This window comes from Gordonia sp. 852002-51296_SCH5728562-b, assembly GCF_001665475.1.
GTDB lineage: Bacteria > Actinomycetota > Actinomycetes > Mycobacteriales > Mycobacteriaceae > Gordonia > Gordonia sputi.
In genome coordinates, this window is the sequence record NZ_LZMI01000054.1 from 1 (window position 1) to 57074 (window position 57074).

General features: G+C 65.6%; 56 protein-coding genes (1 of these 56 running past the window's edge). 24 read left to right on the forward strand and 32 right to left on the reverse strand.

The genetic code is table 11. The features are described from left to right. Positions 1-477: 477 nt before the first annotated feature. Complete coding sequence (locus A5766_RS24970) at positions 478-783, forward strand: tyrosine-type recombinase/integrase (protein ID WP_082946579.1); 306 nt, start codon at positions 478-480, stop codon at positions 781-783. A gap of 43 nt (positions 784-826) precedes the next feature. On the opposite strand, the gene A5766_RS08990 is transcribed toward A5766_RS24970, so the two are convergent. Then, on the reverse strand, positions 827-1813 hold the full coding sequence (locus tag A5766_RS08990; RefSeq protein ID WP_064867135.1) for a class I SAM-dependent methyltransferase: 987 nt from the start codon (positions 1811-1813) through the stop codon (positions 827-829). A gap of 140 nt (positions 1814-1953) precedes the next feature. Next, positions 1954-2742 carry an enoyl-CoA hydratase/isomerase family protein gene (locus A5766_RS08995; RefSeq protein WP_064867137.1) on the reverse strand — a complete coding sequence of 263 codons (789 nt, stop codon included), beginning with the start codon at positions 2740-2742 and terminating at the stop codon, positions 1954-1956. Between the two features lie 78 nt (positions 2743-2820). Between A5766_RS08995 and ligD the strand changes: the two genes are divergently transcribed. Continuing rightward, a complete protein-coding gene (ligD, locus tag A5766_RS09000) occupies positions 2821-3807 on the forward strand; it encodes a non-homologous end-joining DNA ligase (RefSeq protein ID WP_064904389.1) in 987 nt (328 codons plus the stop codon). A 34-nt stretch (positions 3808-3841) separates the two neighbouring features. Here the strand turns inward: ligD and A5766_RS09005 are convergent, their stop codons facing one another. Further along, on the reverse strand, positions 3842-4672 hold the full coding sequence (locus tag A5766_RS09005) for an NUDIX hydrolase (RefSeq protein ID WP_064867235.1): 831 nt from the start codon (positions 4670-4672) through the stop codon (positions 3842-3844). Between the two features lie 91 nt (positions 4673-4763). Then, a complete protein-coding gene (locus tag A5766_RS09010; RefSeq protein ID WP_005205325.1) occupies positions 4764-5612 on the reverse strand; it encodes an ABC transporter ATP-binding protein in 849 nt (282 codons plus the stop codon). 132 nt (positions 5613-5744) lie between these two features. Between A5766_RS09010 and A5766_RS09015 the strand changes: the two genes are divergently transcribed. After that, a complete protein-coding gene (locus tag A5766_RS09015) occupies positions 5745-6743 on the forward strand; it encodes an LLM class flavin-dependent oxidoreductase (RefSeq protein WP_005205326.1) in 999 nt (332 codons plus the stop codon). Between the two features lie 98 nt (positions 6744-6841). Next, entirely contained in the window at positions 6842-7816 is a 975-nt protein-coding gene (locus A5766_RS09020) for a metal-dependent hydrolase (RefSeq protein WP_064904307.1), read from the forward strand. A gap of 8 nt (positions 7817-7824) precedes the next feature. Here the strand turns inward: A5766_RS09020 and A5766_RS09025 are convergent, their stop codons facing one another. From A5766_RS09025 to ctaD, 4 genes are read right to left on the reverse strand one after another with little or no spacing between them, the layout of a single operon-like run. Continuing rightward, positions 7825-8289, reverse strand: a complete 465-nt coding sequence (locus tag A5766_RS09025; protein WP_064904308.1) for a cupin domain-containing protein — start codon at positions 8287-8289, stop codon at positions 7825-7827. Continuing rightward, positions 8286-9035 carry an aminoacyl-tRNA hydrolase gene (locus A5766_RS09030; protein ID WP_064867139.1) on the reverse strand — a complete coding sequence of 250 codons (750 nt, stop codon included), beginning with the start codon at positions 9033-9035 and terminating at the stop codon, positions 8286-8288. The genes A5766_RS09025 and A5766_RS09030 overlap by 4 nt, the downstream gene beginning before the upstream one ends. Next, positions 9032-10255, reverse strand: coding sequence for a phosphoserine phosphatase SerB (gene serB / locus A5766_RS09035; RefSeq protein WP_064904310.1), 1224 nt, complete (start codon positions 10253-10255; stop codon positions 9032-9034). The genes A5766_RS09030 and serB overlap by 4 nt, the downstream gene beginning before the upstream one ends. 22 nt (positions 10256-10277) lie before the next feature. Then, entirely contained in the window at positions 10278-12056 is a 1779-nt protein-coding gene (gene ctaD / locus A5766_RS09040; RefSeq protein WP_005205346.1) for an aa3-type cytochrome oxidase subunit I, read from the reverse strand. A 296-nt stretch (positions 12057-12352) separates the two neighbouring features. On the opposite strand from ctaD, the gene A5766_RS09045 reads away from it, so the two are divergent. From A5766_RS09045 to A5766_RS09055, 3 genes are all read left to right on the forward strand, one after another. After that, positions 12353-13384: an ABC transporter substrate-binding protein gene (locus A5766_RS09045; protein ID WP_372495550.1), complete on the forward strand. Its 1032-nt coding sequence runs from the start codon at positions 12353-12355 to the stop codon at positions 13382-13384. Next, positions 13362-14147: an isocitrate lyase/PEP mutase family protein gene (locus A5766_RS09050; RefSeq protein ID WP_064904312.1), complete on the forward strand. Its 786-nt coding sequence runs from the start codon at positions 13362-13364 to the stop codon at positions 14145-14147. The genes A5766_RS09045 and A5766_RS09050 overlap by 23 nt, the downstream gene beginning before the upstream one ends. 86 nt (positions 14148-14233) lie before the next feature. After that, on the forward strand, positions 14234-14722 hold the full coding sequence (locus tag A5766_RS09055; protein WP_064904314.1) for a beta-class carbonic anhydrase: 489 nt from the start codon (positions 14234-14236) through the stop codon (positions 14720-14722). Positions 14723-14729: 7 nt separating this feature from the next. On the opposite strand, the gene A5766_RS09060 is transcribed toward A5766_RS09055, so the two are convergent. Continuing rightward, the gene (locus A5766_RS09060; protein ID WP_005206011.1) at positions 14730-16205 is read right to left on the reverse strand and encodes a DUF2252 domain-containing protein; all 1476 of its coding nucleotides are present in this window, start codon (positions 16203-16205) and stop codon (positions 14730-14732) included. 239 nt (positions 16206-16444) lie between these two features. Between A5766_RS09060 and A5766_RS09065 the strand changes: the two genes are divergently transcribed. Together A5766_RS09065 and A5766_RS09070 are read left to right on the forward strand one after the other, a co-directional pair. Then, positions 16445-19390, forward strand: a complete 2946-nt coding sequence (locus tag A5766_RS09065) for a DEAD/DEAH box helicase (protein WP_064904316.1) — start codon at positions 16445-16447, stop codon at positions 19388-19390. Between the two features lie 58 nt (positions 19391-19448). Next, the gene (locus tag A5766_RS09070; RefSeq protein WP_039855638.1) at positions 19449-20300 is read left to right on the forward strand and encodes an SWIM zinc finger family protein; all 852 of its coding nucleotides are present in this window, start codon (positions 19449-19451) and stop codon (positions 20298-20300) included. A gap of 10 nt (positions 20301-20310) precedes the next feature. Here A5766_RS09070 and nrdF read toward each other — a convergent pair whose 3' ends face one another. The 5 genes from nrdF to A5766_RS09095 form a co-directional block, all read right to left on the reverse strand. Then, positions 20311-21312: a class 1b ribonucleoside-diphosphate reductase subunit beta gene (nrdF, locus tag A5766_RS09075; protein WP_005206006.1), complete on the reverse strand. Its 1002-nt coding sequence runs from the start codon at positions 21310-21312 to the stop codon at positions 20311-20313. 56 nt (positions 21313-21368) lie between these two features. Next, the gene (gene nrdE / locus A5766_RS09080) at positions 21369-23579 is read right to left on the reverse strand and encodes a class 1b ribonucleoside-diphosphate reductase subunit alpha (RefSeq protein WP_005206004.1); all 2211 of its coding nucleotides are present in this window, start codon (positions 23577-23579) and stop codon (positions 21369-21371) included. Positions 23580-23665: 86 nt separating this feature from the next. Next, entirely contained in the window at positions 23666-24223 is a 558-nt protein-coding gene (gene nrdI / locus A5766_RS09085; RefSeq protein WP_231894588.1) for a class Ib ribonucleoside-diphosphate reductase assembly flavoprotein NrdI, read from the reverse strand. Positions 24224-24261: 38 nt separating this feature from the next. Continuing rightward, the gene (gene nrdH, locus A5766_RS09090; protein ID WP_005174646.1) at positions 24262-24495 is read right to left on the reverse strand and encodes a glutaredoxin-like protein NrdH; all 234 of its coding nucleotides are present in this window, start codon (positions 24493-24495) and stop codon (positions 24262-24264) included. A 355-nt stretch (positions 24496-24850) separates the two neighbouring features. Further along, positions 24851-25444 carry an NADPH-dependent FMN reductase gene (locus A5766_RS09095; protein ID WP_082965481.1) on the reverse strand — a complete coding sequence of 198 codons (594 nt, stop codon included), beginning with the start codon at positions 25442-25444 and terminating at the stop codon, positions 24851-24853. A gap of 114 nt (positions 25445-25558) precedes the next feature. Between A5766_RS09095 and A5766_RS09100 the strand changes: the two genes are divergently transcribed. Next, positions 25559-26188: a TetR/AcrR family transcriptional regulator gene (locus A5766_RS09100; RefSeq protein WP_005174641.1), complete on the forward strand. Its 630-nt coding sequence runs from the start codon at positions 25559-25561 to the stop codon at positions 26186-26188. An 86-nt stretch (positions 26189-26274) separates the two neighbouring features. Next, positions 26275-27432, forward strand: a complete 1158-nt coding sequence (hpxO, locus tag A5766_RS09105) for an FAD-dependent urate hydroxylase HpxO (RefSeq protein WP_064904320.1) — start codon at positions 26275-26277, stop codon at positions 27430-27432. A gap of 42 nt (positions 27433-27474) precedes the next feature. On the opposite strand, the gene eccB is transcribed toward hpxO, so the two are convergent. Next, on the reverse strand, positions 27475-29010 hold the full coding sequence (gene eccB / locus A5766_RS09110) for a type VII secretion protein EccB (protein WP_064904321.1): 1536 nt from the start codon (positions 29008-29010) through the stop codon (positions 27475-27477). Between the two features lie 289 nt (positions 29011-29299). On the opposite strand from eccB, the gene eccE reads away from it, so the two are divergent. Next, the gene (gene eccE, locus A5766_RS09115; RefSeq protein ID WP_064904323.1) at positions 29300-31051 is read left to right on the forward strand and encodes a type VII secretion protein EccE; all 1752 of its coding nucleotides are present in this window, start codon (positions 29300-29302) and stop codon (positions 31049-31051) included. Positions 31052-31089: 38 nt separating this feature from the next. Here eccE and manA read toward each other — a convergent pair whose 3' ends face one another. The 3 genes from manA to A5766_RS09130 form a co-directional block, all read right to left on the reverse strand. Then, entirely contained in the window at positions 31090-32355 is a 1266-nt protein-coding gene (gene manA, locus A5766_RS09120) for a mannose-6-phosphate isomerase, class I (RefSeq protein WP_064904325.1), read from the reverse strand. After that, complete coding sequence (locus A5766_RS09125) at positions 32355-33476, reverse strand: hypothetical protein (protein ID WP_064904327.1); 1122 nt, start codon at positions 33474-33476, stop codon at positions 32355-32357. The genes manA and A5766_RS09125 overlap by 1 nt, the downstream gene beginning before the upstream one ends. A 75-nt stretch (positions 33477-33551) precedes the next feature. After that, positions 33552-34040 carry a DUF3499 domain-containing protein gene (locus A5766_RS09130; RefSeq protein ID WP_082965482.1) on the reverse strand — a complete coding sequence of 163 codons (489 nt, stop codon included), beginning with the start codon at positions 34038-34040 and terminating at the stop codon, positions 33552-33554. 215 nt (positions 34041-34255) lie between these two features. Between A5766_RS09130 and A5766_RS09135 the strand changes: the two genes are divergently transcribed. Then, complete coding sequence (locus A5766_RS09135) at positions 34256-34732, forward strand: metallopeptidase family protein (protein ID WP_064904390.1); 477 nt, start codon at positions 34256-34258, stop codon at positions 34730-34732. A 99-nt stretch (positions 34733-34831) separates the two neighbouring features. Here A5766_RS09135 and A5766_RS24670 read toward each other — a convergent pair whose 3' ends face one another. Beyond that, positions 34832-35086, reverse strand: a complete 255-nt coding sequence (locus tag A5766_RS24670) for a WhiB family transcriptional regulator (protein ID WP_231894589.1) — start codon at positions 35084-35086, stop codon at positions 34832-34834. A gap of 597 nt (positions 35087-35683) precedes the next feature. Here A5766_RS24670 and cofD point away from each other — a divergent pair. From cofD to A5766_RS09155, 3 genes are read left to right on the forward strand one after another with little or no spacing between them, the layout of a single operon-like run. Further along, positions 35684-36730, forward strand: coding sequence for a 2-phospho-L-lactate transferase (gene cofD, locus A5766_RS09145; RefSeq protein WP_064904333.1), 1047 nt, complete (start codon positions 35684-35686; stop codon positions 36728-36730). Continuing rightward, on the forward strand, positions 36727-38106 hold the full coding sequence (locus A5766_RS09150) for a coenzyme F420-0:L-glutamate ligase (protein ID WP_064904335.1): 1380 nt from the start codon (positions 36727-36729) through the stop codon (positions 38104-38106). The genes cofD and A5766_RS09150 overlap by 4 nt, the downstream gene beginning before the upstream one ends. After that, positions 38103-38681: an NUDIX hydrolase gene (locus A5766_RS09155; protein WP_064862905.1), complete on the forward strand. Its 579-nt coding sequence runs from the start codon at positions 38103-38105 to the stop codon at positions 38679-38681. Before A5766_RS09150 ends, A5766_RS09155 begins: the two co-directional genes overlap by 4 nt. A 24-nt stretch (positions 38682-38705) precedes the next feature. On the opposite strand, the gene glgC is transcribed toward A5766_RS09155, so the two are convergent. Then, on the reverse strand, positions 38706-39920 hold the full coding sequence (glgC, locus tag A5766_RS09160; protein WP_039855631.1) for a glucose-1-phosphate adenylyltransferase: 1215 nt from the start codon (positions 39918-39920) through the stop codon (positions 38706-38708). Between the two features lie 113 nt (positions 39921-40033). Between glgC and glgA the strand changes: the two genes are divergently transcribed. Continuing rightward, entirely contained in the window at positions 40034-41200 is a 1167-nt protein-coding gene (gene glgA, locus A5766_RS09165) for a glycogen synthase (protein WP_197501393.1), read from the forward strand. On the opposite strand, the gene A5766_RS09170 is transcribed toward glgA, so the two are convergent. The 9 genes from A5766_RS09170 to A5766_RS09210 all read right to left on the reverse strand — a co-directional run bounded on the left by A5766_RS09170 (position 41179) and on the right by A5766_RS09210 (position 49223). After that, positions 41179-42093: a putative RNA methyltransferase gene (locus A5766_RS09170; protein ID WP_331710682.1), complete on the reverse strand. Its 915-nt coding sequence runs from the start codon at positions 42091-42093 to the stop codon at positions 41179-41181. The genes glgA and A5766_RS09170 overlap by 22 nt on opposite strands. Beyond that, positions 42090-42257, reverse strand: coding sequence for a DUF3117 domain-containing protein (locus tag A5766_RS09175; RefSeq protein WP_004019232.1), 168 nt, complete (start codon positions 42255-42257; stop codon positions 42090-42092). The genes A5766_RS09170 and A5766_RS09175 overlap by 4 nt, the downstream gene beginning before the upstream one ends. Positions 42258-42372: 115 nt before the next feature. Continuing rightward, positions 42373-42756, reverse strand: coding sequence for a DivIVA domain-containing protein (locus A5766_RS09180; protein WP_064862906.1), 384 nt, complete (start codon positions 42754-42756; stop codon positions 42373-42375). A gap of 36 nt (positions 42757-42792) precedes the next feature. Then, positions 42793-43836: a glucosyl-3-phosphoglycerate synthase gene (locus A5766_RS09185; protein ID WP_064867178.1), complete on the reverse strand. Its 1044-nt coding sequence runs from the start codon at positions 43834-43836 to the stop codon at positions 42793-42795. After that, the gene (gene folP / locus A5766_RS09190) at positions 43833-44708 is read right to left on the reverse strand and encodes a dihydropteroate synthase (RefSeq protein ID WP_005207359.1); all 876 of its coding nucleotides are present in this window, start codon (positions 44706-44708) and stop codon (positions 43833-43835) included. The genes A5766_RS09185 and folP overlap by 4 nt, the downstream gene beginning before the upstream one ends. Positions 44709-44780: 72 nt before the next feature. Continuing rightward, positions 44781-46556 carry a long-chain-acyl-CoA synthetase gene (locus A5766_RS09195; RefSeq protein WP_064904337.1) on the reverse strand — a complete coding sequence of 592 codons (1776 nt, stop codon included), beginning with the start codon at positions 46554-46556 and terminating at the stop codon, positions 44781-44783. 57 nt (positions 46557-46613) lie between these two features. Next, positions 46614-47150 (reverse strand): TIGR00730 family Rossman fold protein, encoded by a 537-nt coding sequence (locus A5766_RS09200; RefSeq protein ID WP_064867180.1) that lies wholly within the window; start codon positions 47148-47150, stop codon positions 46614-46616. Next, positions 47147-48001, reverse strand: a complete 855-nt coding sequence (locus tag A5766_RS09205) for a TIGR00730 family Rossman fold protein (RefSeq protein ID WP_387315592.1) — start codon at positions 47999-48001, stop codon at positions 47147-47149. Before A5766_RS09205 ends, A5766_RS09200 begins: the two co-directional genes overlap by 4 nt. Positions 48002-48188: 187 nt before the next feature. Further along, positions 48189-49223: an aldo/keto reductase gene (locus tag A5766_RS09210; protein ID WP_064867182.1), complete on the reverse strand. Its 1035-nt coding sequence runs from the start codon at positions 49221-49223 to the stop codon at positions 48189-48191. Positions 49224-49327: 104 nt separating this feature from the next. Here A5766_RS09210 and A5766_RS09215 point away from each other — a divergent pair, with 104 nt between their 5' ends. Beyond that, positions 49328-49978: a TetR/AcrR family transcriptional regulator gene (locus A5766_RS09215; RefSeq protein WP_039856239.1), complete on the forward strand. Its 651-nt coding sequence runs from the start codon at positions 49328-49330 to the stop codon at positions 49976-49978. On the opposite strand, the gene dapE is transcribed toward A5766_RS09215, so the two are convergent. Together dapE and A5766_RS09225 are read right to left on the reverse strand one after the other, a co-directional pair. After that, positions 49959-51074 (reverse strand): succinyl-diaminopimelate desuccinylase, encoded by a 1116-nt coding sequence (dapE, locus tag A5766_RS09220; RefSeq protein ID WP_064867184.1) that lies wholly within the window; start codon positions 51072-51074, stop codon positions 49959-49961. The genes A5766_RS09215 and dapE overlap by 20 nt on opposite strands. A gap of 71 nt (positions 51075-51145) precedes the next feature. Then, complete coding sequence (locus A5766_RS09225) at positions 51146-52774, reverse strand: sulfatase-like hydrolase/transferase (RefSeq protein WP_005207366.1); 1629 nt, start codon at positions 52772-52774, stop codon at positions 51146-51148. 111 nt (positions 52775-52885) lie between these two features. On the opposite strand from A5766_RS09225, the gene A5766_RS09230 reads away from it, so the two are divergent. The 3 genes from A5766_RS09230 (at position 52886) to A5766_RS09240 (ending at position 55082) form a co-directional block, all read left to right on the forward strand. Next, on the forward strand, positions 52886-53563 hold the full coding sequence (locus A5766_RS09230) for a TetR/AcrR family transcriptional regulator (RefSeq protein WP_005207367.1): 678 nt from the start codon (positions 52886-52888) through the stop codon (positions 53561-53563). A 33-nt stretch (positions 53564-53596) separates the two neighbouring features. Next, a complete protein-coding gene (locus tag A5766_RS09235) occupies positions 53597-54613 on the forward strand; it encodes a zinc-dependent alcohol dehydrogenase family protein (RefSeq protein ID WP_064904396.1) in 1017 nt (338 codons plus the stop codon). Between the two features lie 61 nt (positions 54614-54674). After that, on the forward strand, positions 54675-55082 hold the full coding sequence (locus A5766_RS09240) for a VOC family protein (protein ID WP_064904339.1): 408 nt from the start codon (positions 54675-54677) through the stop codon (positions 55080-55082). On the opposite strand, the gene A5766_RS09245 is transcribed toward A5766_RS09240, so the two are convergent. Then, a complete protein-coding gene (locus A5766_RS09245) occupies positions 55064-55765 on the reverse strand; it encodes an AraC family transcriptional regulator (RefSeq protein WP_231894591.1) in 702 nt (233 codons plus the stop codon). The two genes, A5766_RS09240 and A5766_RS09245, sit on opposite strands and share 19 nt — an antisense overlap. Before the next feature lie 144 nt (positions 55766-55909). Here A5766_RS09245 and A5766_RS09250 point away from each other — a divergent pair, with 144 nt between their 5' ends. From A5766_RS09250 to dapD, 3 genes are all read left to right on the forward strand, one after another. Beyond that, complete coding sequence (locus A5766_RS09250; RefSeq protein WP_064904341.1) at positions 55910-56200, forward strand: hypothetical protein; 291 nt, start codon at positions 55910-55912, stop codon at positions 56198-56200. Between the two features lie 166 nt (positions 56201-56366). Then, on the forward strand, positions 56367-56654 hold the full coding sequence (locus A5766_RS09255) for a hypothetical protein (RefSeq protein WP_005207372.1): 288 nt from the start codon (positions 56367-56369) through the stop codon (positions 56652-56654). 61 nt (positions 56655-56715) lie between these two features. Next, on the forward strand, positions 56716-57074 hold the 5' portion of the coding sequence (gene dapD, locus A5766_RS09260) for a 2,3,4,5-tetrahydropyridine-2,6-dicarboxylate N-succinyltransferase (RefSeq protein WP_082965484.1). Its footprint extends 610 nt past the window's final position; only the first 359 of its 969 coding nucleotides appear in the window; it begins with the start codon at positions 56716-56718; its stop codon lies beyond the right edge, outside the window.

The following is a 57074-nucleotide window of genomic DNA, read 5'->3' on the forward strand; positions in this document are numbered from 1 at the left end:
TCCCATTCTGTCACTCAGACAGGGCATTTCGTCTATCCCTCACCGCCCAAACGAATACGAATCGGTGGATCGAGGCTTAGCTTCCGCCGGCCGCGCCGACTCGGGCTCGTACGGCTGAGCGTTGCCCATCTTGTTGTACTCACTACAGCCTTGGCAGTACAGACGCTTTCTCGCCACAAGCGGCGCAACGACGCCAGGAACACCGAACGTCGCCACACCCGCCGTCAACCCGATGACCTTCGCTCGACGAGTCCGCTTCTCCGAGAAGTTCCGACCACCACACTTCCAGCAACGGAAGTTGCCATCAGCATCCACCCGAATGTCCTCCATCGTCTGAAGGTACGACCGAACCGAACTGCAGCACCGCAACATACCCAGCTTTCAACTGATCAGACGACCGACCACCCCGCCCCGGTGGCCCCTTCCCGACCCCACAGCCACCCCCGAAAAGGACTCGTCGAGGAACTGTCCGAGCATGTGCGCATCCACTCCCCCTGCACTGACCCCGACCGATGGTTATGGGCCAATGTGAAGGGACCGTGGACGGCCGACATTGTGGAACCGAGGTTCGCTCGGCTACGCGAGAAGGTCGGCCTCCAGTACACGTTGCACGATCTGCGCCACTTCTACGCGAGCGGCCTGATTGCGGCCGGATGCGATGTGGTGACGGTGCAGCGGGCGATGGGCCACAAGGACGCCACCACCACGCTGAACACCTACTCGCACCTGTGGCCCAAAGCCGAGGACCGGACCCGCAAGGCGTCCGCAGCGATGTTTCGATGAATCTACTGCGGACGAGTGAATCTGCGAATGGCCCTGACCAGGGCTAACGCGGCTTGTACCCGCTCACCACGACGTTGTAGAAGAACTTCGGCGGCACGACCTTGCGCAGCACGTTCTCGTCGAGCCAGGTCATGCGCTTCCACCCGCCGAAGGCGAATCCGGCCCAGCCCCAACCGAGCTTCTCCGACGGCACGGCGGCCTCGAAGGTACGCACGGGCCAGCCGAGCATCGCGGCGGCCAACTCCTCGGTCGCGGTCTCGACCCGGTCGGCCCCCGCCGAACGCGCGATGTCGGCCAACTCGTCGGGATCGAAGGTGTGGATGTCGACAACGGCCTCGAGAGCCGCCGCGCGCGACGACTCGTCGAGCTCCTCCTGCGGTCGACGCCACGCCTTGAGCGGCCCTAACTTGGTGACGTGGGTGGTGGCCCACCAGGTTGCCCGGCTCATCCACCGCGCGTAGAAGTCGCCGATCGTCGACGGCTCGCCCGCGAACACAAAACGCCCGCCCGGCTTGAGCACACGGAGCACTTCACTCAACGCCTGCTCGACGTCGGGGATGTGATGCAGCACCGCGTGGCCGACGACGAGGTCGAAGGTGTTGTCGTCGTAGGGAATCCGCTCGGCGTCGGCAACCCGGCCGTCGACGTCGAGGCCGAGGTTCTCCGCGTTGCGCAGCGCGACCTTGACCATTCCCGGCGACAGATCGGTGACCGAGCCCTTCTTCGCGACACCGGACTGCAACAGGTTGAGCAAGAAGAATCCTGTGCCACAACCGAGTTCCATTGCCCGCTCGTAGGGCAGCGACTCGTCGGCGGCCACGGCGTCGAACCTGCCGCGCGCGTAGTCGATGCACCGTTCGTCGAAGCTGATCGACCACTTCTCGTCGTAGGTCTCGGCTTCCCAGTCGTGGTAGAGCACCTGCGCGAGCTTGGTGTCTTCGAGCGCGGCCTTGACCTGCTCCTCGGTGGCATGCGGATTGGGTGCTGGATCGACGTGATCTGTTGCCGACTCGTTCTCCGTGGTCGTCATGTCTCCTACTTTCGCCCTGTTCTGTGTCGTCGCACCAGCCGTGTGTCGTCGCGACTGCCGTGGCCGACAGCGGGTCCCTACCCGCCGGTAACGACACGTTGCCGTTGAACCCTACCCGCCGTCGGGAGGAGGTTCCGTGGTCACTTCCCGGTGAACTGTGCCTTGCCCGGCCCGTTGGCGATGAACGAATCCATGCCGATCTTGCGATCGTCGGTTCCGAAGAGCGACGCGAACTGCTGTTCCTCGATCTTCAAACCGGTCTCCAGGTCGACGCCGAGCCCCTGGTCGACCGACTTCTTTGCCGCCGCCAGCGCCAGGCTCGCGGCGTTGCGGAACTGCCCGGCCCACGCCAGTGCGGCGTTGTAGACCTCGTCGGGTGCGACGACCTCGTCGACCAGACCGATCCTCAGCGCTTCCTCTGCCCCCACGAAGCGGCCGGTGAAGATCATGTCCTTGGCCTTGGCGGGGCCGACCAGACGCGCCAGCCGCTGCGTGCCTCCACCTCCGGGGATCACGCCGAGAAGCGCCTCAGGGACGCCGAGCTTCGCGTTGTCGCCCGCGATACGACGGTCGGCGCCGAGCGCCACCTCGAGTCCGCCACCGAGTGCGTATCCGGTGATCGCGGCGACGGTCGGCTTGGGGATCTCGGAGATCGATCCGAGCGCACGCTGCAGGCGACCGGCCACCTTCGACATCTCGGCGAACGTCATATCGGTCATCTCTTTGATGTCGGCGCCTGCCGCCAGCACCTTGGGTCCGCCGTAGACGACGACGGCCTTGATGTCGGCACGGTCGGTCGCCTCGCGCGCCGCCGCCTCCAACTCGGTCTGGACCTGCCGGTTCAGCGCGTTCATCGGCGGACGGTTGAGCAGGATCGTTCCCACTCCTGGATGGTCGTCAGAGGTCTCGAGAGTCACGAACTCAGGCATGTGTCGAAGGCTACCGTCCAGCGACGCCCAGCCGTGATGTGGGCCACCGCCGAGACCCCGACGACCTACAGTTGGTGCATGGCATCTTCGCCGTCCTCGAAGTCGTCGGCCGGCGAACCCGTCGAACTGTCCGTCGGTGAACGGACGATCCGACTCTCGAGTCCAGACCGGATCTACTTCTCCGAACGCGGCGAGACCAAACGCGACCTCGCCGACTACTACATCTCGGTCGGCGACGGCATCGTGCGGGCGCTGCGCAACCGGCCGTGCATGTTGCACAGATTTCCCAAGGGCGTCGACGGCAAGAAGGTCCACCAGAAGCGGGTACCCGCGGGCGCCCCGGACTGGCTGAAGACCACAGAGATCTACTTCCCGCGCTTCGGTCGCACCGCCGACGAGCTCTGTGTGACCGAACTGGGCAGCGTCATCTGGGCGGTGCAGATGTCGACGGTCGAGTTCCATCCGTGGAACTCGCGCTGCTCGAATCCCGAGCTGCCCGACGAATGGCGCATCGACCTCGACCCGATGCCGGAGTGCACCTTCGATCGCGTGCAGCGGGTGGCCCACGTCGCGCACGAGGTGCTCGACGAACTCGGTGTGCGCGGCTTCCCCAAGACGTCCGGCGGACGCGGCATGCACATCTACGTACGAATCGAACCGGAGTGGAGCTTCAACCAATTGCGCCGCGCCGCATTGGCTTTCGCACGCGAGGTCGAGCGTCGAGCACCTGACGAGGTCACCACGACGTGGTGGCGCAAGGACCGCGACCCCGCTGCTCTGTTCGTCGATTACAACCAGAACACGCGTGACCACACGATGGCCGCGGCCTACTCGGTACGAGGCAATCCACGCGCAACGGTCTCGGCGCCGATCCTGTGGTCGGAGGTCGACGACGTCGCGCCCGACGACTTCACCATCGCGACAATGCCCGCGCGCTTCGCCGAACTCGGCGACCTGCACGCGGAGATCGACGACGTCGCCTACCGCATCGACACCCTGCTGGAGTGGGCCGATCGAGACGAGACCGGCACCGACGACCCGGACGTCGTCGACCTCGACCGCTGACGAACCCGCACGCAGCAGGTTCAGGCAGTAGCCCTCAGAGCGTGATGTCGGGGATGGGTTGGTCGGCGAGCGTCGCCATGTATGCGTCGGAACCGGAGAAGCTCAAGCCGCTCAGCCCATGCCCAGCGCTCACCTCTGGTTCGATCGCCTCGATCGTGCGCTCTGCGGCGAGCAGCTCGTCGACGGTGTCGAACCGGGCGACCTCGGTCAGCTGAGACCAGGTCGGCGGCAGGAGGAAATGCTTGCCATCAGACCAGGCCGCGAGAGCGTCGGCCGCGCCGGCCCACCGCGCGACGTCGGCCTCCGACGTCGCGTCGTCGGCAATCTGGCCCTCAGGCATGGCCGCGAGGAAGAAGCGGGTGTCGTAGCGTCGCTTCTCGTTCTTCGGCGTGATCCAGTGCGCGAGCGGACGCAACAGGTCGGCACGCAGCGTGAGGTCGTGGGCGCGGAGGAACTCGGCAAACGAGATCGTCTTGTCGACCAGCCTGCGGCGTTCGTCGCCCAGCGTCGCCGGGTCGGCGAACGAGCCGTCGGGCCGCGACGCGAGCAGCACACCGCACTCCTCGAACGTCTCGCGGACCGCCGCACAGACCAGGGCCTGGGCGAGCTCTTCCGTGGTGCCCAACTGCTGTGCCCACCAGGCCGCGTCGGGGCCGGTCCACGCGAGATCGGCGTCGGCATCACGAGGGTCGACGCCGCCACCGGGAAAGACCGTCATCCCACCGGCGAACGCCATCTGCTTGACCCGACGCTGCAGAAAGACCTCGATACCGCCGTCGGCGTCGCGCGCCAGCACGACCGTCGCGGCATCACGCAATGGCGCGACGGTCTCCGCGTGGGCTGTCGCGGCGTCTGTATCGGTCATGTCGATCTCCTGCTCTGTGCCGAACGGGTACGGCCAACTCCTACGTGGGCCACCACCTGTGGTCCGCGTCACCGAATCGACACTATCGCTGCTACCCGGCGGCCCGTCGATGGGATCCGGCACGACGCGAACGACGCGCGAAGAAGCGGGAGCCGTCCTTGGTCAGCGTGATCTGCTGACGGAACGTGTCGGAGAGGTTCTTGCTCGTCAGCACGTCGCCGAGGAGGCCCTGCGCGACGACGCCGCCTTCCGAGAGCAGCATCGCGTGGGTAAAGCCGGGCGGGATCTCCTCGACGTGGTGGGTGATGAGCACGGTGGCTGGCGCGTCGGGGTCCTGCGCGAGAATCGACAGCCGGTCGACGAGCTCCTCACGACCGCCGAGGTCGAGGCCTGCTGCGGGTTCGTCGAGGAGCAGCAGCTCGGGGTCGGTCATCAACGCGCGGGCGATCAACACGCGCTTCCGCTCACCCTCCGACAGCGTGCCGAATCTCCGGTCGGCGAGATGTTCAGCGCCCATCGACTCCAGCGATTCGACGGCCTGCGCGCGATCGACGTCGTCGTAGTCCTCACGCCACCGACCGATCACCGAATAGCCCGCCGAGATCACGACGTCGCTGACGACCTCGTCGTCGGGAACCCTGTCCGCCAGGCCGGGACTGCTCACTCCGATGCGCGTCGACAACTCGCGCACCTCGACTCGGCCGAGTGGCTCGTTGAGCAGAAACGCGGTGCCCGACGTCGGATGCAGTTCGGCGGCAGCCATGCGCAACAACGACGTCTTGCCCGCACCGTTGGGGCCGATGATCACCCAGCGCTCGTCGAGCTCGACCTGCCATGTGATCGGCCCGACAAGCGTCTTTCCACCGCGCACGAGTGTGACGTCACGAAAATCGACGAGCAGGTCCGGGTCCGAGGATGCAGTGTCACTCACCCGTCCCATCGTGCCCTACCGGGCGGCCTCACGGATGCTCGGACGCGACACTTCGCGTCGACGTTTTTGTCGACGTGTTCGCCCACACCGAAACGGCCCCGGAACGGGAATACCTTCGACGCCACGCTCCTTGCCCTAGGTATGCCCGTTGATCTCTCCATCCTCGACCTCGCCCAGGTCGGTCGCAACGAAACCGTCGCCCAATCCCTGGCCGCCTCAACAGAAATGGCCACCAAAGCCGAGCTCTGGGGCTACCGGCGAATCTGGTACGCAGAACACCACAACATGCGCTCGATCGCGTCGTCGGCGCCTGCCGTTCTCATCGCACATGTCGCGGCACACACCTCGACAATCCGCCTCGGCGCCGGCGGAGTGATGCTCCCCAACCACGCGCCGCTGACGATCGCCGAGCAGTACGGCACCCTTGCCGAGCTGCACCCCGGCCGCATCGATCTGGGTCTCGGTCGAGCCCCCGGCAGCGACCAGCAGACCTTCACCGCACTGCGTCGGGACATGGCATCGGCCGACCGCTTCCCGTCCGACGTCCTCGAACTGCAGGGGTACCTGCGCGGTGAGTCTCGCATTCCCGGAGTCGGGGCGACGCCCGGCGCGGGCACCGACGTCCCGCTCTACATCCTCGGTTCGTCGTTGTTCGGGGCACAACTCGCCGCCGCGCTCGGACTGCCCTATGCCTTCGCATCGCACTTCGCTCCGCAGGCACTAGAAGAAGCCGTCGCGCTCTACCGCGACCAATTCCAGCCATCCGAGGCACTCGCCGAGCCGTATGTCATCGCGGGCGTCTGCGTGATTGCCGACGACGATCCGGATGTCGCGGCAGCGCAGCTCCGCCAGGCCAAGCGCCAGCGAGTGACCGCACTCCTCGGTCGCGGTGGCCGGCAGTTCACCGACGACGAGGCCGACGCGATCCTCGAGATGCCACAGGGCAGGCAGATCGACTCGATGCTGACCTATGCGGGCGTCGGCACCCCCGCGGAGGTCCGCGACTACCTCGACTGGTTTGCCGGGCACGCCAACGCCGACGAACTCATCGTCGCGTCGATCGCTCCCGACCGCGACGTGTGGCTGAGCACGCTCGGTCACCTCGCTCCCGCGGTGCAGCCCTCCACGCAGCCGGTTTGATCGATCGCACGTTTTGGTCATACACATCGTCGTTCTATGTATGATCAACCTCATCATGCCGAGGCCGCGTCGGGCTCGGCAGGCGATGAGGAGCCAGGATGTCCGACCTCAAGGTCCGCAGAGTCAAGTTCGACCTCGCCGGCGACGACATCCCATTCAACTGGCACCCACAGCGACCCGCCTTCGCGATGCAGTGCAACGTCGTGTCGTTCTTCGCGCCCGGCTTCGAGAAGCTGATCGTGCAGTCGACACGCGAAGCACTGCCGTTGATGCGAGACCCGGAGATGGTCGACGAGGCGACCGACTACATCAAGCAGGAGGGCCAGCACACGGCTGCCCACCTGGCCCATCTCCGGGCGCTGATACGTCGGTGGCCCGGACTCAAACACACGATGGACGAGGTCATCGCGTCTTACGACCGGTTGCTCGCGACCAAGCCACTCGCTTGGCGTCTGGCCTACGCCGCGGTGGTGGAGGCGACCTTCACGCCCTACTTCCGCGTGTTTCTCGACCACGACGACAAGCTCTTCGAACCCGGTGATGAGCGCATTTCGTCGCTATTCATCTGGCACTTCGTCGAGGAGATGGAGCATCGGAGCTCAGCGCTGAGGGTGTACGACGCCGTCCACGACAGTTATCCCTACCGGCTCAAGACCATCGCGGGCGTGGTCAAGCATTTGAACGAGATGCTGAAGATCGTCGGAGACGGCTTCCGTGAGCACGTACCCGTCGGTGAGGGCGGTGAGTTCGCCGACCTGGTCCCGGCCGGGGTCACGTTGCGGTCGATGGCCGCCGTGTGGCGGTTCAATCGGACGCACGCGGAGTACGACACGACCTACGCCGAGGTACCGCTGCGCGAGATGATCGAGATGTTCGTCGGACTCGTGCGGTCACAGGCACCCGACCACGATCCGCTCTACGAGCGACTCCCCGACTTCGCAGCCCGCTGGTTTCGACGCTACGACGAGGACCCACGAGCGGCCGCCCGCTGGTACTCGGTCGGCGTCGGCGAGATCGCCAAGCGCGTACCCGACGGCCAGGGCGACGTCGTCGACGCGACGTCCACGACGTGAACCGGCGCTTATCGACGCGGTTCGAGTAGCGCGAAATCCGCGAAGTCGAACCCCGGTGCGACGACGCAACTGACGAGCGACGCCTCGTCGCCGACTGCACGCGCGCGTTGCCAATGCCCTGGCGGGACAAGGACTTGCGGACGCTGTCCCGACCCCACGTCGGGTCCGACGACCACGGTCTCGACGTCGTTCGGCGCTTCCCCGTCACCGCCGAGGTCGAGTTCCACCGGGGCGCCGCGATGGAAGAGCCACATCTCCGCACCGCGCACCGTATGCCACGACGACTGCTCGCCCGGAAGCAACACGAAGTAGATCGCGGTCGCAGCCACGCGCGTACCCTCATATCCGGAAGGCAGTGCGCCACAAGGAATCTCGACGCCGCTTCGCCAGGTCTCGCGATACCAACCACCCTCGGGGTGGGGCTGCAGGTCGAGTGAACGTGCCCAGTCGGGTAGTCGGGACGCCTCGCTCACTTGTCGACCACCTCCGCGATCACGGTCACCGACCCGGGCGCGATCTCGGTGAAGCCGGCGTCACGCACCGCAACGGCTTGCTGCTGAGCGTCGGCGGCGAGCAGTTCCTTCCACCGATCTCGATCGGCGAGGCACACCGACAGTGGACACCCGGCGTCACGCCATGCACGAGCCGACGGCTCGTCGAGAAGCTTGACGGCGAGCATCGCCCCGTGGCCGACCTGCGCTGCGAGCTTGCCGACGGTCATCTCGAGGTCGGGATTCACCCAGAGGCATACGCCCCCGCCCGCAGGCGTCGACGGCAACGACCCGTCGACGTCGGTGCCGCCGATCTGCAGGCGAGAAATACGACGGTCGACGTCGCCGACACGTCCGGGAACGAACGCCCGCGCCTGCGCGTCGCCCTCAGTGGCCGTGACACCCCACACCTCTTGTGCCGCAAGCCAATGCGTCCCTCGTGCACGGCGCGCAATCTTGCGGATGCGCGCATCGCACCACGCCGTCATCGGCTCCGACCACGGGCCGTCCGCGCCGGATCGGTCGTCGAGACAGAGCAAGGCAACCGACCGCGCTGCCGCGGTGAGCAACTCGGTGCGGTCGGGTGGGTCGGACTTCTCGATCCGCAACACCATCTGCATCGCGAGCACGTCGGCGGGGTCGTCGGGATCATCGGCGCCGCCGACATAGTCGACGAGACGTCGATAGGCGTCGTCGAAGGGATCGACGCCGGACTCCGTAGACGTCATGGCAACGAGACGCGCCGCAACGTTCCATCCGCGGCGTCGGCGGCCTCGATCTCATCGCGGGTCACGCCGAGGATGAACAGCACCGCGTCGAGGAACGGGTGGTTGAGCGCGGCGTCGGCGACCTCACGAAGCGCGGGTTTGGCGTTGAAGGCGATCCCGAGGCCCGCGACCGAGAGCATGTCGATGTCGTTGGCTCCGTCGCCGACGGCGATCGTCTGTTCCATCGGCACTCCGACCTGGTCGGCGAACGCGCGCAGCGCCCGCGCTTTACCGGGCCGGTCGATGATTTCTCCGATGACCCGACCTGTCAGGCGGCCGTCGACGACTTCGAGGGTGTTGGCACGGACGAAGTCGAGTTCGAGGTCGTGCGCGAGACCGTCGATCACCTGTCGGAACCCACCGGACACCACACCACAGCGGTATCCGAGGCGGTGCAGCGTGCGGATCGTGGTGCGCGCGCCAGGAGTCAGTTGCAGCGATCCGGCAACCTCGTCGAGGACCCGCGCATCGAGACCCTCGAGCGCCGCGACGCGTTCACGGAGCGATTCGGCGAAGTCGAGTTCGCCACGCATCGCGGCTTCCGTCACCGCGGCGACCTCGGCCTCGCGACCCGCGTGTGCGGCGAGCATCTCGATGACCTCGCCCTGGATGAGCGTCGAGTCGACGTCGAAGACCACAAGCCGCTTGGCGCGGCGTGCGAGTCCGCCCCGCTCGATCGCGATGTCGACCCCGTGCTTGGCCGCCACGCCTGCCAGACCCTTGCGGAGGTCGGCGTCGGCTGCGACGCTGTTGCGTCCACCGACGCTGACCATCAATTCGAGTCCGGTCACCGGGTAGTCGGCGACGCCCCGGATCGAGTCGATGTTCCCGCCCTGGCCTGCCAGCTCGGCTGCGACCGCGCGGAAAGCCTTGGCCGTCACCGGACTGCCGAGCAACACCACCGCGTGAGTCGACGGACGGTGGCCGGCAGGCGTGCCGCCGACCTCGACGATCACGTCCATGCCGATCGACCCCATCGCCTGCTCGACGATGTCCTGAACTTCTTCGGGGTCGGTGCCGACCGAGACCATCACGCCGAGGGTCAGGCGGTCGTTGATGACGACCTGCTCAACGTCGAGCAGGCTCACCTGCTGCGCCGCGAGTGCGCCCATGAGGACCGAGGTGACGCCCGGCTTGTCCGGGCCGGTGACCGTGATCAGGACCGGTGTGGATTGCTCCATCGAGGCGATGTGAGGACCGCGATCAGCGGTCGCGGTCGCCGGATGCCTCGTGGCTGCCGGTGGTCAGCGGATCGCGACGCACATCCTCGGCCACCCTGCTCTCATGCCCGTGGCCGCCACCGACGTGCGCTTCTTCACGCATTCGATCGACCATGTGCGGGTAATGCAGTTCGAACGCAGGACGCTCGGAGCGAATGCGGGGAAGCTCGGTGAAGTTGTGGCGCGGCGGCGGGCAACTGGTCGCCCACTCGAGCGAGTTGCCGAAGCCCCACGGATCGTCGACGGTCACGACCTCGCCGTAGCGGTAGCTCTTGAAGACGTTCCACAGGAACGGCAGCGTCGACAGACCGAGGATGAACGCACCGACCGTCGAGATCTCGTTCAGGCGGGTGAACCCGTCGGACGGGAGGTAGTCGGCGTAGCGACGCGGCATGCCTTCGTTACCCAGCCAGTGCTGCACCAGGAACGTCGTGTGGAAACCGATGAACGTCAGCCAGAAGTGCCACTTGCCGAGTCGCTCGTCGAGCATGCGTCCGGTCATCTTGGGGAACCAGAAGTAGATTCCCGCGTAGGTGGCGAACACGATCGTGCCGAACAACACGTAGTGGAAGTGCGCGACGACGAAGTAGCTGTCGGAGAGGTGGAAGTCCAGCGGCGGGCTGGCCAGCAGAACGCCGGTGAGACCACCGAAGAGGAACGTCACGATGAAGCCAACAGAGAAGAGCATCGGCGTCTCGAACGTGATGTTTCCCTTCCACATCGTGCCTATCCAGTTGAAGAATTTCACACCGGTCGGCACCGCGATCAGGAACGTCATGAAGGAGAAGAACGGCAGCAGAACCGCGCCCGTCACGTACATGTGGTGCGCCCACACAGCCACCGACAGCGCAGCGATAGCCAGCGTTGCGTACACCAGACCGGAGTAACCGAAGATCGGCTTACGGCTGAAGACAGGGAACACCTCGGACACGATGCCGAAGAACGGCAGCGCGATGACGTACACCTCGGGGTGTCCGAAGAACCAGAAGAGGTGCTGCCAGAGGATCACACCACCGTTGGCGGGGTCGTAGAGATGCGCGCCGAATTGTCGATCGACCTCGAGGCCGAGCAGCGCAGCGGTCAGCAGCGGGAAGATCAGCAGGATCAGGACGCTGGTCACCAGGATGTTCCAGGTGAAGATCGGCATGCGGAACATCGTCATGCCGGGGGCACGCAGACAGACGACAGTCGTGACCATGTTGACCGCACCGAGGATGGTGCCGAGACCCGACACACCGAGACCCATGATCCACAGGTCGGCGCCGACGCCGGGCGAGTGCACCGCGTCGGTCAGCGGCGTGTAGGCGGTCCAGCCGAAGTCGGCGGCACCGCCGGGGGTCAGGAAGCCACCGATCGCGACGGTCGACCCGAACACGAACAGCCAGAAGCCGAACGCGTTCAGACGCGGGAACGCGACGTCGGGCGAACCGATCTGCAGCGGAAGGACGAAGTTGGCGAAGCCGATGACGATCGGTGTCGCGTACATCAGGAGCATCACGGTGCCGTGCATCGTGAAGAGCTGGTTGAACTGCTCCGTCGACAGGAACTGCATGCCCGGATGAGCCAACTCGGCGCGCATGAGCAGCGCCATCAGGCCACCGATCAGGAAGAACGCGAAGCAGGCGGTGATGTACATCATGCCGATCAACTTGTGATCGGTCGTGGTGATCAGCTTGTAGATGAAAGAACCCTTGGGCTGATAGCGCGCAGGGTACGGGCGCGCTGGCACAACCTGGGTTGTGGGCTGGTCTACCGCGGTCACAGATCCTCCTCTAACCGACCGTGAGCTCGGGACGGCAACGAACGAAAAACTACCGCTGGCAATGACACACCGAGCGCTGGTTACCGATCGTAGCCCCTTCGCCCCGGCTGGGCCGAGTGGGTCCTACGATCTGTCGTACAAATTCTCCGGTACAGCCGAAAAGGGCATGTCAGTGCCCATATTCGGCCGCCGACACGACGTGTCGCGCGGTCAATTCCAGTCCCTGCAGAGACGTCACGCAAACCTCCACGGTCTGCCACCAAAGACGGCCGCGCGGCGGTGCTAGGTTGATCTGCGTGTCAGGCGGGAAGCAAAGCGCGGTCAGTAGAGGTCGCACGCGCAAGGTCAGCGTCCACCTCGGCGCCCTCGTCATCGCGGGTGCGCTCGCGATGGGCTTGTCGGGATGCTCCGACGACAACACGGCCTTGACCACGCCCGACGGCAAGACCATCAGCACCTCGACGACGCGCATCGCCGACGTCAACGTGGTCTCACCCGACCGCGATTACAGCAAGACCTGCCTCGCTCCGACGGCGTCGGATGAACCCCAGTCGGACGTCGACCGCATCGTGGTCACCGATCCGTCGCTCCTCGACGCGATTTGCGCACTGGGCATCGGCTCGAAAGTCGTCGCGGTGACGTCTGCGCCCAACAGCATTCCCGCTTACCTCGGTCCACAGCTGACGTCGGTACCCACGATCGGCACCTCGCCCGACGCCGCGGCCATCGGCGCCGCAGCACCCGACGTCGTACTGACCACGCCCGACACCGCGACGGCCGCCAAGGCATTCGGGTCCACCAGGGTGGCCACCATCGAGTCGGGCGACTGGCGCACACAGTTCACCGAGGTCGCCGACGCACTCGACAGGGCGTCGCAGGGACCGCGCCTGCTCGACGAGTTCGACACGGAAGCACGCAAGACCGGCAAACGTATGGACGCCGCCCACTCCCAGGTGTCGTTGGTCCGATTCGGCAACAACTCCGAAGTGATCGCGGGAACCGACAGCTTCGCGGGTCAGATCCTCTCGACCGTCGGGGTGCAGCGGCCGGCGTCACAACGCTCTGCAGGCACCACCGTCGTCACCGACAAGAACTTCAAGGACGCCGACGCCGATCTGATCTATGTTTCCTTCGAGGGTTCGGCAGGTCTCGCACACGGCAAAGAGGTCCTCCTCAGCGACCGCTGGCTGGATATGGGTGCGCCGACCTGGAAACGGGTCCTCATCGTGGACGACGACGTGTGGTATCGCACTTCGGGACTTGCCGCCGCGTGGCTAGTGCTGAACGACGTGAAAGGTTCACTCAATGGCAACTCCGGAAGCTACTGACTCCTCACCCGACGCTCTGGCCGCCAAGGCGCAGGCTCTGCTCGCGCTGCACCAACCCGGCAGTCCCGTCGTGCTTCCCACCGTCTGGGACGCGTGGTCGGCGACGATCGCCGCCGACGCGGGATTCTCCGGCCTGACCGTGGGCAGTCATCCCGTCGCCGACTCGATCGGCAAGTCCGACAACGAGGGTATGACGTTCGACGACCTCCTGACCCGAGTCCAGCAGATCACCGGGGCCACTGCCCTCCCGGTGTCGGTCGACGTCGAATCGGGGTACGGCGAAAGCGCGTCCCGGCTGATCGAGGGGCTGCTATCGGTGGGCGCCGTCGGGCTCAACATCGAGGACACCGTGCACTCCGAGGGTGGGCGTCTGCGCAGCGCATCCGAGCACGCCGCGCTCATCGGGGAGTTGCGGGCCGCCTCCGACGCCGCAGAGGTTCCCGTGGTGATCAACGCCCGCACCGACCTGTTCCTCCGCGCCGACGGCGACGAGTCCGACCGCGTCGAACGCGCGGTGGCACGCCTGCGGTTGTGCGCCGACGCCGGCGCGAGTTGCCTGTATCCCGTCGGCCGCCACACCGACGACGTCTACCGCACGCTCACCGCCGAACTGCCGCTTCCGGTCAACGCGATCGGTAACCCGGCGGCCGATTCCGGACGGACGCACTACGCCGAGCTCGGCGTCGGGCGGATCAGTTTCGGACCGTTCTGGCAGGCCAACCTCGCCGACCGCGCCGTCGAACTGTTGCACGCGTGGCAGTGAGCGCAGCGCTCGTATTCCCGACCGAGATCGACCCAGACTGATCGCAACTGTTCCCGCCGGTGGGCAGCGTCGACAGGGCTCGACCCATGACTGTCACCGACGAGTACCTGGCCAACAACGACACCTACGCCGCAACGTTCAGCGGCCCGCTGCCCCTGCCGCCGAGCAAGCACGTCGCCGTCGTCGCGTGCATGGACGCACGCCTCGACGTCTACCGCGCGCTCGGCATCAACGAGGGTGAGGCACACGTCATCCGCAACGCAGGAGGCGTCGTCACCGACGACGAGATCCGTTCGCTGACCATCAGTCAGAGGCTGCTCGGTACCACCGAGATCATCCTCATCCACCACACCGACTGCGGCATGCTGACGTTCACCGACGACGAGTTCAAACGCGAGATCCAGAACGAGATCGGTCAGAAGCCCGAGTGGGCTGCCGAATCGTTCCCCGACGTCGAGGAGGATGTCCGGCAGTCACTCGCGCGCATCCGGAACAGCCCGTTCATCACCAAGACGAGTTCGCTGAGAGGATTCGTCTTCGACGTCGCGACCGGGCGGCTCGCAGAGGTGAGCTGACGGCCACTCACGGCCAGCCGGGCGCCGACTCGACGGTCCCGTCATCGATGGCGGCGACCAGTTGGGCGTGGTCGCGCTCGGTCTGGTCGGCATACGCCTGAGCGAAACCGACCACGGATTCCTGGGTCTTGTCCGACTTGCCGAAGTACTCGTCGATCGCCCTGGCGTCGCCGCTGCGGGCATGGGCACGAGCGAGTACGTGACCGCATGCGGTGGCGAAGGTCGCGAGTCGTGGCGCAACGGACTTGCCGTCGGGAATGACCTTCCCGTCACGGAACTGCCTGACGTAGAAATCCCATTCGCGGATCGTCGACCATCCGAGAAAGCTGTCCGACGCGCTCTGGATCAGCCGTTGCCCGTTGACCACGCGCTGTCCGTGATTGGGGTAGACGCTGGGGCCGAGGAACTTCTCGTACACCGACGGCGCGGCCTGTTTGATCTGGAAGAACAGCGGGTCGCCGGTCTGGTGCTCCTCGGTGAGGGCGAGATAGACACGCATTCCGACGCTCCCGACTCCCACCACCTGCTGCACGAGGTCGACGAGATCGAAGCGACGCAGGAGCGCCGCGATGTTCTCCTGGACAGAGCCGTAGTAGCTCACCAGGACGTCGTTGAGTACGTCCTCGAAGTCGGACAGGGCGTGCACCCGGTAGGGCGGGTCCTCGGTGATGGTCCGCCTGCCGTCGACCAGGTGGGTGAGCTTCTTCGACGCTCCCCTGTTGCTTCGTTTCTCAGCGCGTTTGGTGAGGTATTTGTCCAACTGAGCACCGTCCTCCGGGGCCAGGTAACCCGCCAGGTCGTCCGCAGAGACCTTTGCCGACCACACGTCGAGGATCGGCCAACTCGCGTAGGTGGCGATCGACTCGCGGTAGCCGGTGAATCCAGCGCGTACCGCCTTGACTGCCGCCTGCTCGTCGACACCGTTGTCACGGGCGAGCACGACGAGACTCGCGACAAAGCGCAGCAGGTCCCATTCGAACGGCCCCGGCAACGTCTCGTCGAAGTCACGGAGATCAAAGGCCAATGTCCGCTCGGGCGTGTTCCACATCCCGAAGTTCAGCACGTGGGCGTCGCCGCACATCTGGACGTGAATGTCGGTGTTCGGTCGCGACGCGAGATCGGCCGCCATGACGGCGGCGGCTCCCCGGTAATAGGTCCACGGCGACGCCGCCATCCGCCCATGCCGGATGGGGAGCAGTCGTTGATCGCGAATCTCGTTCTGCGACAAGATGGTTTCCAACGCGTCGTGACCGCGTCTGGTCGGGTCCCACTCCCCCAGCGACGTTCTCGGCACCTTCTTGCGCGCCGCCTTACCCTTCGAGCTTTCTGTAGAGGCGTACTCGGTCGGTCCGGAGGCCAGCGCCGCCGACTGCGTTACCGGCCCGCTCTCGGTGGTGGGTTGGGAGGGAAAGTGCGGCGAGTCCGCGCCGGGCGATCCGGACTCCTGCATGGAAGCGTCGGCTGCATCCGTCGGAGAGGTCATGCAACCAGTGTGGCGCGTGAGACGTCACCTCGCGCAGCTTCGACCACTCTCGACCAGCCGTGTCGTGGTCGAGAGTTAATCTCGAATCATGTCCGCCGTTCCCTATGGATGCTCCGACCTGCCCGAAAACCCCGCCGCCTCGAAACCCTGCCGTCTCGAAACCCCGCCGTCTCGACCACCCTTCCGTCTCGACCACCCTGCCGCGTCTTCGCCACGCGTCCGCACCATGCTGATACTGAATGTCGATCACGCCGACAATACGTAGCACGCCGCAGGCGCCGAGCTGGCACACGCTCTGGCGACCGGGCATCGGTATGGCCATCTGGCTTGACAACGATGCGAACCTGCCGGACGAACTCGCACAATTGTTGGCAGGTAAGCGTTTTCGACGCGACATCGGAATGATCGCAGCGACCGGGCGCCGCGAGTTCGTCGCCGCGATCACGCTGGGAACATCATCGGCGGTCGCTGTGCTCGACGCATCTCGCTCGACATCCGTGGCGGGCGACGTCCGGTGGTACCGGATGATGCTCGACGGCGTGCGCAGGTTCGTCGCGGCAGGTTCGGTCGCACCCGTCATCACTGATCTGGGCGGCGAGACCGTCGTTCGCTGGACACCGATTCCCACTGCGGCATGGCGCAGTTGGATGACGGTGATCACCGCCGGGGCACCGGACGCCCTCACCCACAACGGCGGAGCGGAGGCGCTCGCCGACTTCGCGGGTGAATTGGTCGACCACACATGCCGCGCGCGACTCGCCGACTCGGCGGCACGGCTTGGCCCCGCGCGGCCGTCGACGCCGGTACTCGCGGCGCTGGTCGACGACGCCGCGGCCCCCAACTCCGCACGCAGACCCGCGGCGCACACCGCGTGGAGCCAATGGGCGGGCAGCGCACCGCAGGACGAGTCGCTGCTGGTGTTCAGGCTCTTCGAACCCGACGATCTGCCCGATCCCGACGACACCTTCGGTGCATGGGATGACGAACCCGCTCCCGATCCGAGGTGGAGGCTCCAGGTGTGCCGCCGTGCACCCGATGGCCACACCGAACCTGTTGCGCCACACCGCCTCGACGCACACGAGCTCGACCTGGTGACCACCGAACTCGCGTCTGCGGTCCGCGCGTTCGGCGAACTCGCCAAAGCTGATCCTGACCGCAACACGCTCGACTTCCTGTTGCCGACCGACAGCGTCGAACAGCTCCTTGAGTCCGGCACCGCACTTCTCGCCGACGCGGGTTTCCCCGTACTCCTGCCGCGCACAATCGCCGACGTGCGGCCGTCTCTCGGTCTTCGCGCCGCCCCGGTGTCGGGCGGCGGCGCACCCGCACGCATGGTCGGGTTACGCGAGATGCGCGAGTTCGAGTGGCGTCTCGCTCTCGGCGACGGCCCTGATGCCATCACCCTCACCGATTCCGATCTCGACGAATTGTCCAGGCAGAAGGGCGATCTCGTTCGGGTGCGCGGCGTGTGGATGCGTGCGGAGGGTGCCGCGTTGACGCGTGCCGCCACCTTCATCCGCACCCAGCGGGCGTTGCGAGCGTCCGGCGAACCCGCCGACATGGGCGAACTGTTCGGACTCGTGACCGGCACCGCCGACACCCTCCCCATCCCAGTGGGTTCCGTGCGCGGCCTCGGCTGGCTCGACGACGTCGCCGCAGGCTCGATGCTGCGAGCCGAGCCGGTCCCCGCGCCGCCGGAACTTCGAGCCGTGCTGCGCCCCTATCAGCAGCGCGGGCTCGAGTGGTTGGCCCACCTGAGCGCTCTGGGCATCGGAGCCGTACTCGCCGACGACATGGGACTCGGCAAGACCGCCCAGGTCATCGCACTGCTGTGTGCCGAACGCGACGGCTTGCCGACCGACCACGCCCCCACACTCGTGGTGTGCCCGATGTCGTTGGTGGGCAACTGGTCTCGTGAGTTGAACCACTTCGCACCGAGCCTGCGCGTTCACGTCCACCACGGTGCGGATCGCGCACGCAGCGCCACCTTCGCGTCCACGATCGCCGATGTCGACGTGGTCATCACCACCTTCGCGATCGCCACCAGGGATCGTGAACTGTTGGCCGCGCAGCGGTGGCGGCGCATCGTCGTCGACGAGGCGCAGCATGTGAAGAACGTCAGAACAGCTGCCGCAAAAGCGTTGCGCGCCATCCCCGCCCGTCATCGGCTCGCGTTGACCGGCACGCCCGTCGAGAACCGCCTCGAGGACCTGCGAGCCGTGATCGACCTCGTGAATCCCGGCCTACTCGGCTCGGCGTCGACGTTCCGGGCGCGGTTCGCCGAACCCATCGAACGCGACCGGGATCCTGACGCACTTCGACGACTCAACCGCGCCACCCGACCGTTCATCCTGCGCAGGGAGAAGACCGATCCCTCGATCATCAGCGATCTCCCGGAGAAGACCGAGATCACCGTGCGCGCGAACCTCACCGTCGAACAGGCGGCGCTTTACCGCGCGATCATCGACGATCTGATGGTCGCGCTACGCGACAAACAGCAACGCGCCATGCGCAGGCGGACCGTGCTCGCCGCGCTGACACGACTCAAGCAGGTGTGCAACCATCCGGCGCACTATCTCGGCGACGGTTCACCCATGATGCGGCGAGACCGGCACCGCTCGGGGAAGCTCGAACTACTCGGGGACATCGCGACGACACTCGTCGCCGATGGCGACAAAGCGCTCGTCTTCACGCAGTTCGCGGCGTTCGGCGAGATGCTGGCGGCATGGTTGTCCGAGCAGCTCGACACTCCGATCCCGTTGTTGCACGGTGGTATCGGCCGCACCGAACGCGACCGGATGGTCGCGCAGTTTCAAGGGCAAGACGCCGGTCGCACACAGGAGTCAACAGGCTCTCCCCCGATCCTCGTCGCAACACTGAAGGCAGGTGGTACCGGATTGAACCTCACCGCCGCAACCCACGTCGTGCATGTCGACCGCTGGTGGAACCCCGCCGTCGAGGATCAGGCAACCGATCGCGCCTATCGCATCGGTCAACACCAACGAGTCCATGTCCGACGATTCGTCTGCGTCGGCACCTTGGAGGAACGCATCGACGACATGGTCGCCAAGAAGCGCGAGCTGTCGCGACTGACGGTGTCGGCAGGCGAGAACTGGATCGGCGACCTCGGCGACGACGAACTGTTCGACCTCTTCCGACTACGCGACGAGGCGGTCAGCGAATGACCGAGCACACCTACGCATGCACGAGACGCGGGCGGTCGAGTCACGTGAGGCACACGCGATGAGGCGCGGGACGGTCCCGGTGCGCGGCTACGCGGTCACCCGCTGGTCGCGTGCCTTCGTCGACGTTGTCGAGGGCAGAACCGACATCGCCGACGCCACCGGCGCACAGCGCGCGGGCTCGGTCACCGAGTCAGCAGACAGCCGACGAATCAGCAAGGCGCGACGATACTTTCGCGACCGCCACGTCCATCGCCTGTCCATCCGCCCCGGCCAGGTGACCGCATCGGTCGAGGGCAGCCAACTCGAACCGTTCGACGTGATCCTCTCCATGCGCACGGTCGACGTCGACACCGTCGCCACGCTGCTCCGCAGCGTCGCCGGTGTCGCGGAGGTGATGTCGGTTGCGCGTGGTGAACAACCACCGATCGTCGGCGAGCTGCTCGGGCCGACGGAGTCGGCCGACATCGCCTCGCAGTGCACGTGTCCCGACGAGTCGGTCCGGTGCATCCATGTGCTGGCCGTCGCCTACGAGGTTGCCGCAGAGATCGACCGCTCCCCACTCACGCTGTTCACGGTCATGGGCACCGACCTGCCGTCGCTGCTCGACGCTCTGGGCAATGACAGCGGCACAGCTCCGGACGAGTCCGCCGAGCCGAGCAAGTCGGGCACCAACGGCGAGAGCAACGACCGCAATGGGAACGCCGAGCACGACGACCTCGGCGCCGTCGACTTCTTCGGAACACGTGCACCGCTGCCACCGCTGCCTCGGCCGCCACGCGGCAACCCGCTCACCGACCTCGACGGAACGGCGTTGCGCGCGGCCCTGCGGGCGTCCGGGGTCGCGCCCGGCGACATCGCCGAAGCCGTCGACGAACTCGGCGATCTCTACGACAGGCTGGTGCAGGAGTAGCTGCGGCCGATCAGAAGTCCCAGTCCTCGTCCTCGGTGTTGACGGCCTTGCCGATGACATAGGAACTGCCCGAACCGGAGAAGAAGTCGTGGTTCTCGTCGGCGTTGGGCGACAGCGCCGACAGGATCGCGGGGTTCACGTCGATGTCGTCGCGCGGGAACATCGCCTCGTAGCCCAGGTTCATCAACGCCTTGTTCGCGTTGTAGCGCAGGAACTTTTTGACGTCCTCGGTCAGTCCGACCTCGTCGTAGAGCGCCTCGGTGTAGTCGGACTCGTTGTCGTACAGGTCGAACAGCAACTCGAAGGTGTAGTCCTTGAGTTCCTGGCGACGCTCCGGGGTCTGCGTCTCCAACCCGCGCTGATACTTGTAGCCGATGTAGTAGCCGTGCACGGCCTCGTCGCGGATGATCAGCCGGATCAGATCGGCGGTGTTGGTGAGCTTGGCCCGACTCGACCAGTACATCGGGAGGTAGAAGCCGGAGTAGAAGAGGAACGACTCGAGCAGCGTCGAGGCGACCTTACGCTTGAGCGGATCGTCGCCACGGTAGTAGTCCATGACGATCTGCGCTTTGCGCTGCAGTTGCTCGTTCTCCTCTGACCACCGGAACGCCTCGTCTATCTCCTTGGTGGAACACAGCGTCGAGAAGATCGAGCTGTAACTCTTGGCATGTACCGACTCCATGAACGCGATGTTGGTCAGCACCGCCTCCTCATGCGGCGTGGTCGCATCCGGGATCAGCGACACGGCACCGACGGTGCCCTGGATGGTGTCGAGCAGCGTGAGGCCCGTGAAGACACGCATCGTGAGCTGTTTCTCGTACTCGGTCAACGTGTTCCACGATGGGATGTCGTTGGAGACAGGAACCTTCTCGGGCAACCAGAAATTGCCTGTCAGGCGGTCCCACACCTCCGCGTCCTTCTCGTCGGGCACTCGGTTCCAGTTGATGGCCGAGACCCGGCTCACCAGCTTGATGGGTGCGCCGTCTGCGGGACTGTGCGTGCCTGCGGTCATGGTGGTCGCCTCCTGGGGCGGTGTTGACGGTTGGGAGGTGTGCGGGGTGTGGTGGTTTACAGCATGCAGCTGACGCAGCCCTCTACCTCGGTACCCTCCAGTGCGATCTGACGCAGGCGGATGTAGTAGAGCGTCTTGATTCCCTTGCGCCAGGCGTAGATCTGCGCCTTGTTGACGTCGCGCGTGGTCGCGGTGTCCTTGAAGAACAGCGTGAGACTCAACCCCTGGTCGACGTGCTGGGTCGCGGCGGCGTAGGTGTCGATGATCTTCTCGTAGCCGATCTCGTACGCATCCTGGTAATAGTCCAGGTTGTCGTTGGTCATGTACGGCGCCGGGTAGTAGACGCGGCCGATCTTGCCTTCCTTGCGGATCTCGATCTTCGCCGCGACCGGGTGGATCGAGCTCGTCGAATGATTGATGTAGCTGATCGATCCGGTCGGAGGAACCGCCTGCAGATTCTGGTTGTAGAGGCCGTCGCGCTGCACGGCAGCCTTCAGCTCACGCCAGTCGTCCTGCGTGGGGATGTCGATCTCGGCGTCGGCGAACAGTTCTCGTACCCGCTCGGTCGCGGGCTCCCACACCTGATCGGTGTACTTGTCGAAGAACTCGCCGCTGGCGTACTTCGACTTCTCGAATCCCGCGAACGACCGTCCGCGCTCACGTGCGATGGCATTCGACGCCCGCAACGCGTGGAAGAGCACGGTGTAGAAGTACATGTTGGTGAAATCGATGCCTTCGTCGCTGCCGTAGAAAATCCTTTCCCGCGCCAGATACCCGTGCAGGTTCATCTGGCCGAGACCGATCGCGTGAGAGTCGTTGTTGCCCTTCTCGATCGACGGCACCGACGAGATCGCGGTCTGGTCGCTCACTGCGGTGAGTCCACGGATCGCCGTGTCGATGGTTTGTCCGATATCGGGCGAGTCCATCGTCTTGGCGATGTTGAGTGAACCCAGGTTGCACGAGATGTCTTTGCCCACATGGGAATACGAGAGGTCGTCGTTGTAAGTCGACGGCGTCGAGACCTGCAGGATCTCCGAGCACAGGTTGGAGTGGGTGATCTTTCCGTCGATCGGGTTCGCCCGGTTCACCGTGTCCTCGAACATGATGTAGGGGTAACCCGACTCGAACTGCAGCTCGGCGAGAGTCTGGAAGAACTCACGCGCTTTGATCTTGGTCTTGCGAATCCGCCGGTCCTCGACCATCTCGTGGTACTTGTCCGTCACGTTGATGTCGGCGAACGGCACCCCGTAGACACGCTCGACGTCGTACGGGCTGAACAGGTACATGTCGTCGTTGTTCTTGGCGAGCTGGAAGGTGATGTCGGGGATGACCACACCGAGGCTTAGCGTCTTGATGCGGATCTTCTCATCGGCGTTCTCGCGCTTGGTGTCGAGGAAGCGGTAGATGTCGGGGTGGTGTGCGTGCAGGTACACCGCGCCGGCACCCTGCCGTGCGCCGAGCTGATTGGCATACGAGAACGAATCCTCGAGCAGCTTCATGATCGGAATGACACCCGAGCTCTGGTTCTCGATCTTCTTGATCGGCGCGCCGTGCTCACGGATATTGCTGAGCAGCAGCGCGACACCACCACCCCGCTTGGACAGTTGCAGCGCCGAATTGATCGCTCGCCCAATGGATTCCATGTTGTCTTCGATGCGAAGCAGGAAGCAACTCACCGGCTCACCGCGCTGCTTCTTTCCCGAGTTGAGGAACGTGGGTGTCGCAGGCTGGAATCGGCCCTCGATGATCTCGTCGACCAGCGCACGTGCCAGCGACGTATCGCCGTCGGCGAGCGTCAGCGCGACCATGCACACACGATCCTCGAAACGCTCGAGGTAGCGCTTTCCGTCAAAGGTCTTCAGCGTGTAGCTGGTGTAGTACTTGAACGCTCCGAGGAACGTCGGGAAACGGAACTTCTTGCCGTAGGCGTGACCGAAGAGCAGCTTCACGAACTCACGGTCGTACTTGGCGAGAACCTCCGGCTCGTAGTAGTTCTCCTCGAGGAGATAGTCGAGCTTCTCGTCGAGATCGTGGAAGAACACCGTGTTCTGGTTGACGTGCTGCAGGAAGTACTGATGTGCCGCCTCGCGATCCTTCTCGAACTGGATCTTCCCGTCGACGTCGTACAGGTTCAACATCGCGTTGAGCGCGTGATAGTCGAGCTCACCCGGATCGTGATCGGCCGGGCCGGCGTGCACGCCTGACACACTCGCCGACGTGGTGGTGTCCGGGACTGTGGATTCCGAGACGGATGCGGTAGGCGACACGAAGAGACTCCTCGGAGTGTGGGATGCGTGTGGAGGTGATGGAAAGGTTGCCGGATGGTCGAGACGATAGCGGGCGGTACCGACACTCAGGCTCGGACGTTGGCTGCCGTCTCGGGATCGACGAAGGCGTCGCTGCGCGAGAAGTCGGCCAGACCGCTGCGGACGCGGTCGACGTCGTCAGAAGTGCCCATGAGCTCGAATCGGTAGAGATACGGAACCGAGCACTTACGCGAGATGATGTCGCCGGCGAGACAGTACTCCTCGCCGAAGTTCGTATTCCCCGCGGCAATGACGCCACGGATCAGCGAACGATTGTGTGTGTTGTTCAGGAACTTGATGACCTGCTTCGGCACGAAACCGTTGCCTCCCGTCGACGACGGTTTGCCGCCGCCGTAGGTAGGACAGATCAGGACGTAGGGTTCGTCGACCTCGAATACCGCACCTCCGGACCGCTCGCCGTCGAGAACCGGGATACGCGCCGCGCGCATTCCCAGCTTCTCGACGAACCGATGAGTGTTCTCCGACACCGATGAGAAATAGACGATCAGCGGTGACTCGAGAGACGCAGACGTTCGAGACGGCTGTGACGTGAGAGATGGTGATTCAAGAGACGATGATTCAAAAGACGATGTTGTGAGAGACATTCGATCCGGCTTCCCCTTCGGATCGTGATGCGAAGGCTTCAGGCTGCGCGTGTTGCCAACGCTTTGATGCGGTCGAGACGGAAGCCCGACCAGTGCTCGTCGTCGGCGACGACGACGGGCGCCTGCAGGTACCCGAGAGCCATGACGTAGTCACGAGCGTCTGCATCCTGGGTGATGTCGACGACCTCGTACTCGATGCCCTGCTTGTCGAGAGCCTTGTAGGTGGCATTGCACTGCACGCAGGCCGGCTTGGTGTAGACGGTGATGGCCATCAGATTGCTCCTCGGTCGTGGTGACGTCGTACTGCCTCAGGTGGTACTGCCTCAGGTGATTCTCCAGAGTGAAGATAGTGATCTGGGTCACCGACCTCACCGCCATCTCGGAGGGTTACAAGCGATCCTCGTCGTCGGCCTTGCTGGTGTTCCAAACACTACACCTTGTGTCTGACATTTGGTTGCACCACTAGAACTTGTAATGACACCGATGAAAGTCGCAGGTCGCGGGCCTACGCGATCGTGAACTCCGGCGTGTCGCCTTGCGAAACGCGACGGCCACCCGGCTCGGAACTCACACTTTTGTGATTCTTCCGACACAGGCGGCCGCAACAGACCCTCACCGATCACTACCTCATACCGATACCGCGACCTCGGATCCCAGTACGCGCACGGCGTCGACGGCACCGTCGATGACCTCGGCGGGAAGTCGGCCCGAGTCGTCGAGCTGGCTTCCGGACACTCCGAACTCCACCTCCTCTACGACCTGCCCACCCGCGATCTTCACCGACTTGCGGATGTCCTCACGCGACCACGTCCCTCCGAAACGGCCAAGCGCGACCCCGATGACACCGACCGGCTTGCCGGTCAGCGCGCCGGTTCCGTACGGGCGGGACAACCAGTCGATGGCGTTCTTCAACACCGCAGGGGCCGAGCCGTTGTACTCGGGCGTGACGATCAACACGGCATCAGCCGCGGCGACCCGCTCCCGAAGCGCGACGACCTCGGGATCGAGTACGCCGTCCGTCGAACCCGGCGCGTAGTCGACGTCTTCGTTGTAGAACGGCACACGACCGATGTTCTCGACCACCGAGAATTCGATACCGGCGGGGGCATTACGAACCACGGATTCGGCGAGCTGCTTGTTGATCGATGCCGACCTCAGGCTGCCGACCAACACGGCGACGGTGACCTTGGCGTTCTGTGCTGTGATGTCGTGATCTGGCACGAGACTTCTCCTTTTCATGGCGCTACACTTGTTGGGTAAAACCGGACCGCGGTCCGATTTGTTCCACCGAGATTCGCTCCGCAGCGCGGATCCGTCAACCGTTAGGCTCATCACATGCGTAAAGAGGTCGAGGGAGGACCACGGTCACTGCAGTTGACCCAACCCGACAGCGTCGAACGCGCTGACGCGGCACGTAATCGGCGATTGCTGCTGGCCGCAGCGAAAAACCTGATCGACAATCACGGCGCCGCCGCGGTCACCATGGATGCGGTCGCGCGCGAGGCAGGCGTCGGTAAGGGCACCGTGTTCCGACGGTTCGGTAGCCGAACCGGGTTGATGTTCGCCCTCCTCGACCACTCCGAATCGGAGCTACAGCAGTCCTATCTCTCGGGCCCCGCGCCACTCGGACCGGGCGCCGACCCCCTCGAACGACTCCTCGCCTACGGCGCCGCGCGGTTGAAGATGAACGCGGCGCACCTCGACATCCTGCTCGAGGCAGACCTACCGGGCACCGAGTTCTGGAGCCATCCCGTGTCCCGCGCATCGAGTATGCATATCCAGATCCTGCTGCGGCAGTTGGGTTTCCCGGATCCAGTCGAGGTGACGGCGATCGCGCTGCTCACGCCGCTCGGCGCCACCGCCGTCAAGCACTTGACCGAGGTCGTCGGTCTCGACCTCGAGACGATCATCACGCAATGGCGCACCATGGTGACCTCGATGGTCGACGGCTTGCCACGCAGCTGACGATCGCACGCCCGGCGCACAATCGACCTCGCCGCGCGCGACGCCACGATCGGCCCTAGCCTGTTCATGGTGGAAGGGAAGACAACGTGAAGGCAGTCATCATCGGTGCGGGCATGGGCGGCATGAGCGCGGCTATCGCCCTGAAACAACTCGGATTCGACGTCGCGGTCTATGAGCAGGTGACCGAGAACAAGCCGGTCGGTGCCGCGATCTCGGTGTGGTCCAACGGCGTCAAATGCCTCAATCACCTCGGACTCGAGGAAGAGACCGCAGCGCTCGGAGGCATCGTCGACACCATGAGCTACGTTGACGGCCACACGGGCGAGACCATGTGCCGGTTCAGCATGCAGCCGCTGATCGACGAGGTCGGCCAACGCCCCTACCCCATCGCGCGGGCCGAGTTGCAGCTCATGCTCATGAACGCCTACGGATTCGACGACATCAACTTCGGCATGAAGATGGTCTCCGTCGAGGACGGACCCGACGCTGCCACAGTGCAATTCGCCGACGGCACCAGCGTCAGCGGCGACATCGTGATCGGCGCCGACGGCGCGAAATCACTGACCCGCGAATACGTTCTGGGCGGCCCGGTCACCCGACGCTACGCGGGCTACGTCAACTTCAACGGCCTCGTCGCCACCGATCCGGCAATCGGTCCGTCGACCGAGTGGACGACGTATGTCGGTGACGGCAAACGGGTTTCGGTCATGCCGGTGGCGGGAGACCGCTTCTACTTCTTCTTCGACGTCCCGATGCCCGAGGGACAGCCCTTCGAGCGGGGAACCGCCCGCGAGGTGCTCACCAAGGAGTTCGACGGCTGGGCGCCCGGGGTGCAGACGCTCATCGAGAAGCTCGATCCCGCAACGACGAACCGCGTCGAGATCCTCGACCTCGACCCGTTCGACACCTGGGTCAAGGGCCGCGTGGCGGTACTCGGCGACGCCGCGCACAACACCACTCCCGACATCGGGCAGGGCGGCTGCTCGGCGATGGAAGACGCTGTGGCACTTCAGTTCGCCTTCCGCGATCACCCCGACGACGTGTACGCCGCGCTCGCCGACTACCAGGCCGCGGGCGCCGAGCGCGCGGGCGACCTCGTTCTACGTGCGCGCAAACGCTGCGACGTGACACACGCGAAAGACCCCGAGAAGACTGCGCAGTGGTACTCCGAACTCCGAGAAGAGGACGGCACCAACATCATTCGGGGCATCGTCGGCAACATCGTCGGCGGTCCGGTCACCTGAGCAGCGGCCGGTACCGGGCCGCAAGGTGGCCGCTGCGCACACCTAACCCCCGGTCTGCTGCGCGCTCTCCGGCGGGTTGACAGCGATACCTGCCGGATCGGCACCCATGCCGTCGTGCGCGACGAGCGCGTTCTCGCGCGAGAGCGTCGGCCCCGCGACGAGCAGCGCGATCACATCCCACGGAGCGGGCGTCGGCGATGCGCCGAGTCGCAGGACCGACCCCGTCTTCGCGTCCGGCACTCCGTACCGCACACCGGTATCGGCGACGTAGAATCTCGATTCGGCACGCGCACTATCTGATTCATTTCCGGTCACCTGGACATACGCGCCCGAGCCCGGTCGCACGTACACCTGGTCGACGCCGGGGCCGGGCCCGTCGGCACTCGCGACACGGACCGGGCTCGCACCGCCGGGCAGCGGCAGGGTATCGCCGACGAGCAGCGTTGTCCGAGCCGCATCGGCGCCGCGCGCCCACGCCCGGCACACCGTACCCTCGCCGGCTGTGACGAGATGCGGTGTCGTCGTGGGGAAGTCGGCAATGGGCAGATCGTCACGCATCGGACTAGCGGCGACAACGCCGGGCGCGACGGTCGCCACGGGCGCGGCGTCGTCACGCTCCGCGAGACGCAGAATCTCGGCCGTGGCCGCGCTGATGGGTTGAACACCGCTGCGCAGCACCACGTAATAGCCCGCGACGCCATTGGCCGCAGTCGTCTTGATGACCGAGCCGACACGTGCGCCACTGCCTGCCGGTGAACCGCCCGCCAGTGAACTCACGCCACCCTCACCCGCAATGTCCGGCAACGTCAACGGGTCGACCTCGGGAAAAGTGTTGAGCAACCCGCGATTGATCGGCCGCGGCGTCCGACCCTCGAGTCCCAGCGCCCGCAACACCGGAACGCTGGTCGTATCCACCTGCGCGCGCACAGGTGTCGGGTGTCCGTCACGGTCGAGTTGGTAGATCAGGAACACCCCGGCACCATCGGTCACGTACAGGGCATCGTCGGCATTCGCGGCACGGATGTCTGCCCCGAGTTCCGGTTCGCCTGCGACGACCGTCAGCACTCCGGTGCGCGCGCCGACCGAACTCGCACCGATCCCCGACGCACCGTCGGCCGCACTCGCATCGGAACTGTCGCACACCGTCCACGCGGACACACGCGAGACCGGCAGCGCCGACGGCGCACCGGGGATACCGAGGAGAGGACCGCGCGGGTATCGTGCGAGCTTCTTCTCCGACGCCGACGCAGGCTTCTCGTCGCTACCTGTGATGAGTCGTGCCGACGCCAGGTTGAGCACGGGGTGCATGGTCCCGTCGATGACGACGTAGGTGCCACCGGTCTTCGCCGCCACGATGGTCGACTTGCCCACGGAGCCTTGCGGACTGACAAGGCCCCACACCGCGAAACCTGCGAGCACGAGTACGCCGAGCACCGCCCCGACCGCCAGGGCACGCCCCTGTGAGCGCATCGGATCATGCAACATCCGCACGTCTCGACGGATCAGCGCGTGATCGAGACGCCGCAGCAGAAATCTGTAGCCGTTGACCTGCGCTCGGGTCGTCAGTTGACGCGCCATGTTCGCCCTCCCCTAACGTCGTTCCCCATGCGCTTTCGTGGCACCGCCTGTGTCAGGGCACTTCTCGCGTGACACCTGGCCTGCGCAACATCACGACGGCTGACCGACGCGGTAGTAGCCTAACCGAACCAGACATGCACAAAACCGGCAATCCGGCATCACGTCTTCGGCTGTGGACAACATCCGATTCGACGCGCGCGGGCTCGCAAAACGCTCTACTACTGGGTGATACGTGTGCGAGGCGGCCGGCACACGGGCTGGTACAGGTTCGGGGAGAGGGAGCTACCACATGGCGTTCGACACGGGGCCGTCCACGCGCTCACGGCTACCCGGATTCGCGACGCTGGTCGGGATCGAGGCGCTGTTGGCCGCCGGGTTCATCGGCTGGTGGGCCGCGGGCGGCCGAGCGGGGGTCATCGCACTCGGCGCGGCGGCGCTCACGGCGGTGACACTTGTACCGATCGCCGGTCGACATTCTCTGGCGGACAACATGATCCGTCGACTCGGCTTCTATTGGTCCCGGGCACGGCGTAGTCTCGCCGAGCTCGCACCCGCACCATTCGACGTCCCGACATCAGGTCGCAGGCAGCGCACCTCCTCGTTGGGTGTGCGCGCAGAGGATGGCCCCATCGGTGTCCGCTGGGCAGGCGGCACGATGATCACCGTCCTGAGGGTCTCCCCCACACGCTGCACGCCGACGTTCCTCTCCCCATTCGGATGCGAGACGGCCGAACCGGAACTACCGCTGGCGACCCTCGCCGGGTGCATCGACCCCTTCGACATTCCGCTCTCGTCGATCGACGTGATCAGCCACGGCGTACGGGTTGGTGGCGTCGGACAGGCGGCCGCGATCTACGAACGCACCCTCGGCCCACTTCCCGCGACAACGCACCGCAATACCTTCGTCGTCCTACGACTCGATCCGACGCAATGCCCCAACGCGGTTGCCCGCCGCGGCGGAGGCAGGACCGGCGCCCTGCGCACCGCGACCATGACCACGCGACGGGTTGCGCGCCGACTCCGCGAATGCGGGCTCGTCGCCACCCCGCTCACCGCCACCGAGATACGTTCGCTCACAGAGCAATTGACTCCCGGCTCGGATCTGGACTCGATGAGAGAAGAGTGGTCGCAGGTCACAGCGGGACGAGTCCGTTTCCGCACCGCGGCCATCGACCCCCGCCACCTACCGCGACTGTTCGGCACCGCCTGCCCCGGGGCGCTCGCGACGACGCTCACCCTGACCCTGTCCCACGGACAGGACGGCAAGCTCCGGGTGCGCGCGCTGATGCGCGTCGACGACGCCCCGGGCGCCGGACGCGTCGTCGACACCTGGCCAACGGGTGCCACGCCGCTCGATGGACGGCAGTTCGACGCCCTCGCGGCATCACTCCCCTATGCCGCCACGCATCGAGTGCACCGCGGGCTGCACGCGACGTCGGGCGCACAGGCCCACGCATTGCTCGACACTCTCCGGATACAGGTCAGCGGCTGCGGTCAGTTGATCGGCGCCGATCACACAGGTCGTGCGGTCACGTCGCGACTGTTCGGCCCCGGCATATCAGAGGTCGCCCTGATCGGTGATGCGCGCCTTGCCGCACAGATCGTGCTGCGGATCGTCGCGACCGGCGGCGCAGTCACAGTGCACACCTCGCGTCCGGATGGGTGGCAACATCTCGTGGCGCGCGTCGGCGATCATCACGTACTGAGTTTCGCCGATCCACACGGCGACCTCGACGGCGGCGGGCGGATTCACCTCTTCGACGGCGTCGCACCGCGCCCAGTCTCAGCACGTGCGACACGAATCGTCGTCACCAACAATCAGGCGACGGACGACGAATCCTCCACCACCGCAATGGAAGCGACTGCGGTCGAAGTGAGACAAGATCCCACACAGCCGCACGACGTGACGCTGCGAACGGCTGATGCCTGCGTCCGGGTCACGATGGTCGCGACTCCGGAGGAGTCGCGATTCAGCGACCAGATGGCAGGGCAGCCTATGCCCTACCCCGGGCGTCCCGACCGATCTGGACTACTCGTCTGACAACAGCTTGTGTGTGACTGATCTATTTCTCTGACGCGCTATTTCTCTGACGCCGGCCCTGCGGGATCGTTGACCGGGACTCGTGCGCGAAAGAACAGTGCCCGACTCGACGACGCACGCACGACGACATCCGGGTCACCATCGGGAATCCACGCCGCGTAACCAGACGAGACCGACAGCGGCGTGTCGCCCGGTAGCCGCGCCTCGATGGTTCCACCGAGCGCGGCAAGGATCTGCGGACCGGGCATGTCGAAGCAGATCGACGACGGCTGGTGCAGACCCGTGCCCTCCAACTCGACACGCGAGAGCCGGAATTCGGGCGCAGGCGTCAGGTAGATCCGTTCGGTGCCGACCGTGCGGATGCGCGGCTTGAGATCGTCGGCGTCGACCGGGCTGAAGTCGAGAACACGCAACAGCTCGGGCACGTCGATGTGCTTGGGGGTCAGGCCGCCGCGGAGCACATTGTCGGAGTTGGCCATGATCTCGACACCGGTGCCGCTGAGGTAGGCGTGGAGTACCCCGGCGGGCAGGTACAGCCCTTCGGTTGGCGACAGGTGAATCCTGTTGAGCAACAACGACGCGAGTACCCCCGGGTCGTTGGGGTAGATCTCGCCGAGCTCGAGCGCCGTGCGCAGCTCCGGGCCGAACCGCGATGCCGCGTTCAGCGCGTCGACCGCTCCGGTGAGAACGGCGGGAACGAGGGTGCGCAACCGCGATTCCGGCAAGGTGAGCCACGTGGTGAACACCGCGCGCAGCCCTTCGGCATCCGGTTGGCCCGCCAGCATCCCGAGATAGGGGTCGAGTTCTGAGACCTGCAGTTCGCGTAGCAAGTCGATCGTCTGCGCGGGGTCACGAAAGCCCGCCAACGCGTCGAACTCGGAGATCGCGACGATCAGCTCCGGCTTGTGCGAGGCGTCCTTGTAGTTGCGCGTCGGCGCATCGATGGGAATCCCTGCGGCCTCTTCGCGCGCGAACCCTTCACGGGCCTGCTCAGCACTGGGATGAGCCTGCAGCGACAACGGTTCGTCAGCGGCAAGTACCTTGAGCAAGAAGGGAAGTCGTTCGCCGAACCGATCTGTTGTCGCAGCACCGAGTGCCTGCTGCGGATTGGCGTCGATCACGTCGAGCAGCGTGCCTTCCGGCTCACCGTCGCTGCCGAGGACCGTCGCAGGTCCCTCGGTGTGTGCGCCGAACCAGAGTTCGGCCTCCGGGTGCGGCGAGGGAACCGGCTTCTGCCGCAGCGACGCGATAGCCGTTCGCGATCCCCAGGCGTACGGGCGGACCACTCCGTCCAGCAGTTTCATCAGTCTCCGATTCCGGTCAGGCGCAGATACACCGCGGCGATGTCGACGCGTAACGCGAGAAGCACGTAGCCGACGAGGTCGGCGGGTCCGTCTGCGAGGTCCTCCGGCCCGACAGGCCCAGCCGGGTGCGCCGCGGGATCGGCATCGTCGACCTCGCCGAACACCGCTTCCGCATCCGGAATACCGACGATCCTGCGCTCGGCAAACCACTGCCTCGACGCCGTCGTGACCGCGAGCACGCGCGGCGGTTCGGCTGCCAATGGACCGTCGATCTGCGGGTCGTGGAAGATCGAGTCGACGGCGGACGCGCCCGAAGCACTCCAAGACTGCAGCGAAATACTCGCGACGGCATCGATATCGGCTGTAGCGCAGACCTTTCCGGACAACGCGAGAAGTGAGTTGGCGTTCCGTGCGGCGACCACCGACGCAGCCGGACTGTCGCCCGTCCACACAACTCGACGATCTGACAGTCGAGCTGCCAGCAGTTTGGCGCGGTTGTGGAACGTCTCGCGGGCGGGATGATCTGTCGCCGCCTCGTCGTCGAGTGCGTCGGCAATGTCGCCCACGAGCGGCGCCGGACCGGTGAACCGCACATCGGAGAGCGATGCGAATACCGCCAACAGCGCCGCGACGTACGCCGCGAATCGGAACCGCGGATCGACGCGAAGACGAGGCGAAAGGTCAATTCCACTGCCGCCCAGCGCATCTCCCAACGGCCCCTCGATGGGTGCTGCGACGACGACCTCTGCGCGTCGACGCCGCGCCCGTGCCGCGGCATCCGCGAGTGCCATGTCGGCCGCGTCGTCGCCCGCGACGACAACCACATCGAGTGGACCAACCCAGCCCGGCAGAGCGGGCGCGGAGACGATCGGCACATCGACGCGGGTGGCGGCGCAGGCCACGACGAGCGCGACGGCGTCGCGGGCGACGCTCGACACGCCGTGCACGATGACAACACTTCGGGGCCGCAGCGCCGCCAACGGTTCGAGGACGCCCTCACGCATGGCTTCGGCAACGGCACGCACCTGCGCACCCGTCAACGCCGCCGCCTGCAGCAGACCCTCGGAGTCGCCCGCAATCAGATCGTCGACATCATCGAGGTCGGCGGTATCTGTACGCATAGGGTCAGCCTAGCGACGCATGGCGTTGCTGCCCACACACAGCCATATTCTGACCCACCAGATCTCGCGGGCGCGTCAGTCGACCGGGTCGGGCAACACACGAAGATGCCCACGCCTGCCGGGGCGCGGCTTCACCGCGCCGCTTCGGCGAGCAGCGTCGGCCCCGGAACGCACATCGGGACCCGAACGCACATCGGTCGTCGACGTACCCGCACGATGACGACCCGCGTGAACGTCGTCGAACGCCTCCTGGTCGAAACCGGGCGCGCGTCCCACAGCACCTGCGATTCCGCGTGCACCGACCTCACGCACGGCCTCGGCAAGGGCGGTCAGTTCGTAGTCTTCGGCGACCGGCGCCGAGAATCCCCGCTCACTGCGCAGCATCTCCCACCCGCGCGGCACCGTGATGCGGCGCGCGTGCTCGTCACACAGATCCCATGAGTGCGGCTCATCCGACGTGGCGAGAGGACCGATGACCGCCGTCGACTCGGCGTACACAAAGGTCAGGGTCGCCACCGCCGACCGGGAGCAAGCCGGGCGGCAGCATTGTCGGGGAAGCTTCACAGCAGAAAGGTTAGTCCCACGCCCCGGCGAACGGTGAGGCGACACGCGGCGCGGGGTCGGACACGCGGCCCGGGCCCGACACGCGGCACCCATCTCCGACGCGACAGCGGACGGTGGAGACTTACAATCTCGGCATGCGTATCGAACGGCGGCGCGCCACGCGCGATCGAAGCCAGGCTTCGCCGGTGCGCTCCTCGGAGAACCGGGTGTCCGATATGCGGCTCTCGGCCGTCCGCGCGGCGCGTCGAGCACGTCGCGACCGACGAGGCCGGGGTCTGCGCTCACCGCTGCTGCCGCAGGGAGTGCCGGCGTGGCGCAGCAAGTCGGACGAATTCGACACGGTCGTCCTCGAGGCGTTCGCGGAGATAGATGCACGTTGGCACGATCAACTCTCGGGACTCGACATCGCTGTCGACGAGATTCCGCGTCTTCTCCCGCGTGACCCGGAAACCGTTCAGTGGCCCGACGAGGTGACAGCCGACGGCGCCGTTCCGCTTGCGCGGTTGATGCCCGCAGGGGTCGATGTACACGGAGCGCCGACCAGGGCGCAGATCATCCTCTTCCGCCGGCCACTGGAGAGCAGGGCGAAGAAGGGCGAGGACCTACTCGACCTCGTTCACGAAGTCTTGGTACAGCAGGTCGCGACACACCTCGGACTCGACGAGGACATCATCGACCAAGGACCCGAGTAACCGAACTCGACCGGTCTACCGGCAGACGGTGTCACCAAAGATCGGGCCACCAGAGGACCGGGCCATCAGAGGACGGGGCTACCGGGGTGCGACCGATCGTCAGATGATGCCGCGCTTGAGGCGTCGACGCTCACGCTCGGAGAGTCCGCCCCAGATTCCGAAACGCTCGTCATTGTTCAAGGCGTACTCGAGGCACTCGGCCTTCACCTCGCAGCCCTGGCAGATGCGCTTCGCCTCTCGCGTGGAGCCACCCTTCTCCGGGAAGAAGGCCTCCGGATCGGTCTGCGCGCACAGCGCGCGATCTTGCCACTGATCTTCGATCTCGTCGAACAAGCCCTCGAAGTCGTTGGGCACCAAGGAAAGATGGCGCCGCTGCGAGTCCTCCTCAGCGCCGAGTGACACCTCAGGTGTCCCGATGAATGAATCATCAACGGGCCCAAGGGTTGTGAAATTCGCATCCCCACTCAACGGGGACGCGATCTCTGAATGTCCGTGTGGTTCAAGGGGATTGCCGATCGCGTTGTCGAATGCCATCGTCGGCGCCTCCTGCCTGGGAAGTCGTTGTTCTCTGTCGTCACGGCGGCGCGGCATCGGTGCCACACCACCACTCATACCCGTACATTCTCGATCTTCACCAAGTGTCCGGCGCGACCTGGCACCACCACGGTGTCGGATCAACCTTTCCGAATTCGAACACGTGATCGAACTTCGTTGCGATGCACCGATTCTCGATCTCGAACCAGAAATGACACTGATGTGATTAGACACGCAAGAGACGTGTCCGGTCAAGTTGAATCGAAATATTCCTTAATACCATCGACTGACAAAAACTCCCCGTAAGACACGAGTTGTGTTGCGGGGACACATCAATGTCACATCGGACGCGAATGGCGGGCGCAGCGTCGTGGTCCATGATATCGATTCGATCCGGACTCACTAGAGTGGGTCGTTGTGAAGGTGACGGTACTCGTCGGCGGTGTCGGCGGCGCACGATTTTTGTCCGGAGTTCGCGAACTGCTCGGTCCGACGCCGTTTCCCGACGCCGCGGGCGACGCGGCGTCGAGCAGCGGAAACGAGATCACCGCGGTGGTCAACGTCGGTGACGACGCGTGGATGCACGGCGTGCGCATCTGCCCCGATCTCGACACCTGTATGTACACGCTCGGCGGCGGAATCGACCCGGAGCGCAGTTGGGGTCGAGCCGACGAGTCGTGGCACGCCAAGGAGGAACTGGCCGCCTACGGCGCAGATCCCGACTGGTTCGGACTCGGCGACCGCGACCTTGCGACGCATCTGATCCGCACCCAGATGCTCGACGCCGGATACCGGCTCTCCGATGTCACCGCCGCGCTGTGTCGGCGTTGGCAGCCCGGCGTGCGACTGCTTCCCGCCACCGACGAACGTCACGAGACACACGTCGTCGTCTCCAAACCCGATGGGCGCGAAGGCGAGCGCGTCGCGATCCACTTCCAGGAGTGGTGGGTTCGTCATCGTGCGCAGATCCCGACGTTCGGGTTCGCGCAGGTCGGGTCCGACGACACCGCGCCCGCACCGGGTGTGGCCGAAGCGATTGCAGACGCCGACATCGTCCTGCTCGCACCGAGCAATCCCGTCGTCAGCATCGGCGCGATCGTCAGCGTCCCCGGCATCCGAAGCGCGTTGCGCACAACGTCGGCACCCGTGGTCGGCATCTCCCCGGTGATCGACAATCGACCGCTGCGGGGAATGGCCGACGAGTGCCTGTCGGTCATCGGCGTCGAGTCCTCCGCAGAGGCGATCGCCGCCCACTACGGGGCCCGCAGTGGCAACGGAATCCTCGACGGATGGCTGATCGCCGAGGGCGACACCGCAGACGTCGACGGCATCGCCATCGGAACGGCACCACTGCTGATGAGCGACCCACAGACGACCGCCGTGATGGTCCGTGACGCATGCGCCCTCGTCGGCGTCGACATTCCGCACCCCGCCCGCCCCGACGCCACCGGAGACGCCCGATGACGGCCGACGACAGCGCGGCATCGCAAGTCGGGGTCCTCCGCGACCACCGCGCCCCCGCGGCTCTGGAGATCATCCCGGTCACCGGTCTGCCCGAGTTCGACGCCACCACCGACCTCGCAGCGGAGATCACACGCCGCGCCCCGTGGTTGCGTAACGACGACGTCGTCGTCGTCACCAGCAAGGTCTTCTCCAAGACCGAGGGTCGGATGATTCCGGCACCCACCGATCCCGACGAGCGTGATGCCCTGCGGCGCAGGCTCATCGACGCCGAGTCGGTGCGCGTCCTCGCGCGCAAGAACCGCACGTTGATCACCGAGAACAAACTCGGCCTCGTGCAAGCCGCTGCGGGCGTCGACGGCTCCAATGTGCCCACCGACCAGATCGCCCTGCTCCCCGAGGACCCCGACGGCAGCGCACGACTGTTGCGCGAAGCCATCGCGAGACTCACGGGTCACCACGTCGCGGTCATCGTCACCGACACGATGGGCCGCGCCTGGCGTACCGGTCAGACCGACGTCGCCATCGGCGCGTCGGGAATCGCCGTGAGCCACCCCTACGAGGGAGGCGAGGATTCGTACGGCAACCCGTTGATCGTCACCGACATCGCCGTTGCCGACGAGATCGCCTCTGCCGCAGACCTGGTGAAGGGAAAGCTCGACGGCGTACCGGTCGCGGTGGTGCGGGGGCTTCGCGTGCACGACGACGGCTCGTCGGCGGCCCAGCTCGTCCGACCGGCCGATGAGGACCTGTTCCGCCTCGGGACCGCCGAGGCGATCGACCAGGGCAGGATCGAGGCGATCAGAACCCGGCGATCGATCCGGTCGTTCTCAGAAGAACCCGTTGCGCCCGAAGATCTCCGAGCCGCATTCGCCGACGCGTTGACCGCGCCTGCGCCCCACCACACGCATCCGTTCCGCTTCGTCTGGGTACGGTCACGCGAGCGTCGTGTCCGCCTCCTCGATGCGATGGGTGACGCGTGGCGGGCCGACCTCTCGTCGGACGACAAGTCACCGGAGTCGATCGCCAAGCGCGTGGGGCGCGGCCAGATACTCTACGACGCACCGGAACTGGTGATCCCGATGCTCACCGGCGACGGAGCGCACACCTACCCCGACTCACGTCGCAACGCCGCAGAGCACACGATGTTCACCGTCGCCGCGGGCGGCGCGGTCGCGAGCCTGCTCGTCGCGCTGTCTGCCCGCGGACTCGGCAGTTGCTGGGTCGGGTCGACGATCTTCGCGCCGGATGTGGTGCGTCGCGAGCTCGACGTCGACCCATCGTGGGAACCGTTGGGCGCCATCGCCATCGGGCACCCCGCCGAGCCACAGCAGCTACGCGAGCCGGCCCCGACCGACAAGTGGGTGATCGAGCGATGAGCGCTGATTCCCTGCACTCGTCGGCCGTCGAACTTCTTCGGTCATGGAATACCCAGGCGCCCGAACAGGATTCGCTGCGCCACGCCTATCTCGCATTCCTCGACGCGCAGCCGGACGCGTGTCTACGACGCAGCGTGCCCGGACATGTCACCGCGTCGACGATCGTGTTCGACGCCACGCACACCCACGTCCTGCTGACGCTGCATCCGCGTGTGGGCAAATGGATTCAGCTCGGTGGGCACTGCGAGGAATCCGACAACTCGATCGCCGACGCCGCACTGCGCGAAGCACGCGAGGAGTCGGGAATCGACGACCTCACGCTCGGCGCATTGGCGCAACTCCACACCCATCCCATCACCTGCTCGCTCGGCGTGCCGACCCGACACCTCGACGTCCGCTTCGCCGCGGTCGCGCCGCCGCAACCGGGTGGCAAGCTGCCGCACTTCGACATCAGCTCGGAGTCGGACGACCTGCGCTGGTGGCCCGTGGACGCGCTGCCCCACGACGACGGCACCGAGATCGAATCCCTCGTCACCGCCGCGCTGGCTCAGCTCGCTGCCCGACAGCAGGGTTGAGAGCGCCCTGCCGCGGGCGTGCGCTCAGATGCGGATGCCCTTGCCGACGGTGACCACCTCGCCGTTGCTGACGGCGAAGCGGTCGCGGTCGGCCGCGAGGTCGACGCCGACCTGCCCGCCGTCGGAGACGACGACGTTCTTGTCGAGAATCGCATGCCGCACAACGGCGCCCTTGCCGATCCGCACGCCGGGCATCAACACACTGCCCTCGACGATCGCGCCGTCTTCGACGTGCACGTTCGCAGAGATGACCGACTGCGAGACCGTCCCACCCGAGATGATGCTGCCGCCGCCGACGACGGAATCCTGCGCGGAGCCACCCTGTACGAACTTGGCGGGCGGAACGTTCAGCGACTCGGCACGTATCGGCCAGTTCTGGTTGTACAGATTGAAGACCGGGTGCACCGACACAAGATCCATGTGGGCGTCGTAGAACGCGTCGAGCGTTCCGACGTCACGCCAGTAGCCCTTGTCGCGTTCGGTGGCCCCGGGAACCTCGTTGTCCTTGAAGTCGTAGACATAGGCCGCCTTGCGGTCGACGAAGCTCGGGATGATGTCGCCACCCATGTCGTGATCGGAGTCGGCATCGGCCGCGTCCTTGATGATCGCCTCGACGAGCGCATCCGTCGTGAACACGTAGTTGCCCATCGACGCAAAGGTGACGTCCGGATCGTCAGGCGTCCCGGGCGGATCGCTCGGCTTCTCCAGGAAGCGCGTGATCTTGCCCGAGTCGTCGGAGTCGATGACACCGAAGGCCGACGCCTCGACGCGCGGCACCCGAATGCCTGCGACGGTCACTTCGGCACCGGACGCGATGTGAGCCTCGACCATCTGCGACGGATCCATCCGGTACACGTGATCGGCACCGAACACGACGATGTACTCCGGCTGTTCGTCGAAGATCAGGTTCAGCGACTGGTAGATCGCGTCGGCACTGCCCGTGTACCACCTGGGACCGAGACGCTGCTGCGCCGGGACGGGCGTGATGTACTCGCCATGAAATCCTGATGTCCACCAGGTTTGCGAGATGTGACGGTCGAGTGAGTGCGACTTGTACTGTGTCAGCACACAGATTCGCTCATACCCCGCGTTGACCAGATTCGAGAGCACGAAGTCGATCAGCCGGTACGCACCGCCGAACGGTACGGCGGGTTTGGCGCGGTCCTTGGTCAACGGGTACAGGCGTTTTCCCTCGCCACCGGCGAGGACGATTCCGAGAACGTGCGGCTGCGATCTCACACTCCCAACTTAACCGCCAACCACCAGTGGGGCCATACGAATCGCGGGTCCGTTCTCGAGCGATTCCACATGTGAATGGCGAACTCCGACGCATGGCGCTAGCGTCAGGACCCATGAGGGTGGCGATGATGACGCGGGAGTATCCACCCGAGGTCTACGGCGGTGCGGGAGTTCATGTCACCGAACTGGTCCGGCATCTCCGAAGTCTCGTCACCGTCGACGTGCACTGCATGGGCGTCCCCCGAGACGACGCCTTCGTCTACTCCCCCGACCCCGCACTGGCCGACGCCAATCCGGCGCTGTCGATGCTCTCGACGGATCTTCGGATGACGCAGGGAGCGGCAGGCGCCGACATCGCGCACTCGCACACCTGGTACACCGGTACCGCCGGGCATCTCGCCGCTCGCCTGTACGACATTCCACACATCCTGACCGCCCACTCCCTCGAACCGTTGCGGCCCTGGAAGGCCGAGCAACTCGGCGGTGGCTATCAGGTGTCGAGTTGGTCGGAACGCAACGCCGTCGAGTACGCCGATGCCGTCATCGCGGTGAGTTCGGGCATGCGCGCCGACGTGGTGAACGCCTACCCGCGGTTGGATCCTGAGCGAGTTCACGTGGTGCGCAACGGAATCGACACGACGCTGTGGTATCCGGTCGAAGAGCCGTACAACCAGGAGTCGACACTGGTGCGCCTGGGAATCGACCCGTCGCGTCCCGTCGTCGCGTTCGTCGGGCGCATCACGCGCCAGAAGGGCGTCGGACATCTCATCGCCGCCGCACATCATTTCGATCCGGCGATCCAGCTCGTCTTGTGTGCAGGCGCGCCCGACACACCAGAGATCGCAGCGCAGACCGAGGCCGCCGTGGCCGAGCTCGCCGCCGCGCGAGACGGAGTCCATTGGGTGCGAGAGATGCTGCCGCTACCTCGTATCCGCGAGATCCTCACCGCGGCAGATGTTTTCGTGTGCCCATCGGTGTACGAGCCGCTCGGAATCGTCAACCTCGAGGCGATGGCGTGCCAGACGGCTGTTGTCGCGTCGGCCGTCGGCGGAATCCCGGAAGTGGTGCGCGACAACGTCACCGGACAACTCGTTCCCTACGACCCCACCGATGCCGTCGGCTTCGAACGCGGAATCGCCGAGGCCGTCAACGACGTCGTGGGCGATCCGGCGGCAGCCACCGCGATGGGTAGCGCAGGACGCGAGCGCGCCGAATCCGAGTTCTCGTGGGACTCCATCGCCGAACAGACACTCGACGTCTACCGGTCGACGCTGGCCTGACACACCGTGACCGTCACGGCGACGGTGACCGGGGTGGTCGACGATCCCGGCGCGAATGCGTGTGCGGCACGCTCGATCTCGTCACGATCGCGATGGAAGGCCGTCGGACCCATGGCCACGAGGTCGGCGATCGTCGACGCCGGCACGTCACGGCGGTCGCGAATCACCGTGTGCTCGACGATATTGAAACGCTCACCGACTGCGGCGGAGATGGCGTCGGACTTGTCGGCAGCGACCGACAGCATCGACATCGGCTCGATCAGCTCGCCGAGGTGATCGGGCGCCGGCGTGACGATGATCCACCGCCCACCGCGGCGCAGAATGCGCGCGGTCTCGTCGACGTTGCGCGGCGCGAACACCGACAGCACGACGTCGGCGCAGTCGTCGACGAACGGGAGATCGCGCCAGACGTCGGCGACGACGGCACCGCCGGGAATCCTACGCGTCAACGCGCGGGCACAGTATTTCGAGAGATCGACACCAACACGGCGAGAGTGCTCGACGCCGCCCAGCGCGGCCGAGAGGTAGTGTCCCGGTCCGGCACCCAGATCGATGATCACCGGTGCATCCGTGTGCACCTGCATGCCGGGAACTAATGCTGCTGCGGCCTGGGCGACCGCGTTCACGACAGGATCGAGAACACCTGCGTCGTGGACTCGCAGGCGTGCCGACACCATGTCGGCGGTGTCGGACTTGAGCGAACCGGATCGGCCGCCGAGCAACGATACGTAGCCCTGCTTGGCGATGTCGAACGAGTGTCGGAGCGGGCAGAACAGGCGCCTGCCGGGTTCATCGACGGTGAGACGCTCTCCGCAGACCGGGCAGCGGAGCAGGTCGGCGATGTCGGCGACGGATCCCGCACGTCCTGGCTGCGCCCGTGGCTCCTGAGTCAGCCGGTGACCCCGCGCAGCTCTTCACCCAGCGCCGCGGCTTCGTCTGCGGTCAGTTCGACGACGAGACGGCCGCCACCCTCGATAGGAATGCGGACAACGATCCCACGCCCCTCCTTGGCTGCTTCCAGGGGTCCATCCCCAGTACGTGGCTTCATCGCCGCCATTTCGCAAACTCCCTTCAGAGTTCTCCTCGCCGTGGTGGATCCGACGACAGCGCACGGCTGCCGTGTCAATGATACGTGTTCACTGAATCGGCCCGACCGACGGACGCGCAAACGGTTAGTCGAGGTCGTCCTGCGACGTCGAATCCCCCGCACGCGCGGCGTGCGTGGAGTCGTAGACCGACCCGCTCTCGGCCGACACCGGTTCGGCGGCGTCGCGCGCCTGCAGGGTGAGCACCACTGCACGCAGCTCGTCGATCTCCGCGGCAAGCCGCTCGAGAGCCCAGTCCACCTCGCGCGGCTTGTAGCCGCGCACCGTCTGAGCGAAGACAAGGGACCGCACATCGTCGCCTGCGATACCCGCGGCGGGCAGGCGGGTCAGGGTTGTGTCGTCGTCGATCGGGGGCAATTCTTCTCCCCGACCGAACACGAACCACACGACAGCGAACACGGCGGCCACGACCACCACCATGATCAGCAGGTAGAGCAACAGCGTCTGCATGGAGAGAAGTCTATGACCGCCGTGCCGACGCTCAGATCAGCTGGCCATCTCCTCGGCCGTCGCGTCGGCGCCGCGAACGGTGTTCATCGGCGGACGATCCTCGAGATAGAGGTCGGTGGTGTGCGGGGTGAAGGTGCCGTCCGGCTCCGCGGTGAACTGGGTGAGCCCGGCCCCTGAGTCCTCGATGCCGCATCGTCGCATCAACGTGCCGACGATCTGCCTGCTCATGACGCCCAACTCGATCAGCGGGCGGTTGCGATGTGTGCGGACACCCAGATTCACCTGGCCGATGCCGGGCAGTCCATAGCGGTCGTAGGTGTCGATCAGCAGTCCGATCTCGACTCCGTACCCCGGCGCGAATGGAACGGCCGAGAGCAACTCCCGCGTGCCCGCGTACTCGCCGCCCAGCGGCTGGAGCACTGCGGTCAGCTCGGGTTTCTGCGATGCGAGCAGCGGCCGGGCCACCAGTTCGGTGACTCGCCCGCCACCGTTGGCGTCCTGGGTTGCTCCTGTCCGCAGTGGACGCCGGTAGTAGCCCTTGACGAGGTGGATCTGCGGGTTGACCAGGAGCGGTCCGAGCATCTTGGGCACGAACATCGGGTCGGGGTCGATGAGGTCGGAGTCGACGAAGGCGATGAGGTCGCCGGTGACCGCGGCGATGGACCGCCACAGCACCTCTCCCTTGCCCTTCACCGGCTCGAGTTCCGGTACGGCCTCCTCGCGGGTGATGACCCGGGCACCGGCGGCGATTGCTCGCTCCGCGGTGGCGTCGGTGGACCCGGAGTCGAGGACGACGAGTTCGTCGACGAGCGTGCCGACGAGAGGCCTGATCGTCGCGATCACATCGGCGACGGTCTCCTCCTCGTTGAGCGCGGGCAGGACGACAGACACCGTGCGTCCCTGTTTGGCAGCCACGAGTTCTTCGATGGTCCAGTCCGGCTGTTCCCACGTGTGCGTACTCGACCACGACTGTTCCTCGCCGATGGCGTCGGCGGGGGTCGGCCACATGGCTGTGCGGTCGCGGTTGTTTGAAGCGGTCGCCCTGTGGCGAGCTTGGGTTCGACGTACCTGTTCGGTCATGCGAGTCCCCTGACTGTTCGGGCGGGTGGCCGTGTTCCCGCTATTGCAGCGACCATGTCGACCACGCGACGCGTGGCGGCGACCTCATGGACGCGAAAGATCCGAGCTCCGGATGCGGCGCTCAATGCTGTCGCGGCCAGTGTCCCCTCCACTCGTTCGTCGAGGTCCACACCCAGAGTCTCCCCCACGAAATCCTTGTTGCTCAGTGCCATCAGCACTGGCCAGCCTGTATTAACAAGATCTTTTACGTGGCGTAACAGGAGCAGCCCGTGGTGAGTGTTTTTGCCGAAGTCGTGTGTCGGGTCGATAACGATTGAGTCGCGGGCCACGCCCTGCGCTTCGGCCGCTTCGGCCGCCCGGGTCACCTGGGCGATCACCTCTGCCACCACATCGGTCGGTTTCTCGCCGTAGGCGACGCGATGTGGCCGCGTGCGGACCTCCATGCCGCCGGTGTGTGAACACACGATCCCGGCACGCCGTGCCGCGGCGACCTTCACGAGATCGGGATCGGCACCCGCCCAGGTGTCGTTGATGAGGTCGGCCCCCACAGCGCACGCCCGATCGGCCACTTCCGCGCGCCAGGTATCCACACTGATCAGCAGATCCGGGTAGCGCTCACGGATCCACTCGACCATCGGCACGACCCGCTCGGTCTCGGTCGCGGCGTCGACCTCCTCGCCGGGACCCGCTTTCACGCCACCGATGTCGACGATGTCGGCACCCTCCGCCACGACCTGCCGAATGCGTGCCTTCGCCGCGTCGTCGGAGAACGACGATCCGCGGTCGTAGAACGAATCGGGCGTGCGGTTGACGATGGCCATCACCAGGGCCCGATCGGCAGGCACGGGCCTGCCGCACAGGGTCGCGTTCATGGGAGCCAGCGTAGCGATCGCCGCGGATCACAGACCGTCGGCGACCGCCTGCGCCGGCGGTTCACTGCGTGTTCAGTTCTTGGGCACCTTGGCATTCGCCACGTCGTCGGCGTAGCCGTCGTAGTACTCGACGTAGCCCTCCGAGCGGCCCTTGAGCACGTAGAGCGGATCGTCGCCGGTGTCGGTGTAGCCCTCGTCACGGAGTTCGACCTTGCGGTTCTTGAATGTCGACGTCGCCTCGAGATGGTCGACGACGCGCACGAACAGCGGGATCGCATACGACGGCAGTGCGTCGTAGAGGTGTGCCGCGAGCTCCTTGCCGTTGAGCTCACCTCCGTCGCGGAGGGTGATCGCACCCATGCCCGCCTTGCCGTCGGCTCCGGAGACCTCGACCCCGAACACGACGGACTGGCCGACCTGACCGAACCCGTCGAGACCCGCCTCGACCTGCGTTGTCGCAACGTTCTCGCCCTTCCAGCGGAACGTGTCACCGAGGCGATCGACGAAAGCGATGTGGAAGAAGCCCTGATCGCGGACGAGGTCGCCCGAGTTGAACCACTCGTCGCCATCCTTGAACGCATCGCGGACGATCTTCTTCTCGGTCTCCGAGGGATCAGTGTAGCCGTCGATCGGGACGCGGTCATTGATGCCGGAGATCAGCAATCCGATGCCGCCGCGCTTGACCTTGGTCAGTCGGCCGTCGGCGTTGCGCTGAGGCTTGCCCTCGTCGTCGTACTCGACGATCGCGTACGGCAGTGGGCAGAACCCGGCGGTGCGCTCGACGCTGAAGGCATTGACGAAGACCAGGTTGAGTTCGCTCGCGCCGTAGAACTCGACGATGCGCTCGATACCGAAGCGTCGCTGGAACTCGTCCCAGATATCGGGGCGCATGCCGTTGCCGACGATGAGCCGGACGTCGTGTGCGCGGTCGGTCGGCTTCTCGGGCTGGGCGAGCAGGTACCGGCAGAGCTCCCCGATGTAGCAGAACGCCGTGGCGCGATTGCGGATGACGTCGTCCCAGAATTTCGACGCCGAGAAGTGCTTGCCGATCGCGATGCAGGCGCCCGCCGCGAGGACAGACGAGAGCGAAACGCTCAGCGCGTTGTTGTGATAGAGCGGCAGCGGAACGTACATGGTGTCGCTGTGCTTGAGGCGGACGGCGAGCCCACCGATTCCGGAAAGGCTTGCCAGCCAACGGTTGTGGCTCATCACGCTCGCCTTGGGCATGCCCGTCGTGCCCGAGGTGAAGATGTAGAACGCCTCGGTGGAGGCAGGCAGGTCCGCGGTGACCGAGGGGTTGGTTTCCGGTTTCCCGTCGGCTTCCTTCTCGAACTGCTCGAAGTCGTAGACATGCGTCGGCAGCGCGTCGGCGTCGATGGACTCGAGGGCCTCGCTGCAGTCGGGATCGAAGACCAGGACACGTGCGCCGAGCAGCTTCACACTGTGTTCGAGAACGTCGCCGCGCTGGTTGTAATTCAGCACTCCGGCGATCGCACCGAGTTTGACCGTCGCGAGCATGAGCAACAGGTCCGTCGGGCAGTTCTTCGACAGGATCGCGACGACGTCGCCCTTGGTCACCCCGTCCTCTTGGAGCACCCCGGCGAACCTGTTCACATGCCGGTTGGCCTCGCCGTAAGTGATGGTCTTGCCCTCGAAGCGGATGAACGGACGCTCCGGATGATCGGCCGCACGCTTGGCGAAGATCGAGCCGATCGTGCGCTTGGCATCGGGCGGGCGCCTGATCAGACCCGGCGCGTTCTTGATCATGCCGACGGCGTCGGGAGCCATCTTGGCGACACCCTTCAACACGTCCGATATTCCGACAACCTTGGTGGCGTCACCTGACATCTATTTCCACCCTCCGCTACGTGTGCCAACACGCGTCAAAACGTGTTCTTCGACACCTTACCGTTCAGTAGCAAACGCGAGGGCGGCCGGCACCGTGGCCGCCACTTTTAGCCGCGCAAGTGACCGCTCCGACACGAACCCCTGACCGTGCAAGTCTTGCAGCCAGTCGAGCAGCGGCGAGTAGAAACCGAATGGATCGCAGATGATGACCGGTTTGTCGTGCATCCCGAGGTAGCCGCCGGTCCAGGTCTCGAAGAACTCCTCGAGGGTGCCTATCCCTCCGGGCAAGGTGATGAATGCGTCGGCGCGGTCGTCCATCAGTTGCTTGCGCTGGCGCATGGTCTCGGTCACGACGAGTTCGTCGGCGTCGAGGTCGGCGACCTCGCGCTCCATCAGCGCCCGCGGGATGATCCCGACGGTCGTGCCGCCCGCCGCGCGTGTTGCCGATGCGACCGCCCCCATCATCGACACATTGCCACCACCCGAGACCAGCGTGTGTCCCGCGGCGCCGATCGCGGTTCCGAGCTCTGCCGCGAGGTCGAGGTAGCGCGCGTCGACCGGACCCGACGCGCAGTACACGCAGATCGCGGTCATCGGGTGGGAGTCGCGTCGACGATGATCTGCACCGCTTCCTCGGGGGTGTCGACGACGTGGAAGAGGTCGAGGTCGTCGGAGGAGATCATCCCTCCCGCGAGGAGACGGTCGCGCATCCAGTCGACGAGACCCGCCCAGTGCTCACGTCCGAGCAACACGATCGGGAAGCGCACCACCTTCTTGGTCTGCACCAGGGTGAGTGCCTCGAAGAGTTCGTCGAGCGTCCCGAACCCGCCGGGCAGACAGACGAATGCCTGCGCGTACTTGACGAACATCGTCTTGCGGACGAAGAAGTAGCGGAAGTTCATCCCGAGATCGACCCACGGGTTGAGGTGCTGCTCGAACGGCAGCTCGATGTTCAGGCCGATGGAGCGCGAATCCGTATGCGCGGCACCGCGATTGGCCGCCTCCATGACACCTGGTCCACCCCCGGTGATGACCGCGTAACCCGCCTCCCCGAGTGCCTTGCCCAACCGGACGCCGAGGTCGTACTCGGGGGTTCCCTCCCGGGTGCGCGCCGACCCGAACACCGTCACCGCCTCGGCGACGTCGTTCATCGCGTCGAAGCCCGCAACGAACTCGGATTGGATGCGCAGCACCCGCCACGAGTCGCGCATGGTGCGTTCGGCGCGCAGCGTCTGGTCACGTGGGTCCACCCACTGCAGCAGCCGCCGATCGGTGGTCTCGGGTCGCTGCAGATCTCGCCGGATCCGCATCGGCCCGACGTAGCAGGCACCCTCGTCGATCACCACCTCGGCGCCTGCCAGGTCGCCGCTCGCGTCGGAGTCGGTGGCGCGTTGCGGCGTGCTCGGCACAGCGTCGGACGAGGCGTCTTCAGGTACGGATGACATGCAGGTCACGCTAGCAAGCCTTCGGGTGCGGATCGACGTCGTCGGGGTCCGAGAGCCGGCAGCCCTACAGACCGCACCTCATCTGTGACGATCTACCTTCTGCACTGCCGAAGGTGCCGAGCGGCAGATGAGGTGCGGATCATCGATGGTCGCGTCGAATGCGGCGCCGACGAATCCGCGACCGCCGTCAGACCAGCGGCGGCGACAGTTGCGCGAAGCCGTCTTGCCGCCGGTACGGGAAGTAGGGATAGGGCGCCTCGCGCTCGGAGACCGCGTCGAGGCGGGCGACCTGGGCGTCGTCGAGTGTCCAGCCGACGCTGCCGAGGTTGTCGGCCAACTGCGTCTGCGTGCGCGCCCCGATGATCACGCTCGACACGGTCGGCCGACGCAGCAACCAGTTGAGTGCCACCTGCGGAATGCTCCGACCGGTCTGTGCGGCGATGTCGGCGAGCACCTCCACGACGTCGTAGAGCAGGTCGTCGTCGACGGGAGGTCCCGCGTCCGCGGTCGCCGACAACCTAGACGGTCCGGAGGGCGTGACCCCACGACGCAGCTTGCCCGTCAACCGACCCCAGCCGAGTGGACTCCACACGATCGCGCCGACACCCTCGGCCACTCCGAGCGGCATCAGCTCCCACTCGTAGTCGCGACCGATGAGTGAGTAGTAGACCTGGTGCGCGACATAGCGGGCGCGCGCCCGACGCTCGGCTACCGCGAGCGACGACATCAGTTGCCACCCACTGAAATTCGACACTCCGACATAGCGGATCTTGCCCGCGCGCACGAGGTCGTCGAGGGCGTCGACCGTCTCCTCGATCGGCGTGCGGGCGTCGAACGCATGGAGTTGGAAGAGGTCGATGCGATCGGTGTCGAGTCGTCGGAGCGCGGCATCGACCGCACCTATCAGGCGTGATCGCGACGTTCCGGCGTCGGTCGGCCGCGTTCCGGTCGGCAGTGCGGCCTTCGTCGACACGATCACATCGTCGCGTCGCCCCTTCAACGCCGCGCCGAGGATCTCTTCCGACGCCCCGTCCGAGTAGACGTCTGCGGTGTCGAACAGTGTCACGCCCGCGTCGAGGCACGCGTCGACCATCGCCCGCGCCTCGTCGACGTCGACACTTCCCCACGCGCCGAAGAAGTCGCCGACCCCGCCGAACGTCGCAGCCCCGAACCCGACCTCAGAGACGACGAGCTCGGAATTCCCCACGGTGCGATATTCCATATTTCCTCCTTAACGGAACCAGTTTCCCGTTAAGAACGTAGCGCATGTTGCCCCTTAACGGAACCCCTGTTCCGTTAAGGGTCGACGGTGGGTACGCTCAGTTCATGGTCGACACCACGACACCGCGTCCGGAAGGTCGCACAGCACCACCGCGTCCGGGCGGTCGCACAGCGGCGGTCCGGGCCGCGGTCCTCACCGCGACCGAGGACGCGCTCATCGACGCGGGCTTCGCGAGTATCGATCTCAGCGCGATTGCCGCTGCGGCGGGTGTCGGCAAGACGACGGTCTACCGACGTTGGGGTACACCCGAGGCGTTGGTGGCCGATCTACTGCGAGAGATGGCAACACAGTCCGTATCTGCCACGCGCACAGGCAATCTCGCCGACGACCTACTGGCAAACGCACGGCTCGTCGTCGACACGCTGCGCGATCGGAGGCAGGGCCCGCTGTTCGGCGCGCTCATCGCGGCGGCCACCGGTGACGACCGCACGCGCGACGCGCTCGCCGAGTTCTACCGCACGCGGGTGAGTGAATGGGCGAGCTGCGTCGACGACGCGATCGTTCGAGGCGACATCCCCGACGACACCGACACGTCTGCGGTGATCCGATCCGTGTCGGCGCCGCTGTACTACCTGATGCTCACGGGCGTCCGCACGCCGACCGAGCACGACGCACGGGTGGCGGTCGACGCGACACTCGCCGCGCTCGACGCCGGGGTCTTCAGCACAGACACGGTCAGGACAGATACGCCCTGAGGAGTTCGGTGACCTCGGCGATCTGAGCGACAGGTACGCGCTCGTCGACGCGGTGCGCGAGGTTCGGATCACCCGGGCCGAGGTTGACGGCCGGGATTCCGAGAGCCGAGAACCGCGACACGTCGGTCCAGCCGTACTTCGCACGGAACCGACCGTGAGCGGCGTCGACCAGCGCGGCTGCGGCGGGGTGGCTGAGTCCTGGCAGCGCGCCCGGTGCGGCGTCGGTCAGTTCGAGCGTGATCATGTCGGTGTCGAGATCGTGGGCGAACACGTCGCGAACGTGGTCGAGTGCGTCGTCGACGCTGCGGTCGGGGGCGAACCGGAAGTTGATGGTCACCCAGGCGCTGTCGGGTATCACATTGCCCGCCACTCCCCCGCCGATGCCGACCGCCGACAGCCCCTCGCGATACTCACAGCCGTCGATGTTGACGTAGCGCGGCTGATAGTTCGCAAGCGTGGTGAGGACTCCGGCGAGTTTGTGAATTGCGTTGTCGCCCATCCACGATCGCGCCGAATGCGCACGGGTGCCCGACGCGGTGAGCCGAACACGCAGGGTCCCCTGGCATCCGGCTTCGATCTGCCCGGCAGTCGGTTCACCGAGAATCGCAACGTCGCCTGAAAGCCATTCGGGCAGTTCGCGTTCGAGGAATCCGAGCCCGTTGTACTCGGCCGCGATCTCTTCGCAGTCGTAGAAGATGAGCGTGAGATCGTGCGACGGATCGTCGAGAGTTGCGGCGAGATGGAGGAAGACCGCGTCGCCCGATTTCATGTCGACGGTTCCGCAGCCGTGCAGCACGTCGCCCTCGGCATCGTCGACGGTGCGTCGGCTCGGCAGGTTGCCCGCGACAGGCACGGTGTCGAGGTGGCCAGCGAGGATGACTCGGCTCGGCTTACCGCGATTCGTGCGCGCGAGAACGCGATTGCCGTGCCGGAGCACCTCGAACCCGACCGTCTGTTCGCGGAGCGCCTTCTCGACGGCGTCGGCGATCGCCGATTCGTTGTGCGACTCGCTCTCGATGTCGACGAGTGCAGCGGTCAACTCGACGGGGTCGGCATGCAGGTCGAGTTCGGCAACGGAGTTCTCGGTGGTGCTCACCTCTCCAACTTATCGCGCGTGTGCCGACCCATCGCCCCTTGTGCACCGTCGGGATGGCACAGGCGACGGCCTCAGAGGTCGATCGTGTCCAGATGCCACTCCACGGACTCGAACGCGGGCATCTCGCGACCGTCGTCGACGCCGATCTCGCGTGCGATGGCGGCTTCGAGCGCGTTGCTCATCGCCATGACCAGGTCGTCGTTGCGGCCCTTGACGGCGCCGAGATTGTTCATCTCGCCGGGATCGGTGCGCAGATCGTAGAGTTCGACGTCGTTGTGCTCGTAGAGTTCGTCGATGTCGGCGGGAACGTGCCGTTGAATCGGCGCGAAGTAGCGGGTGAACTTGTACCGGCCGTCGAAGACCGTGCGCAGACTGCCGCGCTTGGTGAAGTCGGGTTGCCAGCCCGATGCGAACAACTCCGCCTGCGGATCCTTGCCTGCCGCCTTGAGTTCGACGACGGCACGAATCGTCTCGGCGTCGTTGGTCGCGATCCCACTGTAGGTGTAAAGGATTGCATCGCGCCTGCTGTGCAGTTCGGCCGACGCCGGGTCCGATAGCGCCTCGGAGAAGTCGCATCCGGGGAGGTCACGCCCGGCGAACTCAGATGCGTTGGTCGATGAGATTCCTGCCATCGACAACAGGCTGGGCACCAGATCGATATGACCGGTGAGCGCATTCATGCTCTGGCCACCGGCGACGTCCGGGTGGCGGACGTGCATCGGCAGATGAATGCACTCCTCGTAGGCGAACGGCCCTTTGCCGCGGAGTCCGTGCGCACCACCCATTTCGCCGTGATCGGAGGTGAAGACCACGATCGTGTTGTCGCCGAGACCGAGGTTGTCGAGCTCGGTGAGCAAGAGTTCGAGTTGGCGGTCGACAGATCGGATGCTGTTGAGGTAGAAGTCCGAATGCCGTTGCCAGCGTTCCTCTTCCAGCGGGATATGACCGAGCGTATACGCCCATGCGCGGTCGAACTCACCGTGTGCTGCCGGTCGGCCCGACTCGTCGAATCGCTGCCCGAGGCTCGACGGAAGTGTTGTGTTCCACGACTTCTCGTAGAGGACGTTGGTGGGCGCGGGCGCCGCCTCCATGAGAAGACGCCCGGTGTCCTGCACCGGCTCGCCGGGAAGATCGGTGTTGAAGTACATGATGTCGTGCGGGTTCACCAGCGACACGAACAATGCCCACGGTCGCTGCTCGTCGGTGAGGGGACGGCCCCTGTTGCGCAGCCACGCGAGCGCGGTTCCGCCGATGACGTCGTCGAACTTGTAGCCACCCAACGTCTTTCCCACCACGTCACCCGGCCACATGTAGTCAGAGAACCCGTAGTTGTTCATTTCCGCGGTGAACAGGCGCTCGGGGTTCTCGACGTCGAACGCGGCGTTGAGATGCCACTTGCCCTTGTAGGCGGTGTAGTAGCCGCCCATCCGGAGCATGTCGCCGACGGTCGGGATGTCGTAGCTCATCGGCGCCACGTAGCGCATGTCGGAGTTGTCGAACATCTTGGTGTCCGGAGTCTGCAGTCCGGTGATCATCACCGATCGCGAACTCGTGCACATCGATGCCGGGGCGTAGTGCTTCTCGAAGCTGACGCCCTCGGACTGCAGTCGTTCTCGTCCCGGCAGGTCCATGCCCTGTGGCCACGAGTCGAAGTACCGCTCTTGATCGGTGAAGACGAAGACGATGTTGGGCTGAGTCATCGGTTACCTCGAGGGGTCGAGAAGCATTCTCTGTATGCTTCACTACAGAGAATGTAGCTCTTCATATAGTGGATGTCCATGAATGCACAGAGTCCTGGGTAGGCTGGCCTGGTGAGTTCCTCGTCAGAACAGCCGTCTGCACCGTCGACGCGCCAGCGACCGTCGACCGCGCAGACAGGGCGTCGCCGTTCGCCCGGATCGCGCGAGCGAATCCTCGATGCCGCAACCGAAGTCGCGTCGGAGCTCGGCTACGACGGCACCACGATCGCCCAGGTGAGCAAGCGCGCAGGGCTGCCGCCGACATCGATCTACTGGCAGTTCGCCGACAAAGACGAGATGATCGCGGCGGTCATCGAGCGCAGCTTCCAGCGCTGGGTGACGACCATCGATCTACCGACCAATCAGGCGAGGGTCCGGGCGCTGGAGATCGGACGACATGTGGCGAGTGCGCTGACACGAAGTCCCGACTTCCACCGACTCGGACTCAAACTCGCCCTCCAACGTCGGGAGAAGCAGCCGAGCGGCCGCGAGATCTACCTCAATGCCCGCGCCATCACCCACGGCCAGTTCGCCACTCTTGTTCGCGACGCCGCGCCCGAGTTGAGCGACCGCGGGGTCGACCTGGTCGCCACCTACGCCATCTCCGGCGCGGACGGTATCTTCGTCGCACGCGAGATCGACGGCGATGCAGTCGATTTCGTCGCGCTCTTCGAACTGCACGCACGGATCGTCTTCGGGGCCGCGATCGAGATCGTGTTGGCCGACGAGGCGGCGTCGACGGCCCGGTAGCAGTCGCCGAGCACCGGTGGCATGGTGGAACGCATGCTGGGAACCGTCATCCACGCGCCATTCGACGTGCGCTTCGAAGAGCTCGATCGACCCGCGATCATCGAACCGACCGACGCGATCGTCCGGCTGTCGGCGACCTGCGTGTGCGGGTCGGATCTGTGGACCTATCGCGGCATCAACGAGATCACCCACCCCGTGTCGATGGGACACGAATACGTCGGCGTCGTCGAAGAGGTCGGGTCCGCGGTCACCGGGGTGGCGCCCGGTCAGTTCGTGATCGGCTCGTTCTTCGCATCCGACAACACCTGCGACATCTGTCGGGCCGGATACCAGACCGGCTGTGTACACCGCGCGCCCGTACGCGGCGCGCAGGCCGAGTACCTCCGCGTCCCGCTTGCCGACGGCACGCTGGTCGCGACACCCGAGGTTCCCGACGACGAGATCGTGCCCGACCTTCTCAGTGCGTCCGACGTCCTCGGGACCGGTTGGTTCGGTGCTACCGCAGCCCAGGTCGGGCCGGGCAAGACCGTCGTCGTGGTCGGCGACGGCGCCGTCGGACTGTTGGCCGTGCTCGCCTCTGCCCAACTCGGCGCCGAGCGGATCATCGCGATGAGCAGGCACGAGCAGCGCCAGAAGCTGGCCCTGGAGTTCGGGGCAACCGATATCGTGGCCGAACGCGGCGACGAGGGCGTCGCGGCGGTGAAGGAACTGACGAACGGGCTCGGCGCACACTCGGTGATCGAGGCAGTCGGCACGCAGCAGTCGATGACGCAGGCCATCGATTCGACGCGGCCGGGCGGACACGTCGGCTTCGTCGGGGTGGCACACGGAGTGGAGATTCCCGGCGACCAGCTCTTCTACAAACTCGTCCACCTCCACGGCGGCCCAGCGCCCGTCCGTCGGTTCCTCCCGGATCTCATCACGCGCATCATGAGTCGAGACATCAACCCGGGCAAGGTCTTTGACCTCACAATGCCACTGAGCGACGTGGCGCAGGGCTACGCCGCGATGGACGAGCGACGGGCGATCAAGGCGTTGCTGCAACCCTGACAAACCCACCGTGTCCGAAAGGTTCATGTGCTGACCGCGGCCGTCGCATAGTGTCGCGCACATGAGCGAAGACATCACTCCACGACCCGTTCTCAACGCCATCTCGTTCGTCGTCGCCGACATGGCGGCGACGGTCGAGTTCTATTCGCAACTCGGACTCGAGTTCGACGCCGACGCCGCGAACGCCCCACACGCACAAGCCACCGTCGCAGGCATGCAGATCATGTTCGACACCCGCGCCGTCGTGCCGTCATTCATGCCCGACTGGTACGTGCCGGAGGGAGGCCATCGCGCCGCCCTCGCCTTCGAATGTTCTTCGCCCGCAGCGGTCGACGCCGAGCACACCCGCCTTGTCGACCTCGGCTATCGATCGCTGCTCACCCCGTTCGACGCGGTGTGGGGACAGCGCTACGCGGTCATCCTCGACCCCGACGACAACCCGGTTGACCTCTACTGCGCGCTGAGCTGAGCAACGTCGGCCTCCGTTGGCACGAACGCTGTCGGAGACGCGCCGGCAAGCGCAACGAAGTCGCGGAACATGTGGGCGTAGTCGGCGTACCCGGCGCGATATGCCACCGCCGACAGATCGTCGTCGCCGAGCACACTCATCGCGTGCCGCATGCGGAGAATCCTGGCCAACGTCTTCGCTCCATACCCGAAGTACTGCAACGACATTCGATGCAGAGTCCGTTCGGTGACGGACAGTTCCGCTGCACATTCGGCGACCGGCACCCGACGATGCAGCATGTCGACGAGGTGCCATGACCAGAGCGGCGGGGCCGCGTGCCGATCAGCGGTGCACAACTCGGTCAGCGTGGCGACCTTGTCGTCGGAGGCTTCCAACAGCTCACACCAGCGTTCGACACGCGGTCGCTCCCACAGGGCGTCGGCGTCGACCCGCAGATCACGGAGATCCCGGGCGGGTACACCGAGCAGCCCCTGCGCATGTCCGGGAAAGAAACGAAGCCCGACCATGTCACGCGGTTGGTGCGAGACAAAGACATTCGGACGAGTGTCCGGGCCCGCGAACAACAGACTCTCACCGGTCCAGATGACGTCCATACAGCCGTCGGGAAGGATTGTCGCTTCGCCGACGTCGACGGCGCCTCGCCACGCGTGAACGACTGCCACGGGTGGGGCTGATGCCGTCATTCGTCCAGTGTCGCCCACCGCAGGTTCGGGTGTCAGCCCACCGGACCCAAAGCCCTGTCGTGTTGGGACGAAAGACCCTCTCCCCCAAGCCAACCGAGGTCGAACATTGGATACGTAGACCACTCGTCGAGGAGATGATGTCCGATGTCCATCCGCCGCACGCACACCGATAACCCGCAGCACCCCGCCGCCATCGTCGGATTCGCGATCTTTCTGGTCGGTTTCGGCGCCGCACCGCTTGCCCTGACAGCGCTCGCCTTCGGACACGGAACCGCCGCCCTTGTCGCCGCGATCGTGGCGGTCATCGGAATGGCGATCGGGATCGGCATCGTCTCGGTGATGACACGACGCCTGCACCACAGCGCGCTGCTGCCCGATGAATCACCGAAAGAGGAGCAGCACTACCTGGAGGTCTACCGCCACCAGGCCGCCTGAGCGCGCGGCCACGATGTTGGCCAGCGAGGTCGAGGTCCCGAGTTGGGCGGGGCGTCGACCTCGCTGTGCTTCCTGGTCGACGTTCGTATCTTGCCCTCATCGACCATCAAAATGTGACCTTGGTAACACTAGGCTGAGAGCGTCGTCGAATCGAGGAGATGGCGCCATGACGGCTTTCCACAGATCTCACGTGTCACACGGCAATCACCCGATGGGGGTGGTCGCCTTCGTTCTCGTGCTGGCGGGCTTCCTGTCGCTGGCGATCTCGCTGACCATGTTGGCGACGGGCGAAACCACCGCGGGCATCGTCTGGGCGGTGGTCATGGTGGCGGCGTTCGCCGGTGGTGCGGCGGTGCTGATCGCACTGAGCCGACAGATGTACCACAGCGCGTTCTTCCCGGTGAACACCGAGCACGACCGCGCCGAGTACGACCACATGTATCACCAGCACTGATTCGGGTCGATCCCGGCGACCTGCCCCAATCCGAGCGGAGGTCGCCGGTAAACTCCTGCCCGTGACGACGAATGGCGCTTACGCAACAGGCATCGCAACCGTGACCAACGGAGGGTCCGCCGATCCCGGCGTTGTCCTCGACGTCTGGTACCCGGACCCCGAACTCGCAACGCCCGATCTTGCCGACACCAAGATCCTCGAGGGCGACGACATTCCCACAGACCTGAACGATCTGGTCGGGCTCGATGAGGCACGCGGCGTCAAGATCGTCGCGATGCGCACCTCCATTGCTGATCTGTCGGTCGCCCCGTCGGATGCCTACGACGTGTACCTGCGTCTGCACCTGCTGTCGCATCGACTCATCGAGCCGCACGAGGCGAATCTCGAGGGCATCTTCGGTCTGCTGTCGAACGTCGTCTG

Excerpts from the sequence above, each read along its gene's own strand:
- A5766_RS08990 (WP_064867135.1), bottom strand. The coding sequence starts at position 1,813 with ATGACGACCACGGAGAACGAGTCGGCAACAGATCACGTCGATCCAGCA.
- A5766_RS08995 (WP_064867137.1), bottom strand. The coding sequence starts at position 2,742 with ATGCCTGAGTTCGTGACTCTCGAGACCTCTGACGACCATCCAGGAGTG.
- ligD (WP_064904389.1), top strand. The coding sequence starts at position 2,821 with ATGGCATCTTCGCCGTCCTCGAAGTCGTCGGCCGGCGAACCCGTCGAA.
- A5766_RS09005 (WP_064867235.1), bottom strand. The coding sequence starts at position 4,672 with ATGACCGATACAGACGCCGCGACAGCCCACGCGGAGACCGTCGCGCCA.
- A5766_RS09010 (WP_005205325.1), bottom strand. The coding sequence starts at position 5,612 with ATGGGACGGGTGAGTGACACTGCATCCTCGGACCCGGACCTGCTCGTC.
- A5766_RS09015 (WP_005205326.1), top strand. The coding sequence starts at position 5,745 with ATGCCCGTTGATCTCTCCATCCTCGACCTCGCCCAGGTCGGTCGCAAC.
- A5766_RS09020 (WP_064904307.1), top strand. The coding sequence starts at position 6,842 with ATGTCCGACCTCAAGGTCCGCAGAGTCAAGTTCGACCTCGCCGGCGAC.
- A5766_RS09030 (WP_064867139.1), bottom strand. The coding sequence starts at position 9,035 with ATGACGTCTACGGAGTCCGGCGTCGATCCCTTCGACGACGCCTATCGA.
- serB (WP_064904310.1), bottom strand. The coding sequence starts at position 10,255 with ATGGAGCAATCCACACCGGTCCTGATCACGGTCACCGGCCCGGACAAG.
- A5766_RS09050 (WP_064904312.1), top strand. The coding sequence starts at position 13,362 with ATGGCAACTCCGGAAGCTACTGACTCCTCACCCGACGCTCTGGCCGCC.
- A5766_RS09055 (WP_064904314.1), top strand. The coding sequence starts at position 14,234 with ATGACTGTCACCGACGAGTACCTGGCCAACAACGACACCTACGCCGCA.
- A5766_RS09060 (WP_005206011.1), bottom strand. The coding sequence starts at position 16,205 with ATGACCTCTCCGACGGATGCAGCCGACGCTTCCATGCAGGAGTCCGGA.
- A5766_RS09065 (WP_064904316.1), top strand. The coding sequence starts at position 16,445 with ATGTCGATCACGCCGACAATACGTAGCACGCCGCAGGCGCCGAGCTGG.
- A5766_RS09070 (WP_039855638.1), top strand. The coding sequence starts at position 19,449 with ATGAGGCGCGGGACGGTCCCGGTGCGCGGCTACGCGGTCACCCGCTGG.
- nrdF (WP_005206006.1), bottom strand. The coding sequence starts at position 21,312 with ATGACCGCAGGCACGCACAGTCCCGCAGACGGCGCACCCATCAAGCTG.
- nrdI (WP_231894588.1), bottom strand. The coding sequence starts at position 24,223 with ATGTCTCTCACAACATCGTCTTTTGAATCATCGTCTCTTGAATCACCA.
- nrdH (WP_005174646.1), bottom strand. The coding sequence starts at position 24,495 with ATGGCCATCACCGTCTACACCAAGCCGGCCTGCGTGCAGTGCAATGCC.
- A5766_RS09100 (WP_005174641.1), top strand. The coding sequence starts at position 25,559 with ATGCGTAAAGAGGTCGAGGGAGGACCACGGTCACTGCAGTTGACCCAA.
- eccB (WP_064904321.1), bottom strand. The coding sequence starts at position 29,010 with ATGGCGCGTCAACTGACGACCCGAGCGCAGGTCAACGGCTACAGATTT.
- eccE (WP_064904323.1), top strand. The coding sequence starts at position 29,300 with ATGGCGTTCGACACGGGGCCGTCCACGCGCTCACGGCTACCCGGATTC.
- manA (WP_064904325.1), bottom strand. The coding sequence starts at position 32,355 with ATGAAACTGCTGGACGGAGTGGTCCGCCCGTACGCCTGGGGATCGCGA.
- A5766_RS09125 (WP_064904327.1), bottom strand. The coding sequence starts at position 33,476 with ATGCGTACAGATACCGCCGACCTCGATGATGTCGACGATCTGATTGCG.
- A5766_RS09135 (WP_064904390.1), top strand. The coding sequence starts at position 34,256 with ATGCGGCTCTCGGCCGTCCGCGCGGCGCGTCGAGCACGTCGCGACCGA.
- A5766_RS09150 (WP_064904335.1), top strand. The coding sequence starts at position 36,727 with ATGACGGCCGACGACAGCGCGGCATCGCAAGTCGGGGTCCTCCGCGAC.
- A5766_RS09155 (WP_064862905.1), top strand. The coding sequence starts at position 38,103 with ATGAGCGCTGATTCCCTGCACTCGTCGGCCGTCGAACTTCTTCGGTCA.
- glgA (WP_197501393.1), top strand. The coding sequence starts at position 40,034 with ATGAGGGTGGCGATGATGACGCGGGAGTATCCACCCGAGGTCTACGGC.
- A5766_RS09175 (WP_004019232.1), bottom strand. The coding sequence starts at position 42,257 with ATGGCGGCGATGAAGCCACGTACTGGGGATGGACCCCTGGAAGCAGCC.
- A5766_RS09180 (WP_064862906.1), bottom strand. The coding sequence starts at position 42,756 with ATGCAGACGCTGTTGCTCTACCTGCTGATCATGGTGGTGGTCGTGGCC.
- A5766_RS09185 (WP_064867178.1), bottom strand. The coding sequence starts at position 43,836 with ATGACCGAACAGGTACGTCGAACCCAAGCTCGCCACAGGGCGACCGCT.
- folP (WP_005207359.1), bottom strand. The coding sequence starts at position 44,708 with ATGAACGCGACCCTGTGCGGCAGGCCCGTGCCTGCCGATCGGGCCCTG.
- A5766_RS09195 (WP_064904337.1), bottom strand. The coding sequence starts at position 46,556 with ATGTCAGGTGACGCCACCAAGGTTGTCGGAATATCGGACGTGTTGAAG.
- A5766_RS09200 (WP_064867180.1), bottom strand. The coding sequence starts at position 47,150 with ATGACCGCGATCTGCGTGTACTGCGCGTCGGGTCCGGTCGACGCGCGC.
- A5766_RS09205 (WP_387315592.1), bottom strand. The coding sequence starts at position 48,001 with ATGTCATCCGTACCTGAAGACGCCTCGTCCGACGCTGTGCCGAGCACG.
- A5766_RS09210 (WP_064867182.1), bottom strand. The coding sequence starts at position 49,223 with ATGGAATATCGCACCGTGGGGAATTCCGAGCTCGTCGTCTCTGAGGTC.
- A5766_RS09215 (WP_039856239.1), top strand. The coding sequence starts at position 49,328 with ATGGTCGACACCACGACACCGCGTCCGGAAGGTCGCACAGCACCACCG.
- A5766_RS09225 (WP_005207366.1), bottom strand. The coding sequence starts at position 52,774 with ATGACTCAGCCCAACATCGTCTTCGTCTTCACCGATCAAGAGCGGTAC.
- A5766_RS09235 (WP_064904396.1), top strand. The coding sequence starts at position 53,597 with ATGCTGGGAACCGTCATCCACGCGCCATTCGACGTGCGCTTCGAAGAG.
- A5766_RS09240 (WP_064904339.1), top strand. The coding sequence starts at position 54,675 with ATGAGCGAAGACATCACTCCACGACCCGTTCTCAACGCCATCTCGTTC.
- A5766_RS09245 (WP_231894591.1), bottom strand. The coding sequence starts at position 55,765 with ATGACGGCATCAGCCCCACCCGTGGCAGTCGTTCACGCGTGGCGAGGC.
- A5766_RS09250 (WP_064904341.1), top strand. The coding sequence starts at position 55,910 with ATGTCCATCCGCCGCACGCACACCGATAACCCGCAGCACCCCGCCGCC.
- A5766_RS09255 (WP_005207372.1), top strand. The coding sequence starts at position 56,367 with ATGACGGCTTTCCACAGATCTCACGTGTCACACGGCAATCACCCGATG.